Origin of the sequence: Vibrio sp. CJQ_6, assembly GCF_043106745.1 — a bacterium.
Lineage (GTDB): Bacteria > Pseudomonadota > Gammaproteobacteria > Enterobacterales > Vibrionaceae > Vibrio > Vibrio furnissii.
The window spans coordinates 345,228-401,100 of record NZ_JBICMV010000008.1; the positions used below are offsets into that span (position 1 = coordinate 345,228).

A 55,873-nucleotide genomic window follows, 5' to 3' on the forward strand; every position below is an offset into this window, starting at 1 on the left:
GCAAAGAACTTATCGTCCACACTCAGCAGCGTGATGCCGTGGACGCCTGACCACAATACGCGGCTGGTGCGCAGGATTTCACTGTCGGAACGCTGCGGCGCAATCACTTTCAGCAACCCTTCCAGCATGCTGGTCATCGTGTCGATCCGTTCAGCTTGCCATTCTGGCAGCTCTTCGCCATTCATGTTGTGTTCGAAAATCAGTTGCCAGCGGTGTGGGTTCTTTTGCGCGAAATCGTGGTAGCAGTAGGCGAGTTTGTACAGCGCTTGCTCGGGGTCTTTGCCGTGACAAACGACCGCTTTCGCTTCGCTGGAGAGTTCATCGAGCGTCTGAGCAACCACATGAAGTAGTAACAAATTGTAATTGCCAAAAACGTTCACCAACGTGCTCGGAACATAACCAATCATGGTTGCGATCTTACGCAGGCTCAGTTCGTGGTAGGAATGGCTACCGAGGAATTCCTTCACGGTTTTCAGCGTTAAAGAGACCAATTCTTCACGGGTGTGGTCATTTCGTCTTGCCATGATCATGTGTGCTTAATGAACGATGTTCGATATTCTAATTAGCCTGCTATTGAGCGTCAACTCAGAACCCTGCAATATTCTGATACATGTCGATAAATGCAAAGTGTTTGATTGTCATATTGAAGCCGCTATGATGACCCCGTATTAAAGTAAGGCTTCTAAGGATAACTATGAAACGTCTGTTTTCACTTGTGGCTCTGGTGATGGTTTCTGTTGCGTTTACCCCGATGGCGGACGCTGCCAAAAAATTTGGTGGTGGTAAGTCGTTTGGTAAAAGCTACAAAACTGCACCCGCACAGCAAAAACAAAACACCAATACCCTGAAACAACAAGACACTGCGAAAACAGCGCAAAGCTCGACCAAAAAAGGATTGATGGGCGGCCTGCTTGGCGGTCTGCTGGCGGGTGGCCTGTTGGCAGCCTTCTTCGGCGGCGCCTTTGAAGGGATCCAGTTCATGGATATCCTCATCATCGGTTTGATTGCGTTTGTGATCTTCAAGTTGATGCGTGGTCTGCTTGGCGCCAAGCAGGGCAGTATGAATCAGCACCAACAGCAGCAGCCAGCGTTTGGCGGAATGAACCGCAACACGTTTGAGCAGCCAAATGTTCACAACTTCGAACAGCCTCAAAACAGCGGCGGTTTCGGCAGCCAAATGCAAAGTGATGTACCACATAACTACCCAGACGGCTTTGACCGCGTGGCGTTTGTCAACGGTGCACGTGAACACTACCGCATTCTGCAAGGCGCATGGAACCACAACCAGTTGGAGACCATCGAAGAGTACGTGTCACCGAGCCTGTTTGAAGATTTGAAAGCAGAGCGCGCGAAGATTGACACCGATCCGCAAACGGACGTGATGTACGTCGACGCTGAGATTGTGCGCGCCGACTACGATGCCAACAAAGCGCAGTTGAGCCTGCAATTTAGCGGCCGCTACCGCGACCCAAGCGAAGATCTCGAAGAGAACATCGACGATATCTGGCATCTGGAACGCGACCTGACCACGCCAAATGCGCCGTGGCTGATCGTCGGTATCCAAGGCTAAATCGCCACACCCTTGAATAAAAACGCCCAAGCCTGTCTTGGGCGTTTTGCTATCTGCGTGATATAACAGAGGCACTCAACGACATTTTAATCCTCCGGCAGCGCTGATTCAGAGCTTCCGGGCAAGAACGAAAGGAAAGTCACGTGGCCGAATTCAAATACAAAAATCTGACTCAGGAAGAACAGGACAAAATCGATGCGGCGGTCTTTCGTCGTCTGCTGGCGCATCTGGATGACAACAAAGATGTGCAGAACATCGACCTGATGATACTGGCGGGCTTCTGCCGTAACTGTTTCTGCAAATGGTATGAGTCGGAAGCGAAAGAGATGGGGCTGGCGCTCAACATCGACGATGCACGCGAGCGTGTGTACGGCATGACGTACGATGAGTGGAAAAACAACCATCAGCCGAAAGCGACACCCGAGCAACTGGCCGCGTTTGAAGCGCGTCAGAAGAAGTAATGTGAAAGCCGCCATTTCTGGCGGCTTTTTCTTTTCTATCCAGCAGCAACTGACTATTCGTTTCAATATCAGTCACTTCAATGTCAGCCGCTTCAACGTAAGTTATTTCAACGGCAGATAGATGTCGGTTTGCAAGTCACACTCATCCACTTCGTGGATCAGATTCAGATAGTGGAAGAAGCATGGGTAATCACGCAGCTCTTCACCGCTTTGCGGTAACCAGTCGCGATACAGCGCGTACACACTCTGACTGATCGCATCATGGCTGCCGTGATGGCGCAGCACTGCGCAGCGTCCGGCCGGAATAGCGCCATTTTTCACGCCGTAGTCATTGTCTTTGACGGGCTGGCTGACGCTGCCAGCGATATCAAAGCGAAACAGCGCTGGCTCGGTTTCGTTGGGATCACTGTAAGGAATGCCGTAGGTGGCGCTGGTGGTCACCGGCGATTCACCACTGGCGCGTCGCCAGGCAATAAACTGCGCGGCGGTATCGAGCACCTGCTCGGGGGCACCACAATGTTCGATGTAGGCGATGCGGGTTTCGGCAAAATGAATAATGTTCACGTCCACAAGGTTGACTCCTTTTGCGGGGATTTCAAATTGAAATTGCGAGTGCCATTGCTGCCACTCAGGCTGATTTCTAAAACCGGACGGAGACTGACCAAACGTGCGTGCGAAGGCTCGGGCGAACGCTTCAGGGCTGTCGAATTGAGCTTCCAGCGCGATATTCAGTACGCTGATGCCAGGTTCAAACGCCAGTCGGTAAGAGGCCCGCTTGAGCCGCGCTAAGGTGAGATATTTGGCGGTGCCGACACCGATCTGCGCTTTGAACATGCGGTGAAAGTGGTACTTGGAACAGTGCGCCAGCGCGCTCAGTTGTTCAAGCGACAACTCGTCATCCAGATGGCGATCGATGTAGTCACACACGCCTTGTATCCGCGAATGCAGCGAATGGGTCATCACATTTCTAATCCTGTTTGAGAAAACAAAGCCATGGTCGCATTCAGGGCCGTGAAGATCCTGACCGAAATTGCGCACTTTGCGCCAAGCTCGCTTGAAGTCTTACAACTTAACCAGTGGCGGCAGTGGTTGCAAATTGATCAGTGCCTGACGGGTGATGGCCGGTGGGCTGCTAAACAGCATCAGCGGCTGGAAGGCGGCGTGGTTGAGCGCCGTGACATCAATTAACTGGGTGAGCGCGTAAAAGCGCTGCACATACTGGCGGGTTTCTTGGGGCAGTGACAGACGATGAAACTCACGACTGCCTGCGCGTTGAATGGCGCGCGCGACCCGTCCTTCACCAGCATTGTAAGCCGCCAGGGTTAACGCTAGGTCGCCGCCGAATTTGCGGTGTAAAAACGCCAGATAGTTCAGCGCCGCATCGGTGCTGGCGAACACATCCAAACGTTGATCGTTCGGGGCGGTTTGCAAACCGTAACGCTGGGCGGTGGCCGGCATCAATTGCCACAATCCGCGCGCGCCAGCGTGAGAAATCGCATTCGGATCAAACGACGATTCCAGCATTGGCAGCAGCGCCAGTTGCTGTGGCAGCTTTTTATGGTCTAACTGATTGAAAATATGCGCCAGTAGCGGCTGATAGGTCTCCAGACGTGACTCAATCTGACGTTGATAGGGCGACAGCAGGGCGCGCTGCGAGGCAATCGCGTCATCCAACGAGCGTGCGGTGGTGTGAGCACTCAACAGCAATAAAAGGAAGCTCCCTGTCAGCCGGTACAACTTGGAGTGGGATTGATGGCATAACAGGGAGCGTAATTTCATATCGCGTCGGCGATGCGTTCTTCGTAGGTCGGTGACGGCTGGGTCAGTTCGCTCAGCAGTTCATGGAACGTGGCGGAGCTCAGACCGTTATCCTGATTGAGGCGCTGACATTGCTGAATCAACACATTCAGCACCTGCCACTGCTTTTCAATGCGTGTTCGTAAGCTGGCGGGCAGCGCACTGAACAGGCGTAACACGCCTTTGTCGCTGTTGGGCAGCGCTAAGCGTTGTAAGCATTGCGTTCGGTGCGACGCATTGCGGTGCAGTTGGTTCAGTACCGGCACTTGCTGGCGAATGTTTTTGCCCAGCGCATCGCCGTTAAATTGCAGATACAGCGCTTTTTGCTCGGTCAGCAGCGTATGCAACTGGCGATAAAGCTTCAGGTCTTCACTCATGGTGAACATAAAACTTTGCATCAGTTGTCCGCGGTTCGAGGCCATGATCTGCTCCTTGCGTGCCGGTTTATTCGTGTCCGGTGTGGAATTGCATCAGCGCCTGAGACAGCGCTTTACTGTCGAGGCTTAACTCGCCGCGCGCCAGTGCAGCGCGCACTTGTTCCACTTTTGCCATATCGACATCCGGCAGTGCCGCCAGTTCAGCCTGTGCTTTTTCCAGTGCCACGGTATTGGCATTCAGCGCGGGCTCGCTCACAGACGTGGCTTGGCTTGGCGCAACGGTTTTTTTGCTTGCTTGCTGGAATGTGGTGTGTGGGACGTGGCCGCCCGAGACCTTATCAATTTTCATCAGCTTGATGTCCTCAATCTTCGTCGTCACTGGTAACAGGCGACCAAGAGCAGGGCAGAGTTAAATGCACAAAGCGAATTTGTGCAAAAAAATGAATGACTGAAAGTTTGTACTCGAAATCCGGGGCGGATTTCGAGCGCCACAATGAAAAAGTGTTACCTTCAGTCAAAATTTGCAGCCTGAATCAGAACTGAGTGTGCACCTGATTCAGCCCGGTCACCACGGCGTGCACCACGCTTTGCGAGGCACTGTTTTGCACTTCGATTTGATCCCCGCGCCCGCCATCTTCCAAGGCGACGCCTTTGGTGCTGGCATTCACCCCGTCTTTCGCGGCGATGATCACCACCTGATTACCCTTGATGACCAACGGTGGCTTGCTGACTAAGGTCGGATCGAGAATTTGTCCGGCGCGCAGGCGGCGGTTGACTTCCAATCCGCTCGCTTCATCGATACGGGTGAAAAAATCATCCTGACGCGTGAGGATGCGGTCTTCCAGGGCCAGCATGGCAGGCTCTAAGCGCCCGCCACGTGCCAGCGCCGTTTGCGTGACGACCACCGGCAGGGTGAGCGACGCTTTGATGGTGACGTTAATCCGCCATGCGGCATCACCTTCCTCGCAGCGTACCATGCGTTTGAGATGGCCGACGGGCAGCAGTTGGTTATCACGCCCAGTGACGATCAGCGGCGCCTGACATTTCGGCAGGTGACTGGCTGCGCCCGGAATCCAGAGTTGCCACTGCGCCTGGTACGGCGGCCATTCGCGCTGCGCCGCAAGCTGAGCGATTTCCTCGTCGAGCGAAGCTTGCACTGCGTGGCGAATCTGCATTTCTGAGCGATTTTCCTGCGCCGTGACTGGCAGTGCTAACAGCAACGCCAGCATCAGTACCAGGTTCCTCCGCGCAGAGGAAAAAATCGTTTCCCCTTGGCGTAATCGCGCTTCCGATAGGCGGAAGTTGCGTTTCCTTTCTGATTTATAAGTCATTGTTTTTAATTGAATAATTTTATGGCATGCATCTTGTTTCGTCTAAACGCACCTTGAGCCGACTTGTAAGGAACAGACATGGCCATTTCATTTGAAACCGCGTTAGGCGTTCACCCGGAGGCACTGAATTTTCGCGTTCAGCGTACCAAAGTCCTCGCGAGCAACCTAGCAAATGTTGACACCCCGGGATACCTGGCCAAAGACCTGACATTTAAAACCGTCATGAGTACGGCCGGTAACCGCGGCGTCAATCCGGGCATTCCGGAATGGCAGGTGGAATCTCAATATTCGATTCCTTACCAGAACAGCAAAAACGGCAACACCGTTGAGCTGGGGGTCGAGCAAGCCAAGTTCACGCAGAACAACATGGATTTTCAAACCAGCCTGACATTTCTCAATATGAAATTCAACGGCTTAGCGAAAGCGATTGAGGGACGTTAATCATGCCTTTTACTGATATTTATTCGATTGCCGGTTCGGCGATGACCGCTCAGACCGTTCGTCTGAACACGGTCGCGAGTAACCTGGCGAACGCCGATGCGGTGTCGGCCAATCCGGACGACGCCTACCGCGCGCTGAAACCGGTCTTCGCCACGGTGTACAACAAAAGCCAACTGGCAACCGGCGATAACGTGTATCCAAGTGCGGAAGTGCGCATCGTCGACGTGGTGCAGAGCGCGGGTCAGGCGGAAAAGCGTTTTGAGCCGCACAACCCGTTGGCCGATGGCGATGGCTACGTGTACTACCCGGATATCGACGTGGTGGCGGAAATGGCCGACATGATGTCCGCGACGCGCAGTTTTGAAACCAACGTCGAAGTGCTGAGCAACGTGAAAAGCATGCAGCAAGGGCTGCTCAAACTGGGGCAGGGTAGCTGATGAGCATTGCACAATACACCGCCTTGTCGGGTGATACGTCCGGCAGCGCAACCACCACCAACACCGGTATCAGCAGCAATGGTTTAGATGCCAACGATTCGACCTCGCTGCAAAACGAATTCATTTCGTTGATGGTGGCGCAGATTCAAAATCAGGATCCGCTGAACCCGCTGGATGGCACCGAATACGTGGGCCAGCTCGCGCAATTTTCTCAGGTGCAGAGCATGGAGAACATGTCGAGCCTGATGCAAAACAGCATGGTGCTGCTCGACAACATGCAAGTGCTGTCGACCGCGGGTCTGGTTGGTCAGACGGTCTACGTCTCCGGGAACGAATTTGAACTCACCGACGCGCCGCAAAGCGGCAAAGTGGCACTCGATTACGCATCCAGCCAGGTCAATCTGGTCATCGCGGATGAGTTCGGTCAAACCACCAAGCTGCCACTGGGCGCGCATCCGGCGGGCGATGTCGATTTCACCATCGATCCAGAAGCGCTGGGCCTGAAGCCCGGCAACTACACCGTCAGTGTCGAAGTACAGGACGGTCAGTCGTCACCGAATGTATTGCTGGCCGGCACGGTTGAACAAGTGCGCATTCCCAGCACTGGCGGTTCGGCCATGGTGAACATTGCCGGTGTCGGCAGCGTGCCTTTCTATCAAATCACCCAATTTGGTGCCTAAACCCAAACAAGGAAACAGAGGTTAATTTATGAGTTTTAATATTGCTCTCAGCGGCTTGGATGCAACCAACACCGAACTGAACACCATCAGCCATAACATTGCCAACGCATCGACTTACGGTTTTAAAGGCGCGCGTACCGAATTCTCTGCGGTGTACAACGGCATGCAGCCGGGCGGCGTGGAAGTGGCGTCGATTTCGCAGAACTTTGATAAGAATGGCTCCGTAACCGGTACAGGCCGTGCCATGGATTTGGCGATCAACGGCAGCGGCTTTTTCGTCACCAAAGACAGCATGGGCCAAACGCTGTATACCCGTTCGGGCGTGTTTGGCACGGATAAAGACAACTACGTGGTCGGCAACACCGGCGCCAAGCTGCAAGGTTACAGTGTGGATGGCAACAACAATCTGTTGAGCGGCTCGGTGGGCGACATCAAGCTCAGCACTTCATCGCTGTCAGCCAAAGCGACCGACTCACTGGAGTTTGTTGCCAACTTTAACGCCAGCGCGGACGCGATTGACCAAACGGTGTACCCGTTTGATCCGGCCGATCCGAATTCATTCAACTCCTCTTACACCTCCAAAGCATACGACTCGCTGGGCAACAGCCACACGGTGACGCAGTACTTCACCAAAACCGCGGACAACACTTGGGAAGTGAACGTGCAGGTCGACGGCGCGGCGACAGCAAGCGCCACGGTGCCAGTCACGTTCAATACCGACGGTACACTGAGCTCACCCACTGGCAGTTTTAACGTCGCGTTTCCGGCCGCAGGCGCCAATGCGATGAGCATTGATGTCAGCCTGACCGGCAGCACCCAGTTTGGCGCCGATTTTGGCGTGAGCACCAACAACCCGAACGGCTACACCTCCGGTGAGCTGGCAGGCGTGCGAGTGGAAGGCAACGGCATGGTTTACGCCACCTACACCAACGGTGAATCACAGCTGCAAGGTCAGGTGGTGCTGGCGAACTTCGCCAACCCACAAGGTCTGGCCAAAGTGAGCGGCACCGCGTGGACGCAAAGTTTCAGCTCTGGTTCGCCGACGGTCGGCGTACCGGGTACCGGCACACTGGGCGATTTGACGCCAGGCGCACTGGAAGGATCGAACGTTGACCTGACCAGCGAACTGGTGAGTCTGATGACCGCGCAGCGTAACTATCAGGCCAACGCCAAAACCATCTCGACCGAAGACAAGCTGACTCAAGCGCTGTTTAACGCGATCTAACGGAGCCGACGATGGATAGTTTGCTGTTTACCGCCACCTCCGGTGCGAGCCGGGTTCTCAAAGCGCAGCACGTGCGTTCGAACAACTTATCGAACGCCGATACCGCGGGTTTTCGTGCGGATATGGAACGCGTGCGCAGCGTGCCACTGCAAGGTTCGGGTTTCGATGGCCGCACCATGGTCGTCACCAATTCGGCCACAACCCGTTTCGACACCGGTGATGTGGTGAAAACCGGACGTCCGCTCGATGTGGCCGTGATGGGCGACGGTTACCTGACGGTGCAAACCCCGGAAGGCGGCGAAGCCTACACCCGCGCGGGCAATATCGCGGTGGATGTGAATGGCGCGCTGAGCATCAACGGTTTTGCGGTCATGGGCGAGAACGGCGCGTTAGTCCTGCCGGATTTTCAGAAAGTGGAAGTGAGTGAACGCGGCCGCATTTCGGTGATTCCGCCGGGCGGCGGCGCTGAAATTGAAGTCGGTACGCTCAAGCTGGTGAAAGCCAACGACAACCCCCTGCAAAAAGAGCGCGACAGCCTGCTGCACACGGTGGATGGCGTGCCGCTCGCGGCGGACAACAGCGTGCAACTGGCACCGGAACACATCGAAGGCAGTAACGTTTCCGCGATTGATGAACTGCTGAATGTGATGTCACTGACGCGCAACTTCGAAATGCAGATCCGCATGATGAAAACCGCAGAAACGTTGGCGCAAGCCGGAAACAAATTAATGAGCGCGCGTTAAGCGCTCGACCAATAAGGAGAGACTCCGATGCATTCAGCATTATGGGTAAGCAAAACCGGGATGGCGGCACAAGACACCAAAATGACCGCCATTTCCAACAACCTGGCGAACGTCAACACGGTCGGCTTTAAGCGTGATCGCGTGGTGTTTGAAGACCTGTTCTACAGCATTCAGCGTCAGCCGGGCGCACAGGTCGATCAGGTCAACGAGCTGCCAACCGGTGTTCAGTTGGGGAGCGGTGTGCGCGTGGTCGGCACCCAGAAAGTCTTCACTCAGGGCAACACGCAAAATACCGGTCAGGACTTGGATCTGGCGGTGATGGGTCAAGGCTTTTTCCAGATTGAAAACTCAGACGGCCAGATCATGTACAGCCGTAACGGCCAGTTCCACGTCAACTCGGAAGGCTTAATGGTGAACAGTCAGGGCCTGCCGCTGCAACCGCAAATTCAGGTGCCGGACGATGCGATTTCGCTGTCCGTTGGCGTCGATGGCACGGTGACGATCACCACCGCCGCTGATTCCACACCGCAGGAACTCGGTCAGATCACGCTGGCAAAATTCATCAACCCAGCCGGTTTGGAAGCGCTGGGCGGTAACTTGTTCCGTGAAACCGAAGCCAGTGGCGCAGCCGATGAGCTGATTGCCGGTGAAGATGGCGTCGGCAGCATCAAACAAGGTGTGCTGGAAGGCTCCAACGTGCAGGTGGTGGAAGAGATGGTCGACATGATCACCACGCAGCGCGCCTACGAAATGAACGCCAAAGTGGTCTCGGCCGCCGATGACATGCTCAAGTTTGTAGCGCAGTCGGTGTAAGGATGAATCAAGCGATGAAGGAAAGCGTGATGGCAAAGTTGAGCAAAGTCGGGCTTCTGAGCGTGCTGATTCTGGCCGGATGTGCCGGACGGGACGAATTCACGCCGCCGTCTCCGGACGAAGAAAAATACGGCCCGCCAACGCTGGATTACTCTCTGCCTGCCGCCCAGTCGGGCAGCCTTTATCGTCATCAATACGCGATGACCCTGTTTCAGGATCGCCGCGCTTACCGCGTGGGCGATGTTCTGACGGTGCTGTTGGCGGAAGAAACCCAGTCGAAGAAAAGCGCCGATACCCAATACGGCAAAACGTCCAGTGTCGGCCTGAGTGCGCCGGTGGTCGGCGGTAAAACGGTCGACAAACTGGCAGCCTCGATTGACGGCGATCGCAGCTTTGACGGCAGCGCGTCCAGCTCACAAGGCAACAAGCTGGAAGGGGCGATCACCGTGACAGTCAGCGAAGTGCTGCCCAACGGCGTGATTCGTATTCGCGGCGAAAAATGGATTCGCCTCAATCAGGGCGATGAGTTCATCCGCCTGACCGGCATTGTGCGGGTGGACGACATCAGCCGCAATAATCAGGTCTCTTCGCAGCGCATCGGCGATGCGCGCATTACCTATTCAGGCCGCGGCGCACTGGCAGACAGCAACGCGTCCGGCTGGCTCACTCAATTCTTCAACAGTCCATGGATGCCATTTTGATGAAACAACGCAACACCTTCTTCACCACGGTTTTGCTGGCGCTGACGCTGGGGCTTGCAACCACCGCCAAGGCGGAAGTGGAAATTCCGATCATGGATTTGGTCGACGTGCAGGGGATTCGTGAAAACCAACTGGTGGGTTACGGCTTGGTGGTGGGCCTTGACGGTCAGGGCGATCGCAATCAGGTCAAATTCACCGCGCAATCCATCACCAACATGCTGCGCCAGTTTGGGGTGCAGATTGATGAATCCACCGACCCGAAACTGCGTAACGTGGCCTCGGTCAGCGTGACCGCGACCGTCGATCCGATGGCAGGTCCCGGTCAGACGCTCAATATCGTGGTCTCCTCAATCGGTGATGCCAAAAGCCTGCGTGGCGGCACACTACTGCTGACGCCACTGCGCGGTATCGACGGTGAAGTGTACGCCGTGGCGCAGGGCAACGTGGTGGTCGGCGGCGTGTCGGCCGAAGGTCGCAGCGGCTCAAAAATTGCGGTCAACACACCGACATCCGGCCGCATTCCGAATGGCGCGACGCTGGAGCGCGAAATTCCGACCGACTTTAACGATCGCGACACCGTGACGCTCAACCTGCGTGAGCCAAGTTTTACCACCGCGAAAAACATCGCGCGTGAAATCAACGACACCTTTGGCCCGCAAGTGGCGGTTGCCATCAACAAAGGCCGCGTCGAAATGCGCGCACCGAAAGATACTCAGCAGCGCGTGATCATGATGTCGATGCTGGAAGAGATGAGCGTGATGGAAGGCCGCAAGCCAGCCCGCATCGTGTTCAACTCACGCACCGGTACGGTGGTCATCGGGAAGAACGTCAAAGTCGGTCAGGCGGCGGTCAGCCACGGCAACCTGACGGTGAGCATCACCGAATCTCAACAGGTCAGCCAGCCGAACGCGTTCGCCAGCGGCGATACCCAAGTGGTCGATCAATCCCAAATCGACATCAACGAAGACAACGCGCAGATGGTGATCTGGCCGGAAGGCACGGAACTCAACACCATCGTGAATGCGGTCAACAGCCTCGGGGCAACACCGACCGATTTGATGTCGATTTTACAAGCCTTGCATGAAGCCGGGGCGCTCAACGCAGAGTTAGTGGTCATATGAAGATTGATACGGGAAGCGACAGCAGTTCAGTAAATTCAGTGCTGTATCACGACAACAACGCGCTGGCGAACATCAAAAATGCCGCCGACAAACACGCCGCGCTGGAAACCGTAGCGGGTCAGTTCGAGGCGATGTTTCTCCAACTGGTGCTGCGCCAGATGCGCAGTTCCAGTGATGTGATGGCCGATGAAGACAGCCCGTTTAACAGCAAGCAGCAGGGCGTATTCCGCGACATGTACGACGGCCAGTTAGCGATTGAGATGGCGAAAAAGCAGCGCTCTGGCATTGCCGATATGCTGGTCAAACAGCTCAGTCCGGTGGTTGATGGTGCGGGCTCCAATGTGGTCGAACTGGCCGCTGCGGCGGAACGGGTATCACACAATCGCAGCGCCGCCTCCAATGCAGTTAACCATGCAGTAAATAATGCCGCCGATGCGGTCGCCTCTCTTTCTCAGGAAACCACCAAAGTGGCGGTGACGAATGCTTTTAGTCAGCCACTGATTAGACCTTTGGAGCGATAACGGACATGAACCTCGTCAACATTGCCTTAAGCGGACTCAATGCCAACCGTGTCGCACTCGATGTGACGGCGCAGAACGTCGCCAACATCAATACGCCGGGATACAGCCGCCAACAGGCGCTGATGGCCTCAGTCGGTGGTGCGAAATACGACAATCTGAGCGCAGGCATGGGGGTAGAAGTGACCAGTATTCGCCGAGTCACCGATCAGTTTTTGGTGAAGCAAACCTGGTCAACCGGCAGCGTGGCGTCTTACGCGTCGCGTTACACCAGCAGCATGAGTTATCTGGAAAACACGCTCGGCGCTGACGGCTTTAGCCTCTCTGCCGGTCTGGATAACCTGTTTGCGGCGCTGCACGATGCAACGTCCAAACCGGAATCGGTGCCGCTGCGCCAACAAATCATCAATGAAGCGGAAGCGCTGTCGCGCCGTTTCAACACGCTGACCGAGTCGATGTACAACCAACACAAAGACATGAACGATCAGCGCACGGCCGCCGTCGCGCAGGCCAACAGCGTGATGGCCAATATCGCCGAAGTGAACAAACAGATCGTCGAGCTGAAAGGCACCGGCGGTAACCCGGCGCAATTGATGGACACCCGTGATGCGCTGGTGGGCGAACTGGCGAAAATCGTTGAAGTAAAAACCACCGATCAAGCCGACGGCAGCATGCAAGTGACCCTGACATCCGGTCAGCCGCTGGTGATGGGCAGTGAACACGGCACGTTGAAAGCGATTCCCGATCCGAGCGATGCCTATCTCGCGACCATGCAAGTCGAATTTGGCAAGCAGAGCTTTGCTATTCCGGGCGATCTCGGTGGTGAGCTGGGCGCGATTAACGAATATCAAACCGACGTGCTCAAGCCGTACATTACGGCGCTCAACGACATGGCGCAATCCATGGCCGATTCGTTCAATACCGAACTGGCGCTGGGTTTGGATCTCAACGGCCTGCCGGGTAAGGCGCTGTTTAGCTACGATCCGGCCAACCCGTCATCGAGCCTGACCATCACCGACATCACGCCGAACGAACTGGCACTGTCGGGCGACGGCAATCCGGGGAACAGTGACAACCTGACGGCGCTGATCGCCATCAGTAATCAGGCATTCTCGATCAGCGGTTTTGGGTCGTTGTCACTCAACGATGCGTTTACCGGCATGGTCGGTGAAGTGGCTATCAAAGCGCGTCAGGCCGATTCCGATTATCAGGCCAAAAACAGCATGAACGAGCAAGCGGTCGCCGCACGCGACAACATCAGCGCGGTCAACAGCGATGAAGAAGCGGCCAACCTGATGACGTTTGCCAACGCACACAACGCCAACATGAAAGTGATCAGCACTGCGAATCAGTTGTTCGATTCCGTACTGCAATTATTCTAAGGAAAGGCCATGAGAATCAGCGATACCCAATTTAGCCAGATGATGCTGCAAAGCTTGCAGCTCAACAACGCCGGCCTTGGCAAAGTGATGCAGCAGATGTCGACGGGCGATCGCCTGACCAAGCTTTCGGACGATCCGATGGCGTCGATCAAACTGCTGAACCTTGACCGTGAAGGCAGCGCGATTGAGCAGTATCAGGCCAACATCGCCAACGTGAAAACCACATTGTCGAGTCAGGAAGTGTATTTAGATTCCGTCAACGAAAGCCTGAAAAGCATTCGTGAACGGGTGTTGTGGGGCGCCAACGGCACCATGACCACCGACGATCGCGAAGGCATCGTGACGGAGCTGAAAAGCCTGCGCGATTCGATTGCGTCATCGTTCAATGCGCAGGACGAAGAAGGCCACTTTCTGTTTTCCGGCACCGCAACCAGCACCGCCGCGCTGGATAACTCCGGCGGCAGTTATGTGCTGCAAGGCAACAGTGACAAGCGCGTGGTGACGGTGGCCAAAGGCGTGACCATGGAATCGAACATGACCGCGCAGGATATTCTCGATTTGGGCGGCGGCAGCAATGTGCTCAACACGCTGGATGCGTTGATCAGTGAGTTTGAAGCACCGACCGCCAACTTTCGTACCGAAGTCGACAACACATTAGCCGCCGTCGACAGCACACTCAACAACGTGTTGGCGGCGATGACCGAAATCGGTGGCCGTCACAACAACCTTGATCTGCTCGACAGCGCACACGGCGACAACAAACTGTTTGTCGACAAAGTCACCAGCGATCTGTCGGCGCTGGATTACGGCGAAGCCTCGGTGCGTTTAAGCAATTATATGGCCGCGCTGCAAGCGACGCAGGCGAGCTATGTGAAAATCGACGACCTGTCGCTGTTTGACCGAATTTAGGAATGTTCAGTATGGCAATGAGCACAGTGGAAGTTCGTCCACACGGCATTCGATTGACCGGACAGGAGCAGGCCAGCATTACGCCGTCGCGCTCCTCCGATTCGGCCCGTTTACCGGCCAGACCAACCCGCACGCTTCAGGCTGACACCACGTCAGCCTATTCTGTTTCTGGCGTCCTGCTAACTCAAGGGCAACAACAAGCCACTTCGGTGCAAATCGCCTCCAAATCGCTGCAATTTGTCGGCAAAGAACTCACCACCATCAAACGGGGTCTGACGCAGGCGATGACGCAAGGCGCCGACAACGTGCCGAACCTGAAAGAGACATTAACCCGTTCCAAAATGACCATTGAAGCGGTGCTGGATCAGGCGCGGTTTGATGGTCAACGCGTGGTGGATAACGAGCTGAATCTGAAACTCGACCGCGCTGACATTCGCCGTTTCTCGATTCCGGGGCTGAACGTCAACCGCCTCAAAGAGAAAGCCGAGCAGATTCGTCTCGATTTCCCGCAAGGCAATTCGGTGATGATTCAGTTCGATGGTCAGTCGGATGGCAGTAAAACGGTCAAAATGTTGGATCGCAGCCTGATCCCGCTCGGGATGCGCGCCAGCGTGACGCAAGATGGCACCATTGTGTTTGAAGCCAAAGAGTCGGCGTACAAACAGATGAAGCAAAAGGTGATGGTGACAGGGCAAGGCCACCGTTTCCCGGCCGGGCAAGCCAACACACTCAACCTCAAATCCGAGCCGGACGGCATTGCCGAGCTGCGCTTTGATTTAAGCTCGCGGGATGGCATCAAGCAGGGCATTGCCAAGGTCAACCAGCATTTGGCGCAGGCACAAACCAGCCTGGAGCAGGCACGCCAATACCACAGCGAACTCAATACTCAAATGCAGACGCTGCGTAGCCAGACGCGTCTGCTGTCGAGCGAGCAAACCACGGAGAAACTGACGCAGTTTCATGCGGCGGCGGATCAATTTGCGTCGACTTATCAGGCGCTGAACGCGCAGGCGAATGTGCGTCGTCATACGGTGGTGGCGTTATTGCGGTGAGTTGCTGATTTTTTGTGGATGTTTAAGGGAGAAGGCCATCGTTTGATGGTCTTTTTTTGTTTTTGGGGAATGGGGATTTGGTAGTCGTTTTTGTTATCTAGTGGTAGGGATGGGGTTTGTCGCGTTTTGCTTTTAGGGAAATAGGCGGCTTGCGGTGTGACGCGCCAGTCACTCTTTGCTGGCACAAAGAGTAACCAGAAAGTGCCTTGAGTTTGTGGTCGCTGTCCGGGGCGGTTTTAGGCGTTCCCGATGCCGAAAACCTAAAAATTCTTCCATGAATTTTTCCCTATGGATGAGGGGGATAGGGCGTTTCGTTGGTGTTGCATGGGTTTAATACTTACGGTCTGTGCAGGATGGTTGGTTGTTATGCTATTTGAGGTTTGTCGCGTTTTGGTTTTAGGGAAATAGGAGGCTTGCGGTGTGCCGCGCCAGTCACTCTTTGCTGGCACAAAGAGTAACCAGAAAGTGCCTTGGGTTTGTGGTCGTAGGCCGGGACGTTTTTAGGCGTTCCCGACGCCGAAAACCTAAAAATTCATCCATGAATTTTTCCCTGTTGATAGGCGAGTAGGTAGTTTCTTTGGTGTTGCATGGGTGATCGTTTCGGTATGTGCGGGATGGTTGGTTGTTTTGCTATTTGAGGTTTGTCGCGTTTTGGTTTTAGGGAAATAGGAGGCTTGCGGTGTGCCGCGCCAGTCACTCTTTGCTGGCACAAAGAGTAACCAGAAAGTGCCTTGGTTTTGTGGTCGTAGGCCGGGACGGTTTTAGGCGTTCCCGACGCCGAAAACCTAAAAATTCATCCATGAATTTTTCCCTATTGATACGCGAGTCGGTAGTTTCTCTAGCGTTGCATGGGTTTGATACTTACGGCACGTTTTGGCGGTTGGGGTTTTGACTGGTTTGTATTAGTGACTGATGATGTACATGGTTTTGTTCGATGTTGAATAGACTGATTCTGTGTTTTTTGAGAGTTATACAGATAGGGGCTGCTTAATAACGGCTGTTATGTTTTTCTCTGCTTCATCGAAATAAAAATACGTAAATATACTTGATGGATATTTAAAATTCCTTTTGGGAGGAGCTTATGGGTCACAACGATTGGCATGAAGATGATGGTTTTTCCGATTTTCTTGGTCAGCTTATAGATATGGGACATCTTGAAGGAGCTGCGCTGGGAATTACTAAACAGGTTATGGATCAAGGTGTTGATAGCCTATCAGCGAAGCAAACATTTGTTTTTAATAAAGAAGTGTTGGAACCGTTTTCCCGAAGTTGTAAACGTTGTGGTGCCAGTATTCCGTGGTCTGAAATGTATGATGCCGTATTCGAACATGGTTTATGCAATTGGTGTTGGCACATGACAACTAAAGATGATTAAAAACATAACAAATTACTGCACCGGAAAAATAACTCGCTGGCGCTCGTCATTTTCCGGTGAGTAAGGCGTTATAAGAAATCAGTTGGTAAGGTAATAATATGTCTCACTATATAAAAAATATAGAAATTCAGAATTACAAATCTTGTAAAGAATTGACAGTGACTTTGACACCATACACTCCTTTAGTCGGTTACAACAATGTCGGTAAATCGAACATTCTTAGTGCACTGGAGTGGCTGGTAAAAGACAAACTGTTAGCTGAAAGTGATTACAATGATGTCAATCTACCCGTTATTATTGAAGGTGAAGTTGTTGGCGTCACCGAAGATGTACTGCAACGTCTAAATGAGGAGCATCGAGAACCACTTAGACCATATATCGAAAATGGTGTGGTTAGAATAAAAAGAACTCAGCCGGCCAATGCAACCAAAAAAACAGAAATTAATCTCGAAATTTTCAATTTCGAAAGAGGGCGATATGCTCGAAACCCAAGAGGTATTTGGAATGCTATCAAATCATTGTTTCCAGAGCCTATTAAGGTTGGAGCTATGGAGAATGCCGCTGAAGATGCGGGAAAGGCAAAAAGTACTTCTACTATTGGTAAGTTATTAAAAGAACTTAGTACCTCATTAGCAGAAAACCATGCTTCTGTTGTTAACAGGCACTTAAATGCAATTAGCCGCCGAATGGGTGCGGACGGAAATCGACGCTTGGATGAATTAGCGGAAATTGATGATTCAATAAACGAAAAGGTAGAGAACCTATTTCCTGGCATTAGTTTAAAACTTCACTTTGATGTTCCCGACTTTAATGAAATTTTCAATGCAGGTACAGTAAAGGTGTATGAAAACGATGCTGAAGGACGAGACGTTACCTCTTATGGTCATGGTGCTCAACGTTCGGTGCAGATGGCACTCATACAACACCTCGCTGAAATCAAGCAGAATGCTGAATCACCAACAACAACGCTGTTATTGATAGATGAACCAGAATTGTATTTACACCCTTTTGCTATAGAACAAGTCCGTGAAGCTCTACATGTGTTGTCGCAAAATGGATATCAAGTACTTTTTAGCACTCACTCGGCTCAAATGATTACTGCTGAACGCGCACAGCATACTTTATTCGTTCGCAAAACTCATGCTCAAGGAACACATATCAGAACACCTTTGAGAGATGCGTTGGAAAGAGCGGTTCCAAATGCAGAAGCACAAGCAGGTCACCTGTTCGCTTTAAGTCAATCAACACAAATCTTGTTTGCAAATGAAGTTGTTCTCACGGAGGGAAAGACAGAGCTAAGATTGCTCCCATTCTTGTACAAGCAGCTAAAAGGGAGAACTCTCGGTCAAAATAATGCAGCACTCATCGAAACGGGCTCTGTAGATAATATCGGCAAAACGATGAGCATATTGCATGAAATGGATCTTCCTTCGAAAGCTATTGTTGACTTAGATTATGTTTTCAAAGGCGCAATACATAACAACTATATTGACAGAGATGATGAGGACTTAGTTGTCTTGAGGGATCTGTTGCAAAGCTTATGTGATGACAATGTTATTGAGATGCGCGGTGACTTGCCCAATGCAAAGCATTGTGCAGTGATGGCTCAAGATATACGAAGTCATGATGCGATAAATTCTCTTCACAACAAACTACAAGCAAGGAATATCTGGCTTTGGAAGTTAGGGGCTATTGAAGCCCACCTTGGCCTGAGAGCAAAAAATGAGCATGAATGGGCTAGGTTTAAGGCTAATGCTGAGAATCCCGAAGTTGGTCTAGAGCAGGCTTGTGTTGATTTTATTGGTGTGCAGGAGTTGGTTGAGTGGCTTGAATAAATTCTTATAACAAACTATTCAAGAGTGATTCCCAACGCGTAACATTTTTTACTATGCATTGGGATTTTCCTCTCCAGTGCAGTCTCTATGTCTGTCTTTGTCTCCTTAATGAAATCAGCGTTGCCATTCAATCCCTTTTCACTAGGGAAAAATTCATGGATGAATTTTTAGGTTTTCGGCGTCGGGAACGCCTAAAACCGTCCCGGGCCACAACCAAAAATCCAAAGGCATTTTCTGGTTACTCTTTGTGCCAGCAAAGAGTAACTGGCGCGTGACAAACCAAGCTTCGTGACTCGATAACGTTAAAACGCGTCAAATCGCTGCCATCTCAATCAAATCGCTACCATCTCAGTCAAATCACTGCCATTTCAGTCAAACAGTCGTAATTGTTGGCAAACAAAAGCAGTAAGACGGATTCGCAACGCGTGGCGCTATCCTCATCAACGACAACTCCTCCCCCAAAGGCCATCCATCGATGGCCTTTTTTGTGCCTGTCGTTCCGATTTACCTGTTGCTTTCTTAACCAAATGGTCATTTTTTGTCACACTTCAAAAAAATAAACGCCGTTTCAATAATTATGATCGATTCGATCACAAATGATTTTATCTCATATATAAACGATATTGATCAAATATGAATGAGTGTTAGGCTACTTCCAACACCAGGAGGTTTCCATGCACACCAATTACAACAGCAATCCTTTGGATGCAAAAACGTACGATACCGACCGCTTGCGCGCGGAGTTTCTGACGGAAGAATTATTTAAAAATGATGAAATTACATTGGTTTACAGCCACATCGACCGCGTGGTGGCGATGGGCGTCAGCCCGGTTGAGCGCACGTTAAAACTGAATGATTTTGTCGATACCAAAGCCTTTGGCGTCGAGTTCTTCTTGCAGCGCCGCGAGTTGGGCGTGGTGAACTTGGGTGGTGCGGCGACGGTGAAAACGGCGGCGCAGGAATACACACTCAATCATCTTGATGCCCTCTATTTAGGATTGGGCGAGCAGGATGTGGAATTCACCTCGCTAAATGCGGCAGAGCCTGCAGCGCTTTACTGCCTGAGCGCGCCGGCGCATCACACCTATCCGTCACGCACCATTTTGCGTGAGCAAGCCCGCCATGTAGAGCTGGGGAGTAGCGAAAACGCCAACGCGCGCACCATCACGCAATACTTGCATCCCGACGTGCTGCCAACCTGCCAGTTGTGCTTGGGCGTGACGCATCTCAAACCGGGCAGCGTGTGGAACACCATGCCCGCGCACACCCACGAGCGCCGAATGGAAGCGTATCTCTATTTCAATGTTGCACCGCAACAAGTGGTTTTCCATTTCATGGGCGAGCCACAAGAAACCCGTCATATCGTTGTTCGCGACAAGCAGTTGGTTCTGTCACCCAGCTGGTCGATTCACTCCGGTTGTGGCACGCAAAACTACAGCTTTGTGTGGGGCATGCTGGGCGAAAACCAGACGTTCGATGATATGGATTTTGTGGATATGAACACCATCCGCTAACCCCACATAACAATACTAAGACAATACCAAGCACAGAGAACAATCACTGTACCTTACATGGAGTAATCAACATGCTGATGAACAAATCACTGAAAATTGCCACACTCGCTGCCGTTGTCGGATCTGCTTTAGGGTTTTCCAGCCTCGTGTCTGCGGCGACGGAAATCAAAGCGGCGTTTAACCAATCTGACAAACACCCTCAATATCAGGCGCTGCAAGAGTTCGGTCAGAAACTGAGCCAAGAAACCGATGGCCGTTACAAGCTGACGATTTACCCGAACGAACTGCTGGGCGACCAACGTGCGGCGCTGGAACTGGTGCAAAACGGTGCGATTCAAATGGCCGTGGTCGCGAACCCGCTGGTGGAAAACTATGACAAAACGTTCCGCATGATCGGCATGCCGTATGTGTACAGCGGCCCGGAGCATCAGGAAAAAGTGTTTACATCCGGCGTATTGGACGACCTGTTTGCTTCCACGCAGCGTTTTGGCTTTGAAGTGCTCACCGCGTACACCGCGGGTGCGCGCAGCATGTACACCAAAGGCGCACCAACGGAAACCATCGCCGACATGAAAGGCAAGAAAATCCGCGTGATGCAGTCCGACACCATGATCAAAATGCTGTCGTGCATGGGCGGAACGGGCGTCCCGATGAGCCAAGGTGAGGTGTATACCGCGGTTCAGCAGGGCGTATTGGATGGCGCGGAAAACAACGAAATCACCTATGCCGACCTGAAACAGTACGAAGTCGCGCCTTACTTTACCGCGACACGTCACCTGATGGTGCCGGACTTGGTGGTGATCAGCAGCTACTTCATCAACAGCATGCCGAAAGAAGATCAAGCGACGCTGCGTCGCCTTGCTAAAGAGAGCACACCCAACGAATTCAAACTGTGGAATGCGCAAATCGAACAAGCGAAAGCATTAGCGTCTTCGAAAGGGGCGACCTTCACCGAAGTCGATATCACGCCATTCCAGCAAAGCTGTCAGCAACTACAAAGCGATCTGGCGGAAACTGCCGCTCAGAAAACGCTGCTAGAGAAGATTGCCGCGCTGCAATAAGCCGTTTGAACGTTTGAGGGCCGGAGTGCGCTTCGGCCCTGTCAGGGTGAAAAATATGTCAGAACAGCAAAAGCACGGCTTGATTGCGAAAGTCGACACCTTAAAACATTGGGTAGATAAACTGCTGTCGTGGATCTGCATCGCCATTGTGGCCTCAATGACGCTCTTGGTGACGTATCAGGTGGTGGTTCGCTACCTGTTTAACAGTCCGAGCGCGGTGAGCGAAGTGTTGTCGCGTTATCTGTTTATCTGGTTGATCTTATTTGGATCAGCGTATGTGTTTGGCCTCAAAGAGCACATGGCCATCAATTTTGTAAAACAAAAATTTGCCGAGAAAACCCAGATCGTGCTGGAGATGTTGATCGAGCTGGTCACGGTGGTGTTCGCGATTTCAATCATGATCATCGGCGGTTACAACAGTTCAGTGCGCCAAATGTGGCAAATGGACTCGGCGCTGCAAATTCCCATGGGCGTGATTTATGCGGCGATCCCCATCAGTGGCGCGTTGATGGTGTTTTATTTCCTCTACAACGAAATGCACCTGTCGATTCGACTCAAACAACTCATTCAGACCAACTCGTAGGAGCCTAGGATGGATTTAGCTCTCACAGCGTCGCTGATTATGTTTTGTGGCGTGATTTTCTTCTTGGTGATTGGCGCGCCAATTGCGATCAGCGTCGGGATTTCCTCGTTCGCGGCCATGCTGGTGATTTTGCCGGGGCAGGGCGCGATGGTGACATCGGCGCAGCGGATGTTTGTCGGCTTGGACTCGTTTGCTTTGCTGGCGATTCCGTTCTTTATTCTCGCCGGCAACATCATGAACAACGGCGGTATCGCGATACGGCTGATTAACTTCTCCAAAATTGTCAGCGGCTTCTTTCCGGGGTCATTGGCGCAAACCAACGTGGTGTCGAACATGCTGTTTGGTTCGATCAGTGGCTCGGGCGTGGCCTCGGCCGCAGCGGTCGGCGGCATCATGTCTCCGATCCAGAAAAAAGAAGGCTACGACACTGCATTCAGCACCGCGGTGAACATTGCCTCGGCACCGACGGGCATGTTGATTCCACCCAGCAACACTTTGATTGTGTATGCGACCGTGGCGGGCAGCGTGTCAGTTTCGGCGCTGTTTATGGGCGGTTATGTGCCGGGCATTTTATGGGGCTTGGGCGTGATGATTGTGGCGGGCATTATGGCCAAACGCCGCGGTTACATCGCCAAAAACAGCATGACGCTGAAAGACTGCGTGAAAGTGACTATGGACGCGATTCCGAGCCTGTCGCTTATCATCGTGGTGATTGGCGGGATTCTTGGCGGCATCTTTACCGCGACGGAAGCCTCGGCGATTGCGGTGGTCTACTCGCTGTTTCTCAGCCTTTGTTATCGCGCGCTGGATTTACGCAAGCTGCCAGAAATCTTCCTCAATACTGCGAAGATGTCGGCAATTGTTATCTTCATGCTGGCAACGTCTTCGATTATGTCGTGGGTGATGGCGTTTACGCAGATCCCGGGCATGATCGCCGATGGGTTGATGTCGCTAACCGACAACCCGATCATCATTTTGCTGATCATCAACTTGGTGCTGCTGTTTGTCGGCACGTTTATGGACCCAACGCCCGCGGTGCTGATTTTCACGCCAATCTTCCTGCCGATTTGTGTCAGCTTGGGGATGGATCCGGTGCAGTTTGGTATTTTGCTGGTGTTTAACCTGTCGCTGGGCACCATCACACCGCCGGTTGGGCCGATTCTGTTTACCGGCTGTAAAGTCAGCGGGATCAGCATCGACCACGTCATTAAAACGCTGCTGCCGTTCTTCTTGGTGATTGTGTTTGTATTGGGCTTGGTCACGTATATTCCGGCCATTTCCATGACGCTGCCAGAAATGATGGGGCTGATTAAATAGACCCTGAGCAAGCACTCATGGTGTGGGTGCTTGCCGTTGAACAAGCGCGGCGTGCAATAGCGGCCGCGCGCGGCTTGTAGTACTCTTAGGCGGTCGTGTTGAGTAAGAATTCCTATGGAAAGCAATAAGAAAACAGAATATCGAGCGCCTGCGTTAGAGAAGGGGCTTGAGATCCTCGAACTGCTGGCCGAGCAGTCAGAACCGCTGTCGAAAAAGCAGATCGCAGAAAAGCTAAACCGCAGTATTAATGAAATCTTTCGCATGTTGTCGGTACTGATGGAGCGGCAATATATCGAGTACGACAGCGAAACGTCGTGCTATTCGCTCACGCTGAAGATGTTCGCACTCTCCAACCAACACCCGCCGATTGCGCAGCTGCTTAAACGCGCCAACCCGCTGATGGAAGCCTTGTGTCACAAGGTGAATCAATCGTGCCATTTGTGCAGTTACAAAAATGGTGAGCTGCTGGTGATTGCCCGCGAAGAGAGCCCGTACAAAATGGGATTCAGCCTGCGTTTGGGCTCGAAGATTGATATCTGCTCGTCGGGGTCGGGGATTGTGCTGCTCAGTTTCAGTGAAGCAAAGCAGCGAAAAGAGATCCTCAAAAAAGCACGCGCCACGGCTGATGAAGTGGCACACGCGCTAAGCCACATCGACAAAACGGTCGAGCAAGGGTTTTACATCGGCGAAAGCCCGCAGATCTCCGGGGTGACCAACATCAGCGTGCCGATTTTCGGCGTGCTGGGGGAAGTGATGGCGGTGATCACGGTGCCGTACATGACGCTGAACTCCAATACGGTGCATCACCACATTGAGGATATTGAACACACCAAGACGCAGTTGTTAAGTGTGGCGGGGCAGCTGAGTCAGAATTTGTGAATGGGGTGTTTTGGAAGGGGAAGGCCATCGATTGATGGTCTTTTTTTTGTCTTTTTAGTGCGGGGTATGGTGGTTTGTTGCTTTAGGTTTGTCGCGTTTTGGTTTTAGGAAAATAGGCGGCTTGCGGTGTGACGCGCCAGTCACTCTTTGCTGGCACAAAGAGTAACCAGAAAGTGCCTTGGGTTTGTGGTCGTAGGTCGGGACGGTTTTAGGCGTTCCCGACGCCGAAAACCTAAAAATTCTTCCATGAATTTTTCCCTGTTGATGAGAGGGATAGGGCGTTTCGTTGGGGTTGCATGGGGGATAGTTTCGGTATGTGCGGAATGGTTGGTTGTTTTGCTATTTGAGGTTTGTCGCGTTTGATGTTCATCGAACCTCGCTGCTTGGTTTATCACGCGCCAGTCACTCTTTGCTGGCACAAAGAGTAACCAGAAAGTGCCTTGGTTTTGTGGTCGCAGGCCGGGACGGTTGTAGGCGTTCCCGACGCCGAAAACCTAAAAATTCATCCATGAATTTTTCCCTATGGGTGAGGGGGATAGGGTGTTTCGTTGGTGTTGCATGGGTTTGATACTTACGGCACGTTTTAGCGCTCGGGGTTTTGACTAGTTTGTATTAGTGATTGATGATGTACATAATTTTGTTCGATGTTGAATAGACCAATTCTGTGTTTTGTTTGATAGTTTCTATAGATACGGTCTGCTTACTAACGGCGGTTATGCTTTAATGGGATACTTATGAGTTGTATTGAACAATTATCTGAAGAAGCAAAGCAGAGCCTTTTTGCATCTGTGTTTACCGAAAACTATTTCTTTTGGGTAGGTTCAGGTTTTTCATATAATTTTGGATATGGAAGTTGGGGGGATGTTCTTGTAGAGATAAGCAAGAAAATTGAGTATCCATTAGTATTGGATTTGAGCAATCCTCTTAAGGCTGCCGAGCTGCTTTACTCTTTTGCTAGAACTCATCACAATCATTCCGAATATGAGTTTAATTCGCTTGTATCAGAGTCTCTATTAAACCTCAAAAAGGAGACTGCTGATCCAAGTTGGATACGACGCTTCCGAGCACTTGCTCCTAACATGATAATCACTACTAACTGGGACAATGTACTCGAAAATATCTTTGATGGATTAGCTAATGTTGTTGTTAGAAAAGACTCGTGCCCTAAAGTCGCCAGCAATGGAAAAAATATATTCAAAATTCATGGAGATTTAGGTCGTCCAGATTCGATAGTCGTAACCCAAAGTCAGTACTTTTCGTTTCAACGTGAAGATACTTATTTGAATCGTAAAATTTACACACTATTCTCGGAGGCATCTCCGATATTTATCGGCTATAGCTTAACGGATCCAAATATCGGCTTTCTCTATGACGAAGTTTATGCTGATTTGGGTGAAGAGAAGCCTCCCGCGTTTATGATTGTTCACCCAAGTGTAAGTGATAATGTGTTGGAAGAGTCTCGATTACTATTCCAGGATAAAAACATCTTTATCATAAAATCAGAAATAGGTGAGTTTCTCGAAGATCTCGCTAAAGAGTATACAGAGTACAAAAAATCAAATAGGCGTTTTTTAATCCAATACAAAAATATTGAAATGCGCTTGAGGGAGCTCTCTACAAAAATCGTAGAAAATAAGCCGATGACTGATGAAGATATTCTCAATAGCTTCAACAACAAAGAATCTCGAGATCAAGCGATTTCTGCACTAGTCGAAATTTTATCTTATCCAGTACTATATAAAGAGTTTGGCGGTGAATTACTACAACCCGAAAATAGAATGTCATACAGAGAGGTTGACCAGTTCATTCAAACTATTGTGACTATCTCTAATAAGAGTCGTTATCCTTCTGAAGAAGTTCGCGACCAGTTTCATATGTCGGTTCTAAAGGCATGTTCAAAAACAGATGGGGTATGGGACTTTTATACTGCTAGCAAGCCTTTCTTGAATGTTTTAAGAATATCTCCACTTCCAGACTCGCCAGTTTTTAAACCTAGAATCCATCATATTATTGATATTCTGCGTTGGTCGGCACCATCAGAACGCGGTAAATGTTGGTCAACTTGGCGTACTTTTTGTGACCATTTTGAGTGGCTATCTAATAGTGATATTGATGCAATGCTCAAGTACTTGGAAGCTGATGATAGACTTAATATGAGATCCTCAGACGTCCGTTGGCTGGACAAGCTAAAAACTAGTAAGCATTGTAGTGAAGCACTCAAATTAAGAATTGATGAACTAATTAAAACATAACAAGGCGTTTCAATTGACAAAATATATGTCACGAATTTTGCTTCGCAAAATGTAGTGCCATATATTTTGCAACTGTTCTTAGCGTTAGTTCTAGGAGTATGTTAGTGGGTGATTATAACTCAATAATAAATAAAGAAGAGTTAGCTAAAAGTCTGGCTAGGTATGAATATACGCTTACTCAATTAGTAGATCTTGGACTCAATGTGAACCCAAGTCGCTTAAAGAAGTACATTGAGCCGTATAATCAAATGATTACGAGATGGGGGACTGAGTCCATCTCGTCTATCGTCAATAATAAACAATACGCTAGTGCTCTCTTTGAAGTACACCAAATGATCGAGATAGGCGAAAAGTTACTAGAGCTTAAGCATGATAATTTAACAGCGGCTTTAAAAAAAACCTTATCTGGTGATGAGTTATATAGCGTTGATGCGCAGAAAGAGAAAACTAACTCTGCTCGGAATTTTTCTTTTGAATTATTTATGGCGCGATATTTCAAACGGGCAGGGTACGACTTGAACTTTGACACAATTTCAGACATAAATGCCACAGATGAACAAGACTCCATATTTATTGAATGTAAACGACCTGCTAAAGAAGAGACAGTTGGTCCAAACATCCAAACAGCTCTAAAACAAGCCATCAAGCGTTTTGACCCTAATGATAAAAGAAACCAAAAGGGTATTGCTGCAATTGACATTACTGCTTTAATTAACCCTGAGCATGAATTTTTAGTCCCGAATGATCTATATTTTATCTCAGATGTACTAAAAAATGCAGATCACGCATATGCTCCTACTTTTCAGCAAGCATTCTCAGAGTATGGGTCTGACTGTTTGTCTATAATTATTTACTTCTGTTTTCCAGTATTCCAGCTTAAAGATGAAACTATTGGGATTTATGACAGGTGCTTTTCTATTCCAATTTATCATGAAGGTAGTTCATCTGAGGACGTATTCCTTCGATTGAATGATAAATTAATGACTTCTGTAGGAAAATAGAACTAACAAAGCGTTTAAGGCAGATTCGTAACGCATGGCATTTTCACTATGCATTGGCATTTTTCTTTACAGTACAGTTACCAGTCTTGTCTTTGTCTCCCCAATGAAATCAGCTTTGTCATTTAATCCCTTTTCACTAGGGAAAAATTCATGGATGAATTTTTAGGTTTTCGGCGTCGGGAACGCCTAAAACTGTCCCGGACAACGACAAAGAAACAACAGGCATTTTCTGGTTACTCTTTGTGCCAGCAAAGAGTAACTGGCGCGTGACAAACCAAGCTGCGTGATTCGATGATGCGAAAACGCGTCAAACCTCAATCACCCTTTTCAAACTCAACCAAAACGCATTCGATAAAAACACAAACGCGACACACAATCCCCATCAAACCCTTACGTTCAACGTGATTGCTGTCGCGTGCATCATCACTTACATGATTTCACTTTTACTCTTCATCAGCTGATATTCATCCACCGCTTTCACCACGTCGGTGCGGTTAATGTATTTGGCGATAAAGTAGGGTGGAACAAAGAACACCAACATGTAAAACGACTCGTCAAATAACACGGTGGCGACTTGTGTTTCGTGGTTGAAATAGGCCATCAAAGCCAGTAAATCCAACAAAACACTGAGCAAAGCAAGTACGGTTGAAACAATTAAAACTAAGCCAAGAAAATCTCTTAGAAACATTTTCGATGCAGTCATGGCTACTCCCCCAAAAACGTCATGCCAAGTTAAAATACTCCTGCTTTTTGTGTGGTTTATTAATCGAGATCACATTTTGATTCTAGGCGGTGAAAAGTAAGTTTGACCAACTGACAGCAAAATAAACTTTACTCTAAGCCTTTACACAGAAAGCGTTAACGTCGGTTTGGTGTGAGTTTGTATTCAGCGGAAATTCTACTCGCCATCAAGTTTGGCATCGTAGCTCTTTTGTGCTTTCAGTACCGCGTCCATATTATTTTCCGCCCAGTGCGCGAGGGCAGCCACGGCGTCGGTTAACGTCGTGCCGAGTGGCGTCAACGCGTATTCCACGGTGACCGGCACGGTGGGAAATACGGTGCGGCTGACCAACCCGTCGCGTTCGAGCTTTTTCAGGGTTTGAGACAAGACCTTTTGCGAAATACCTTTGATGTCGCGCTTTAGGTGGTTAAAGCGCACTGGTTCGCCGCGCAGTTTGTCTAAAATCAGCAGTGCCCATTTGTCGGCAATGCGATCCAACACCGCGCGGGTTGGGCAGCGGTTCTCATAAACGTCATACGCAAAATCCATCATTCTTCCTCTATGCTCAAACCACAGGGTGGTTACCTCAAGGACACCTTGTTACCGAAAAGTGCCTTCTTCACAACGTCAGCTCGGGAGTATAGATTGTTTACAAAGTTTCTATCAACTACATAGTTTCCAAAATATACCTAGGAGAACAGAATGAACAAAGTATTGGTATTGGGTGCCTCTGGTCACGTTGGTCAACCGCTGGTGGCAGAGCTGCTGGCAAAAGGGGAGCAGGTCAAAGCTGCGTCGCGTAGTGGCAAAGCGTTTGGTGCGGCTGAAGGTGTGGTGTTTGATTTTGCTGACCCAACAACCTTTGACGCCGCGTTCGACGGCGTTGACCGCGCTTATGTGATGCTGCCAGGCGGTTATGTGGAATCAAAAGCTTTGCTCGAGCCTGTGATTCAGGCTGCGGCTGAGCGCAATGTGAAGGTGGTATTCCAAAGCGTACTCGGTGTGGATGCCGATGATTCCATTCCTTACCGCCAAGTGGAAATCGCGCTGGAAAACTCCGGCGTGCCGTATGTGATCCTGCGTCCGAACTGGTTTGCGGATAACTTCCATACCTATTGGAAAGCGGGCATCGACCAAGGCGTGATTGGCGTTCCTGCTGGGGAAGGCAAATCGAGCTTTATTGATGTGCGTGATATTGCCAGCAGCGCAGCGGCGGCATTAACCACAAATCGTTTTGACAATCAGGCGTTCAACCTGACCGGTCCAGAAGCGCTGAGCTATGCGCAAGCCGCGCAAAAAATCAGTGCGGCGCTGGGTAAGCCAGTGGTTTATCAGGCGATGGAAGAGGGCGCGTTCTGTGACCTGCTGAAATCGGTGGGTGTCCCTGCCGACTACGCGGAATTTCTGACCTCAATTTTCTATCCGGTGCGCGAAGGCTGGACGGCTGGCGTGAGCGAAGCGGTTGCCACTCTCACCGGCAAAGCGCCGCGTTCGCTGGATGAGTACATTGCCGATCATCTGGCCGAGTTGCGCTGAGCGCGATGCATCAGAAAAAAAGCAACGCCAGCATCATGCTGGCGTTTTGAGTTCGAGGGGCGGTGAATCCGCGACGACTTATTGTTTTTTCAGGTTGTAGAGTGTGGCCATGTCGCCGGTGATTTTCTCGCCGTTGATGTCGAGTTTCATCAGCAGGTTTTCACCGACGAAGTACTGGTTTGGTGTTTCAGAGCCATCTTCCAGCGTGATCACGCTGCCTTTGGTGTCCCAATGGAATTTGCCGCTTGATGTAAATTGACCGCCGTCTTCCTCTTTCCCTTGGTAAACCTGCGTCAGGGTGTAGGTTTCATCTTCGCTAAGCGTCAGGGTGTAGTCGATGCCAGCGCAATCGGCGCAAGGCAGCGTGCCTTTGTAGGTGCCTTGCCAATCAAGGCTGTTGAAGGCGTTGTGACCGGCTTCGACGGTTTCTGCAACGGCGCCTGCGGCGGCTGAAACGGTGTCGGTGACGGTTGAAACTGCGTTGCTGACTGCCGTTGGCAGCGTATCCACGGTGGGTTGAGATTCTGCTTGCGTTGCCGCTGTATCAGCCGTGTCACAGCCCGCCAAAATAAAAGTCAGTGCACTTAGGGCGAACATCGCTTTTTTCATCATCTTTCCTTATCTATCGAGTGAACGTGTGGACGTTGTTGTTGATGAGTATTATTCAACAGAGAAATGTCAGATGCGTCAGTCTGTCGTCATACTTTTGGCCGAGGCTGTCAGAAAGCTGTTATATCTCGGCCGCTTATATCAAAAAAAAGAAATATAGGAAGCAGATGAACGCCAGCAGCGTTGCCGAAAGCGTTGGGTAGATGATGTAAGACTCCTGCTTGTTGGTGCGCTGAAAGCAGAGAAAGCTGAGCAGAATGTTGTACATCATCAGCAGCAAACTGATGCTGGTGCCTGCGTGCAGTGTCAGGCTGGTGAGTTGCAGCAAAAATAGCCCCAGCAGGCAGTAATCGATGACGATCAGCCAGAGGAAGGCTTTTTTCAAGCCGTCGGTTTGCGTGGGTTTACGGGGCTGCTGATACATAACGTGCTCGGTAATCAAAAGGGTCATGGAACCGGGAAAGCTGCCCGAGGCTCAGGCGTCGGGCAGGGGACGCGTTATAACGGTTGGTCGGGCTGCTTTGTGGCCTCGACCGGGGTTGAATACTGAATGGTTTCTTGACGCAGCACTGGCTGGTTGAACTGCGCTTGATTGCGCGCTTTATCCAACTCGCCCGGTTGCTGATTGCCAAAGAAGGTTTCCAGCACCTGCGCGGCAGGCGTGGTCAACACAAACAATTCAATACGGCGGTTTTCACTGCCATCTGGTTCGTCGGGGTTCAGTAAAGCGCGATCCGACATGCCGGTGACCTGCAACACGCGCTGTTCTGGCATGCCGCCAGCCACCAACGTTTGGCGCGCAATGTTGGCACGGTTGGCTGACAGCTCCCAGTTGGTGCGATGGCTAAAACGCTGCTTAAACGCGGTAGAGTCGGTGTGGCCGCTAATGATGAGCGGATTTTCGACTCGCTGAAAGACCGGCGCCAGCGCCAACAACAGATCTTCAAAAAACGGCGTCAGCTCGGTGCCGCCACGGCTGAACATGTGCTGTTTGTAATCGTCCTGCAGCACAATGCGCAGCCCTTGCGGCGTCACGGAGACGTGCACGTTCCCTTGCGCGCTGATCTGGCGCATCATGGCTTCAATCACTTTAGCCAGAATGGTCAGCTGTTCCTGGGTATCGAAGTTGCCGGGAATGATCGCATCCGATTCAGGGCCATTGCCGTTGCCGTTATAGAACGAGGTCACGGTGTGGTTGGCATCGTGCTTGCTCGGCACCGACGATTCCGAGGCCAAATCGATTGGAGAGATGCTTTGCGAAGTATCAAACGGGTTGCCGTAGCTGCGATCGAACACGCTGGCGCTGTGCAGATGCGCGACAATCGCTTTGCGCTCTTCTTTGTTCACCACCTGCATCACCCACAGCACCAGAAACAGTGCCATCAGCGCAATCATAAAATCGGCCATGGCGACTTTCCACGCGCCGCCATGGTGAGGCTCGTCGTGACTGCGAGTTGAGCGCTTGAATACGACATGCTCCTGTTTTTGCATTATCCCTCCTGCTCCGCTAGCCATTTCTCCATGTCGTTGAAGGTTGGTTTAATGTCTAGCTGAATATGCTTGCGCCCTGCGTCAATCGCCAGTAGGGTCGGTTTCTTCGCCACGTAGGCCACCAGAGTGGCGCGCACGCATTCAAAAGCCGACATGTCACGTTTGACGCGCTGAGCCATGGCGTTACTTGCCGGATCAAGACAGCAGTAACAACCAAAAATGCCGATAAAGGTGCCCACCAGTGCCGCAGCAACGTGGTAGCCGATGAGGGCGATGGACCCATCGATGGCTTGCATGGTGATGATGATGCCGCCGACCGCCGCCAGAATACCAAAGCCTGGCAGTGCTTCTGCGGTGCGCTGCATTGAACGCGATGGCAGCAGCAGGTCGGTCTGAATGGCGTCGATTTCTTGTTCCAGCAGTCCCTCAAGTTCATGAGGCGACATCTGGCCCATCGCCATTAAGCGCAGGTTGTCGGTAATGAACGAAACCAGACGATAATCACGCGCAACCAACGGGTAGCGAGCAAAAATCGGGCTTTGGTCGGGGCTTTCAATGTGCTTGTCGAGGGATTTAAAGCCGCCGCTACGCACGGTTTCCAGCAGCACTTGCAGCACCGCCATCAGCTCCATGTAATACGCTTGCTCATTTTTCGGCTGCGACAACATCATGCGCAGTTGGCGGCGCATCTCTTTGAGTACCTGCGGCGGGTTACCGATGATCAGCGATCCAAGTGCCGCCCCGGCGATGATGAGAAATTCCGCTGGCTGCCAAATCGCCGTCAGGCTGCCGCCCGCCCAAACGTAACCGCCGAATACACACATCAGAACAATGATGGCACCAAGAAACTTTTGCATAAGTGGCTCCTAAGAGGACAAATATTGGTTGAGTTGTTTGAGCGCCTGTTTGTGTAGCTGACAGATGCGAGGCGGCGTCAGATCGAGCACGAGCGCGATTTCGTGTAAGTTGAGTTCGTGTTGATAGAACAGGGTCAACAGCAGTTGGTCACGTTTACTCAGTTGGCCGACCGCCTGTTCTAAACTGCGGCGAATGTGCTCGTGCGTCATGCCGTCGTAATGGCCGTCGGCAAATTGCTCAACGCCCGTGTCTATCAACTGATCCAAGCTCTGCATTTCCCCCGCTAAGGAGGCATTTAAGCGCGCGTAGTAATCCTGCTCATCGGTGCCCAGCGCAGCGATGATTTCGCGATCGTTTGGTTGGCGACCCAGTTTGCGGGTCAAATCGCGGGTCACATCGTTGAGTTCGTGCGCTTGTTGGCGCGTTTTGCGTGATCGCCAGTCCAACCGACGCAGTTCATCGAGAATGGCACCGCGAATGCGGCACACCGCAAACGCAGGAAAGTTCGGGTCGTCAATGTTGCCATAACGGCGACCGGCTTCCAGCAGGCCAATCAGGCCAATTTGCTGCATGTCTTCGAGGCTGCAATGCGTGGTGGCGTGTACCCGCAGTTGGTTCGAGACCCGCTTCACCAAGTGTTGATACTGGCTGAGCAGGCGGTTTTCATCGATCGGCTGTGTCGGCGAGGCGACCTCGTCCGCCATGGCATATTCGTCCTGATATTGCATATCCAACATAAGCGCGTCCTTACTGCACGACGTATTTGGTCAGCAGCACATCGTCGATGTCGCGCAGAATGTCGGTCTTCTCAAAGGCGTTGAGAATGGTCAGTTTGACCTCGTTTTGCAGGTGCTCAATCGCACCGTCCTGCTGCAAATCTTCATAGGTTTTGTCGCTGAACAGTTTGATCAGCGAATTGCACACCACCGGCATGTAATCACCAATGTTGGCGATGCGTTCCGGATGACGAGTTTCGACCGCGATTTCCAGCATCAGAAAGTGGTTCTGATTTTTGCCTTTCACGCTCAGCACCACTTTATCCAGCGAATGAAAGCTCGGCGCTTTGGGGGATGGGGTGGTGTCGCTTAAAAACGCCAGCGGCGAGTTCGCCAGCCAGTCGCTGTCCGGCTGTTCTTGCTGCGTGCTCTGCTGCTTGAGATACCAGATGCCGCCAAACACGGTTCCCGCAGAGACGAGGGCGCTGGTGATGATCATCATGATAAACACGGTAATAAGTTGCTGTTTGGTCATAACCTTTATTCCTCGTTGAAACCTTAGGCGTGAGTGCTGAGCCAGTGCTCAGACAGAGAAGCGGTAAACGGCTCGTCGCCAGTGTCGCGCGCCGCGAAAATGGGGTGGGTCGCGGCCTCATCCTGAGACGAGGATTGGCGCTGGCCGCCTTGATCGGTGCCGACATTGACATCAACGTGCACAAAGTTCTGGCTTTGCAGTTCAGCGCGCAGGCGGTCAGACACCTGCATCAGCGCTTCACGGGTCGCCGCGGCATTGGCGTTGATCTGCACGCTGAGGCGATCGCCTTCCACGCGCACCACCAAATCCAGCTTGCCGAGATCGGGCGGATCGAGGCGGATCTTGGCTTCTTGCAGGTGCTGCTGCGCTTGCAGCGTGACGCGGTCATGCAGCACTTGCAGCATCTGCTCGCCCCATTTGCCCGCTTGCGTATCAATGCGCACGCTGGCCCATTCCGGCGCATTGACCGTTGTGGTGGCACTCGGCGCGTGAACCTGAGCCTGCGCTTGCCCGAGGCTTGGTGCGCCTGAGGCTGGGTGGATGACCTGATTGAGCGCCGCGTTTAACGCACTGTCGAGCGGGAGCGCAGCTTTGGTCGCAACGGGCTGGCTCCCGGTGATGGACGGCGCAGATTGCGCGTTGAATAACCCCGCTGCTGATTGTCCTGTTGCCGATGGTGCCGCTGCATTTGCGTTTTGCGCCGCGGCAGTATTTGCGGTGTTTGCGCCGCCGACGCGATGGTTCTCGGCAAACCCTTTGACCCACTGAGCCTGCGTTGGGATCGGTTGATGGGCGCTTAGCAGCGCCGCCAGCGCGGTCAGGTCGCCCAGTTCTTCTTGGGGTTGAGTCGTCAGCGCCGACTCTGGCTGCTCGTCGCTGAATGACGGCAACGATCGGGCAGGCTGGCCCAGCGTAAAGCGAGTTGTTTTGCTGGCATCGGCGTCGCCAAACGAACGCGCTTGATGAATCTCCGATGCGGCATCCGATTTGTCGCTGCGCGACGATGAGCTGGCAGGTGCCGCACGGCTTGTTGATGAATGGCTGGCTGGCGAATGGTTGGCGGAAGGCGTCATGGCTTGCATATTAACCCTCCATGGTCATGGCGAGCTGATAGGCAAGGGCGCGTTCTTGCTGCGCGCTGACCTGTACCATGTCCGATTCCAGTTCCGCGGTTGCCGCTTTCAGGGCGGCCAAAGCCGCCTGATGCGCCGCTTTGGCTTTGGCGATTTGCGGCGCCAGTTGTGGGTCGCGCAGAAACGGCTTGTGGTATTGCAGCAGTTCACGCAGCTCGCTGTCGTAGCGGGCGAGCGCGCTCCAATCCTGCAATTTTGTTGCGATGGTGATCCGCTGAGAAAGGTGGCGGAATCGCTCAGGGGAAACCTTATGCGTGTTGACCAAAATTCATCCATCCTTCTTTGATATTGCCCATCACCGTTTCCACGGTGCTGAGGCGTTCCACATCGTTTTGCACGCTGGCCTGATACAGCTCCACCTGACAGAAGTCGTACAACTGGTGCAGGTTGGTTGCCAGCTCGCCACCGCTCTCCATATCGAGCGCGCTGTCGAGGCCGATCAGAATGTTCATGCACTTGTTAATGCCCGCGCCTTTTTCTGCCAATCGCCCCACGCTGATGTGGCCGCGAATGCGTTCAATCTCGTTGAGTAGGCCGTCAATGAGCATGACCACCAACTGATGCGGGGTGGCGGCGGCGGCTTGTGCATCTAAATCGACTTGTTGATACGAGTCGTAGCCCGAGTCCATTAACATAAAACGTCTCCTCGCCAGACTTAGCCGAACATCGACATGGTCTGGTTCATCTTGGTTATGAGTTGGTTCATTTGCGTGAACTGTTTCAGGTAGCGGTCATACGCCATGTCGTATTTGCGCTCGAGTGCCGTCTGTTTGTCTTCAATGCGACTGATGTTCTGTTGCAGCGCATCTTTACGTGACTTAAACAGGCCGTTAGAAAATTGCAGGTAGGGGTCAAGCAGCGAATCTAGGCTATCGAGCAGATTGCCGTCGCCGTTAAAGAACGATTCCAGCGCCGCGGTATTGGTGGTTTGCGCGTCTTCGAACTTGTCGGCGTCGATTTTCATCGTGCCGTCACGGCTGATTTCGATGCCAAGATCGCTCAGGCGCATGCCTTCAAATTCGCCACGCACTAACGTTTTCAGCTGGCTCTCAATTGAGCGAATGGTCGGGTCGCTCGCCAGCACACCACGTTGGGAATCTTCGCCGCCAATCGAGGTGTACGTATCGATGGTTTTCATCAGGCTGTTGTAGGCCTCGATGATCTTATTCATTTGTTCTTTGGTGCCTTCCTGATCCGCACCGACGGACAGGCTCAGAGGCGCTTCGCCACTGGTTTGCGCTTTGGTCACGGTCAGGTCGACGCCGTTGATCACGCCTTCAAAGGTGTTGCTGCTGTTGGTCAGTTGCAGGCCGGTGCCTTGGGCGCCAAGCCAAATCACGGCATCTTGCGGCGCGCTGATCTCGTTAAGGTTGGTCAACGCATCTTCAAACCACGTTTGGCCAGTGCCGGAGACGGCCACATTGACCGAGTTGGCCACGCCGGTTTCGGTGCTCGATAGCATGAAATAGGTTTGGCCGTTCGAGCGCACCAGCGTCGCGTTCACGCCCGGGTTGTTGCTGTCGCTGTTAATCGCCGACACCAAATCTGCCATGGTCGCCACCCCATCACCGTCGCTGTCTAGGGTCGAGAGATCCAGCGTCATGGTCTCGCCGTTGATGGTGAAATCGAGGGTGCCGGTGGTCGGCACTTGTGTGGTGGCATCGAGGTTCGCGGGCATACTGGCCGACACCTGATGCGCGGTCGCAACTTGTTCAACAAACACCTGATAGCTGCCCGCCAGCGCATTGGCATCGGCCGTGGCCGAGAAGTAACCCTCTTGCGAGACGGTGGCGCTGTTTTTCACGATGCTGCTGGTGGAGCTATTCATTTCAGTGATCGCGGTGCGAAACGCGCGCAGGGCGGTTTCCACTTTGCCCAACGCCGTCAATTGAGACTGGTATTGGGTCGATTGCGTTTGATAACGCTGCTGAAATGACTGCACATCATATGTAGCCAGCTGTGTTGCCATGGTGATTGGATCCAATGAACTCATTTGGGCGCTCCCTGTTGCTCAGTCTGCTTACCGTGGTGCGCACATCAGATGTCGCGGTAGCGTGTCGGGTTTGATAGAACCTGTCGCTAAATTCGCAAGATGTGTGCCATGGATTAAATTCTTGTAAAACAGTGACTTATTAAATTAATCGGTGAAAAACGGAAGCGGTGTTTCCTCATCGGCAGTTCCGCTTTTCCTCAGAAATCGATTCTTTGGAAATCAAGTCCTTGTCAATTAAGGTTTCTCTACGGGGTAATGCGACCGTTTGGCGCTGGGAATTAAGGGCGAAAGGAAGAAAATGAGGTCGGAATCGACCCGATGAAAGCAAAGGAAAAAAGGCGCCGGCTATGTTGTCGAAAAGGAAGAGGACAGGCGCCACGAAAAAAGTAAAACGGAAAAAAGCCTCCCAACGAGCAGGAGGCAAATACAAACGTACAGATGTATGGCGTCGCTGCTTAGCGAAGCAGTGAAATGGCCATGCTTGGAATCTGGTTGGTCTGAGACAGTACGGTAGTACCGGCTTGCATCAGCATTTGGTTCTTCGTCATGTTTGACGATTCAACCGCGAAGTCAGCATCGGTGATACGGCCTTTCGCTGCGGCGGTGTTTTCAGACACGTTAGCCAGGTTGTTGATGGTGTGGTCCAGACGGTTGATGTTTGCACCCAGTGTTGAACGCACGGTGTTGATGGTGTCAAACAGACCGTCAATCACAGTGATTTCCGCGTTGGATGCCGCGTTTGTGGTCAGTGCACCTGTTGTGGTGAAGTCCACGTTGCCGAGGTTTGTTGAAATATCTACAGTCAGTGTTTCAGCCGCTGACGCACCGATTTGGAAGTCAACCGCTGCAGCCAGTTTGCCGCCTTGTAGCAGTTGCTGACCTGCACCGTAAGTGGTTTGCGTCAGGATACGCGTTGCTTCGGCTTCCAGCTCTTGGTATTCAGAATCCAGCGCGGCCAGTTCTGTGGTGCCGTTGGTGCCGTTCGCGCCTTGTGTGGCAAGGTCTTTCATGCGGTAAGCGATGTTCGTCAGCTCTTCCAGTGCGCCGTCTGCGGTTTGCAGCATTGAGATAGCGTCCTGAGAGTTACGCATCGCCACTGACATGCCGCGCGTTTGTGCTTCCAGTTTGTTCGCAATCGTCAGACCCGCTGCGTCATCCGCGGCAGAGTTGATGCGAAGGCCAGTGCTCAAACGTTCCATCGCAGTCGTCATCAGGTTGTTTGTGCTGTTCAGAGTGTTTTGCGTAACTAGCGATGCGTAGTTAGTGTGCATAGATAAAGCCATCTTAGTCTCCTTGGTTGTCGCTATCTTCAGGCTCTTCGGGATATTCCCTGCTCACTAACTAGAGGCGGATGGTTACGGGCGAGCATTAATCAGAAATTGAAAAAAATTGACAAAAGGGCGAAAAAGGCGGGGATAAGGTGACGTCTATTCCAGAAATCACCCTATTTTGAGGGGCAAGCAAGGCATTACCAGTTGTCGTTATCTGCGTCATCGAAGGTTTTAAAAGACAGCGATGTCGGAATATCGCTGAAATACCCAAAGTAGTAACTCGCGCCGAGCAGTTTGTATTGGTTCAGTTCGGTCTGGCTGGCGACGCGGCCGGCGACCCATTTAAAGCGGTGCTGACGCAAAAAGCGCACGATAGGCAGAAAGGCGCTGCGATCTTCTTTGTTCTCCAGCGACACTGCGAGCTTGAGCATGTCCGGCTTATAGCGCGCAATCTGCTCAAAGTTTTCTGCCGCGGTGTAGAGTTCAAACCATAGCGCGTACGCGTTCTCACGAATCTGTTCAACCAGTTCATCCAACTCAGGGTGCAGCGGATGGGCAAAGTTGATCTGCACCGACGGCACCACATGAGCAAACGCCGCGCGATGAAATTGCAGGATCTGGTCGAGAAACAGCGCGCCCGCGGGCCACAGCAGTGCATCGGCACGAATCGGCACCACCACGTTGCTGATGAGATCCGGATGAAAGGTTTCCATCTGAAAACGCGACTGACGCAGCGCCAGATACAGGCTGTAAAGATCGAGGCAGAACGCCATCGGCTCCGACAGCTCAAACTGGTACACGCTCTGTTCACCCTGACTGCCAAACCGCAGCGTGAGGTGCTGATATTCCACCTCGCCACTGTGCGCTTCGCGAATCGCCTGACAGGCGTGGCGAATGTCGTTGCGCTGAAAAGCGTCAAACACCAGCGCGTCGTCCTCCGTGACGATGTGCTGCTCAATAAGGTCGCGCAGATAATGGTACAGCGCTTGATGCGAAGAGAGATTAGCCAAGGTTTCCTACCACGTTGATCTGTTTGTTTTCCGGAATTTCGTTGTACGACAGCACCGCCAGTCCGTGCGAGAACGTCCGCGCGTAGCGGGCAATCAGCGGACGCAGTTGCGGCATCACCAACAGGATCGGCGCCATGCCTTGCTGTTTCAACTGCTGTTTAATCAGCGGCAGGTTCTGCTGGAACTGGCCGAGAATATTCGGTTCGATCGGGAAGCTGTCCAGCATCACGCTGCCGCTCGCCTGCGCCTGATGCAGCGAGGTCATCAGCATCTGCTCCAGTTCGTCGGACAGGGCGTAAACCGGAATCTCGTTCTTCTGGCCTGCCAGCAGGTTAATCAGGGTGCGGCGCAAGGCGCAGCGCACATCGGCGGCGAGCAGAATCGGGTCTTTGGTGTTTTCCGACGACTCCAACATGGTGTTGGCGATGGTGCGAATGTCTTTCAGCGGCACCTGATCGAGCAGCAGCTGACGGTACACTTTGAGCTGCTGCGCTGGGCGCAGCGCCGCGGCGAGCGCTTCCGCCAGTTTCGGCGCTTGCGCAGTCAGGCGCTGATTCATCGCATCGACATCGTCGTGGTTAAACAGCTCCGCCAGATGGGTTTTCATCACTTTGCTGATATGGGTCGCCACCACGGTGGCATCATCCACCACCTGATAACCCATATTTAGCGCGCGCGCTTTCTGCGGGTGTTCAATCCACACCGCCGGCAGGTTGTAGGCCGGATCGCTGCCGAGAATGCCGTCGATGTCGCCATAGGTTTCACCCACGGCGATTGCCATCAGGCGGTCGGGTTCAATCAAGCCCTGTTCGACCAGTTCGCCATTGAGTGAAATGGTGTATTGGTTGGGCTTGAGGCTTAGGTTGTCGCGAATCGCCACTTCCGGCAGCAAAAAGCCAACCTGCTCGGAGAGGTTACGCCGCACACCGCGAATGCGCTGCGTCAGCGGCGCGCCGTGATCTTTATTGACCAGATGCACCAGACGATAGCCAAGCGCCAGCGACAAGGTCTGCACGTGGGGGATGTCTTCCCAGCTGAGTGGCGCGTCGCCTTCGTTTTGCATCGCCTGCGAAATCGCTTCGACTTCATCGAGCGAGGTGTCGATCACCGGGCTTTTGGCCTGACGCCAACCGGCAAAGGCCAGCGCCGCCGCAAAGGTGAAAAACGCCAGATGGGGCATACCCGGCACGATCCCGATAACCACCATGATGCCCGCGACGGTAAACAGCGTGGCCGGCGTGGCCAGCAGTTGCTTGTGCATGGTCTGCGACATGTCGTTGTCGCTGTCGTTAATGCGCGTTACGATAATCGCCGCGGCCGTTGCCAGCAGCAAGGATGGGATTTGCGCCACCAGACCATCACCGATGGTCAGCAGGGCGTAGGTTTTAAACGCTTCAGAGGCAGGCAGGCCATGTTCGAATACGCCAATGCTGATCCCGCCGATGATGTTGATGAACAGAATCATCAAACCGGCGACCGCGTCACCGCGCACAAATTTCGACGCACCGTCCATCGAACCGTGGAAGTCCGCTTCATTAGCGACTTCGCGGCGGCGATCGCGTGCGGTGTCTTGGTCAATCAGGCCAGCGTTGAGGTCGGCGTCAATCGCCATCTGCTTGCCCGGCAGGGCATCGAGCGTAAAGCGCGCTGAAACTTCGGAGATCCGTTCGCCCCCTTTGGTGATCACCACGAAGTTGATGATCATCAGGATGATGAACACCACCATACCAACCACATAGTTGCCGCCGATCACCACTTCACCGAACGCCTGAATCACTTTACCAGCCGCATCACCGCCGTTGTGACCTTCCAACAGCACGATCCGGGTTGATGCAACGTTGAGCGTCAGGCGCAGCAAGGTTGCGACCAACAAGATGGTCGGGAAGATGGAGAAATCGAGCGGGCGTTTGGCGGTGGTGCTGACCAGCAGCACCAGAATCGCCAGGACGATGTTAAAGGTAAACAGCGCGTCCAACAGGAGCGGTGGCAGTGGCAGAATGACCATTGCCAGTACCATCAGCAGCACAATCGGAATACCTAGGTATCCCTTGCCGGAGTTTTGCCATTGTTTTAACCGGTTGAGCATGGTTATCAGTCCTTCATTCAATGCAAATCAGTGCTGCAGATGGTTCGGAATCGAAAAGTGTGGCAGTGGCAGCGGCTGTTCACCGCTGCCACTGCGAAACGCTTTCAACTGCAGGACGTAGGTCAGAATATGAGCCACCGCCACATAGAGCTGGCTGGGCACAGCCTGCTCGATGGCAGTGGTGTAGTAAATCGAACGCGTGAGCGGCGGCGAGTGGATAATCTCGACCTGGTTGTCACGCGCGAGGCGCTGAATGTGCAGCGCGGTTTCATCCACCCCTTTGGCGACCACAAACGGCGCGTCCGACAGCGCCGGATCATATTTCAACGCCACGGCGTAGTGGGTCGGGTTGACGATCACCACGTCAGCTTTCGGCACCATTTTGTCGATGCGGCGACGGGCGAACTGTTGCTGAATCTGGCGAATACGCTGTTTGATTTCCGGGCGGCCTTCGTTGTTTTTGTATTCCTCTTTCAGCTCCTGCTTGGTCATCTTCAGCTCTTTGAGGTGTTCCCAGCGCTGGTAAGGTATATCAATCACGCCAAACACCAACAGGGCAAAGCCCATCAGCAGTAAGCCTTCAAACAGGATGTTCATGATCAGGATAAAGCCCTGATTGAGCGGCAGCCCCTGCATGCCCAACATGGGTTGCAGATGGTTATCGAGATAGCCGTACAGCACGGCGAAAATGACGCTGACTTTGAGCGTCGATTTCACCAGTTCAACCAGCGAGCGGGTGGAGAAAATCCGGCTGATACCGCTGATCGGATTGAGTTTGCTCAGCTTTGGCAGCAGGTTGGCCGGGCGGAACAGCCAGCCACCGAGAATCATGCTGCTGGCGAGCGTCACCACAATGATGACCAGAAACATCGGCATCAGCAGTTCAATCACCATGCCGAGGCTGTGACCCAACTGTTCAATCATCTGCATCGGATTGTCGAGATCGGCACGGGTCAGCGAGAGGTTATAGCGAAACACGCCCGCGATGGATTGCCAGATGGCGGGCAGCTGGGCGTAGAAGTAGATGGCCACGGCGAGAAAAATCACCGCGGTGGTGAACTCTTTGGCGCGGGGAATTTGGCCTTGCTCGCGCGCCTTTTTGACTTTCTGCGGCGAGGCCTTCTCGGTTTTGTCCTGAGACGAAGCTTGATCGCTCATGCGCCCCCCACCATAAACTGATGGAGAAAGCGCAGCGTGTCATGCACCAGCGAGCCGTAGCGTCCCGGCACACCGGAGACGGAAATCAGCACGCTGAACAGGCCGAGTAACATGGTCATCGGAAAACCGAGTGCGTAAACGTTCAGGCTGGGCGCGGCGCGGTTCATGACGCCAAAACTGATGTTGGCCAGTAGCATCGAGACGATGGCAGGCAGCGCTAATGCCAGCGCCGCCGAGAACATCCAAGTGAAAATATTGACGATGCCTTGCAGCGACAACATCGTGATCCCGGAGCCGACCGGCCACACGGTAAAGCTCTGGATCAGGACATCAATCACCACTAAGTGGCCTTCCAATGCCAGAAACAGCAGGGTGGTGAACACCAGAAAAATGCGGCCGAGAATGGCGACCGACAGGCCGTTCACCGGGTCGTTCATCATTGCCATGCCAAGGCCCATTTGCAGCGAAACAATCTGGCCGAGCAGGGTAAACACGGTGAACAGCATGTGCAGGATCAGGCCGAACATCAGCCCCCACACAGCCTGTTCAAACGCGAGAAACAGCGAGGTCATCGACATCAAATCGACCGCGGGCATCGCGGGCATCAAAGGCGCGGTGATCACGGTGATGGAGAGGGCAAGCAGACTGCGCACCCAGACCGGGATCAGTAGGTCACCGAAAAACGGCATCGACACAAACACGGCGCCGATACGGAAAAAGGGCCACCACAGTTGCCCAAGCCAGCTGGAAATCTCGGCAAAGCTCAGCTCCATCAGCCAATCATCCCCGGAATGTTATGGAACAGAAAATCAAACAGTTCCATGAACTTGCGTAGCATCCAGTGACCGGCAAAGATGACCATCAGCAGCGTCACCATCAGGCGCGGCAGAAAGCTCAGCGTCTGTTCGTTGATCTGGGTGGCGGCCTGAAAAATCGCAATGCCGAGGCCGACAATCAACCCCGGCACCACCAACACACCGACAATCAGGATCACCATCCAGACGGCGTTGGAAATCAGGGTCACGACAGTTTCTGGAGTCATACAGCGTTCCTTAAATGTGCCGAGTCACGCTACTGCGCGAAGCTGGCCGAGAGGGTGCCGACCGTCATCGCCCAACCATCGACCAGTACAAACACCACCAGTTTGAACGGCAGCGAGATGATCAGTGGCGAGAGCATCATCATCCCCATCGCCATCAACACACTGGCGACCACCAAATCGATGATGAGAAACGGAATGAACAGCATGAAGCCGATTTGAAATGCGGTTTTCAGCTCACTGATGACAAACGCTGGTAGCACCACGGCAAACGAAATGTCGTCGACGTTCTGATCCAGCGGCTCGTTGGCGATACGCAGCATCTGCTCCAGCGAGCTTTGCTGTGTCTGTGCCAACATGAAATTGCGCACCGGTTTTTCCGCGACGGAAAACGCCTGCATCAGCGTAATTTGGCCTTGGTCATACGGTTTGAACGCGTGCTCATACACCTCGCTCCACACCGGACGCATGATGAGCAGCGACAGCGCCAGCGCAATCCCAACCAAGACGCGGTTGGGCGGGCTCTGTTGCAGGCCGAGCGCCTGACGCAATATCGCCAGCACCACAATGATGCGGGTAAAGCTGGTGGCCATCAAAATGAACGCCGGCAGAAAACTCAGCGCCGTCATCAGCAACAGAATTTGCAGCTTGACGCTGTACTCTTCCTGAGTGCTGCCGTCGGATACCGTAAACAGGGTCAGGCCGTTATCGGCCGCCAGCGTCGGCCATGCACACAGCATCAGCCCAAGTGCCAGCGCGCCAACCCAGCGCAGGGAACGCGGTTGAGTCATGACACAGCCCTGTTATTGGCCCACAGCGGTGAGGGCGCTGTCGAGCACATCAATCAGGCGCAGACCGTATTTGTCGTTCACCACCACCACTTCGGCGTGGCCGAGCAGGGCACCGTTGACTTTCACATCCAGTGGCTCGCCGTTGAGTTTATCCAGTTCAATCACGCTGCCTTCGCCCGCTTTCATCAGCTCGCCAAGGGCGATTGCTTTGCTGGCAACTTCCAGCGTGACGGTGACTGGAATATTGCGAAAGAAGCTCAAATCGCGTTCTACGTTTGGCGCGGTGTCACCCTCGGTTTCTGGTTCCAAATCTTCCAGATGAAACTCATCGAAATTGAGCGCTTCGTCATCAAAGCTGGCATTGTCTAGAGCGTCACTCATCTTAGGGATTCCTTATCTTGGTTTAAAATCAACACCAGTTGGCCTTCTTGCTCGGCAATCCGGCCTGAAAACAGGCGTTCGTGACCGATGCTGACCGGCACCGTGGAGAGTAAATCGATGGGGAGAATGTCATTTGGCGTCAGGCGCAACACGTCGCTGAGGGGCATGGTTTTCTTGCTCAGCAGCACATTGAGACGCACAGGCGTGTGCTGCAGCGAGCGGCGAAACTGCGCGTTCAACTCGGTATTGGGTTGCAGATCCAGTTGATCAATCAGGGTTTGCACCAACTGGCTTTCCATAATCAGCGTCAACACACCGTGCTGGTCGGCATAACGCACCGACAGTTCTGCTTTGAGGCCGATCCCGTTGCCGATGTCGCCCTCGTGCAGTTGCCACATTTCTTGCGGTGCGACCCAATGGGCCACGACTTTACCGATGCGCTCTTGCAGGCGGCGATCGCTGCTGGTCAAGACACTCTGGCTGCGCGCCATGTTGGCACCGTAAAAGCGATCAGCCAGCGTGATCAGCATATGGCTGTCAAGGCGCACAAACAGCGCGCCGCCGTCTTGATGACAAAACTGGGTCACGCTGCGCTTGTCGATGTCTGAGGGCTTCACGCTGTGTAGTTCCACCGAATCCAGCGCCACATCGATGTGATGGGTGGTCAGCCAGTTCTGTAGCTCACTGGTTAAGCCGTTACAGGCGTCGGTGATAATGGTGTCCAGTTTTTCCCGAATAATATGAATCGGTTTTCCTAATAGTTCCACGTTTAAGGTCTTCACCTCGGGAATAGGCGTCTGGATTTGATTTTCCATTTATATTTTACCGTGCGTTGACAGAGAGTGTTTTCTTTGTGGAGCACAGTCTACACAGAATTTTTTATTTATTTTTAGTGCCTAATTATAACTTTGTGACGTTAGTTCACATGTTGATTTGAAGTGCCAATTTAGTTCTTCAATAACAATATGAAAGCGAGTAGGTTGGTCGATAAATAAATATAGATATAAATGAATAAAAAATGATCAGCCTAATTTATAGGCTGTTTTTTCGTGTTTAAGATGGCGAATGAATCGCTGCAGAAGATGTCACGGAAGATAATTTTTTGTATTAGTTGGTTGTTTATTCATCAGGTTCATTATGCTTACTGCTTGATTTCACAAGGCTTGTAGCGTGGTGAACATTGAATCAGATTGGGACATCAATATGAAAATGTATGCCAGTTATGATAATTCGATGGCATATTTAAATGACAGGAAAGTGTCAATAGAATGTAAAAAATATTTTTATCATCACGTGTTAAAAATATGTTCTTTTACTTCTTGTGCTTTAGGTTTATTTCTATCTACGCCAGCTTTCTCTCAACAAGAGATAAACGTTCCGATGGACTTGTCATCTTGGATATATAAAGGTGATGCATTTAATTGCAATTTGGTGCATACGGAAGTTCCGCATGGGAAGTTTTATTTCCGCTCAGTCACAAATAATAAAGTTACCTTTGAATTTCGCTTCAATAATAGCCCGGTGAGTTGGCAGCACGCAGCGCTGTCATTGCTGACGCCGCCGTGGATTGTGCCACAGCAGGCGACTCCGGTGAGCGAAGGGGTTCGCCACCAAGGCAACCGCTTCTCTTTTTCGACCCAGATTGACACGGTATTGCACGCCATCGACCAAGGGCAGTGGCTGCAACTGTCGCTAAGCGGAAGCGCCCCTTCCGAGTCGCAGCGGGTCACGCTGCCTTCCATTCGCGTGCATAACGTCATCACCCAGTTCACCGCTTGTCAGCAGCAGCTACCGGCGATCACCTTTGCCGAGGCGCGCGATACTTCTCTCTATTTTGCCTCGGGTCAGCAGTCGTTGAGCGGGGTTCAGCAACACACACTGCGTGATTTGATCTCTTATGTTACGCGCGACAAACGGGTGACGCATCTGCTGATTGATGGCCACACCGACAATGTCGGTTCACGTTTAGCCAACTTGAGTGTGTCGCGCAGCCGTGCCGAGCAAGTTGCTGCGGTGCTGGAAACACTCGGGGTCGCGGCTGACAAAATTCAGATTCGCGCTCACGGCTCGCGGTATCCCGTGGCCAGCAACGCGACCGAATCCGGCCGTGCTCAAAACCGCCGCGTGGTGATCCGCTTAGTCCGTGACGACGAAAGCGTGGTGGCCACCACTCCTCCAACCAACGACTCAATGAAGGTTCAGTAATGACGAAGTCAGATATTTTGTTGGTTGAGCCAAACGAACTACTCGCTCAACCTGTCATCGATGTTTTGATCGAAGCCGGCTACCGCGTGCGCCATGCACGTACTGGCCGCAGTGCGTTATTACAAGAGGCCGCCGCCATCACGGTGGTGAGTGCCAACTTACCGGACATGGGCGTGCGTGAGTGGGTCGCGTGTCATCAGAAGCAAGCCGGCGCGGGCGTGGCAATTGCGATTGTCGATCAGGATCAGGGCATTCTGGCGGCAGAAACCATGAAAGCGGGCGCGACTGATTATCTGCTGCGTCCGTTTGAATCTAACCAGTTATTGAATCTGCTGCGCCGCGTGGAAGCGCTCGGCAAACCGATGGCCAACATCGTCGCTGAATCCTGGCGTAGTAAACAGGTGCTGCAACTGGCGCATCGCGCCGCCTGCACCAGCGCCAGCGTGCTCATCACCGGCGAGTCCGGCACGGGTAAAGAAGTGCTGGCGCGTTACGTGCACCAACAATCTAACCGCGCAGACGGTCCGTTTGTGGCGGTCAACTGCGCCGCCATTCCGGAATCAATGCTGGAAGCGGTGCTGTTTGGTCACGTCAAAGGTGCGTTTACCGGCGCACTGGCGTCGCAAAGCGGTAAGTTTGAAGAGGCCAACGGCGGCACCATTCTGCTCGACGAAATCGGCGAAATGTCACCAGCCGTGCAAGCCAAGTTGCTGCGTGTCTTGCAGGAGCGGGAAGTGGAACGGGTGGGCAGTCACAAAGCGATTCAGCTCGATATCCGCGTGATTGCCGCCACCAACAAAGACTTGCACGAAGAGGTGCAGAAAGGCCAATTCCGTGAAGATCTCTATTACCGTCTGGATGTGCTGCCTTTGCACTGGCCACCGCTGCGCGAGCGCAAAGAGGACATCCTGCCGATCAGCCAGTTCTTTATTACCAAATATCAGGATGGCAGTAAGTGCCATCTGTCTCAGGACGCGCGTGTGGCGCTCAGCCAATACCACTGGCCGGGCAACATTCGTGAGCTGGAGAACGTGATTCAGCGTGCTCTGGTGATGCGTCACGGCGACTACATCACTGCGCAGGATCTGATGCTGCCGGTGGAGTTTCAGTCACCTTCACAGCCTGTGGCATCTGATGCGGCCTTTGGTCACGTCGAAGCGAAGAAACAGGCGGAATACCAATACATTCTGGACAAACTTCGTCAGTTCGGTGGCAACCGGACGAAAACGGCGAATGCTCTGGGCGTATCCACCCGCGCACTGCGCTACAAATTGGCGGCGATGCGTGAACAGGGCATCGACCTTCAGTCAGTACTAGGCTCAGCCGCCTAAAGGAGAGGTAAACATGGCAAATCAACCTATCGGGAATGCAATGTCCGCCGAGCAGTTAATGCTCACCAAAATGGACGCGATGCGCGTAGAGGCGACGCCGGACTTCGTCGTCAGTGCGAACCCGCTGGACGTCAAAGCGGTCCATCCGCCCTTGTCGTTTTCATCGGCCATGACGCAGGTTCTGGATGTGGTGAACCAGCATCAGGCGGTCGCCAGCAGCAAAATGACCGCAGTGGAAACTGGCAAGAGCGACGATTTGGTCGGGGCGATGATCGCCAGTCAGAAGGCCAGCCTGTCGTTTAACGCGCTGATGCAGGTGCGCAACAAAGTGGTTGCGTCGTTTGAAGACATTATGAAGATGCCGGTGTAAATCATGTCTGAACTTACTACTCAAGTGGCGGGTGCCAGTGGCATCAGCCCGAATGGCGCTTCGGTCAGAGGCATGGACGATGTCAGCCGTAAATTGAAACAGCTGTGGTCAAGCAGTCAGCGCAATCTGGTGCTCTCGGCGGTGCTGGCGGCGATTGTGGCGGCGCTGATTGTGGTCGCGCTGTGGAGTTCTTCGCAGAGCTTTCGTCCGCTGTATGGGCAGCAAGAGCAGTTTGATGTGGGCGACATCGTCTCGGTGCTGGAAGCGGAAAGCATCAGCTACCGCTTGCAAGAGCAGAATGGCCAAGTTCTGGTGCCGGAAGGGGAAGTGGCGCGCGTGCGCATGCTGCTGGCTGCCAAAGGCATCAAAGCCAAGCTGCCGACCGGGCTGGATTCACTGCAAGAAGACAGTTCGCTTGGCACCAGTCAGTTTATGGAAACCGCCCGTTACCGTCACGGTCTGGAAGGTGAGTTAGTGCGCACTATCATCGCGCTTAATGCGGTGTCGAATGCGCGCGTGCATCTGGCCATTCCGCGTCAAACTCTGTTTGTGCGCCAGAACGGCGAAGCGCCGTCGGCGTCCGTCATGCTGGAACTCAAAGCGGGTGAAGACCTCAAACCGGAGCAGGTGGAAGCGATCATCAATCTGGTGGTGGGTAGTGTGACAGGCATGAAGCCGGAATTCGTCTCGGTGATTGACCAGTATGGCCGCTTGCTGAGCGCCGACGTGGCGTCGGGTGATTCAGGCAAAGTGAACGCCAAATACCTTGATTACCAGAAGAACCTGGAGAAGCAGGTGATTCAGCGCGCGGCAGACATGCTGACGCCGATCGTCGGGCCAAGCAACTTCCGCGTGCAGGTGGCGGCCGACATGGATTTCAGCCGTGTGGAAGAGACGCAGGAAATCCTCGATAACACGCCGGTGGTGCAAAACGAACACACCGTTCAGAACAACTCGATTGACCAGATTGCGCTCGGCATTCCGGGCTCGCTGAGCAATCAGCCGCCAGTGACCGGTGAGAAGCCGACTCAGGACAGTCAGAACTCGAACGCGCGTTCTGAAATCAACCGCCAGTACGCCGTGGGCAGCAGTGTGCGCCGTACGCAGTACCAGCAAGGTCAGGTGAAAAAACTCAACGTTTCTGTGCTGTTGAACTCAGCGGCTGCGCCGAATGGCACCGGGTGGAGCGACCAAGAGAAGACTGAAATCTCCGCCATGCTGATGGATGCCGTTGGCATCAGCGCCGCGCGCGGTGACAGCCTGAGCCTGATGAGCTTTAACTTCACGCCGATTGAGATTGAAGCGCCGCCAAGCATTCCATGGTGGCAGGATCCGACCGTACAGCAGCCGCTGCGTTACGTGATTGGTGGCCTGCTGGGTATGGCGATGATCTTTTTCGTGTTGCGTCCGCTGATCATGCATCTCACCGGTGCGGATCGCCGCAGCCAAGAGCTGGAGTTTGCGCCGCCGCAAGAAGAGCCTTACTACGAAAATCTTCAAACTCGTGAAGAGCGTGAACGGGAAGATGCGCTCAACCGCCGCTTGGAGGAGAAAGGCATCAAAGCATCCAGCGGTCTGGACGTGAGCAGTGACATGCTGCCACCGCCGGGATCGCCGTTAGAAATTCAACTGAAACATCTGCAGCTGATTGCCAATGAAGAGCCAGAACGCGTCGCAGAAGTCTTGAAACAGTGGGTAAATGTGAATGAACACAGCACAGTCAACGCAGAACCAAGAGCTTAATCATGTCGAGCAGACCGCACTGGTCCTGCTCGGAATGGGCGAAGATGCCGCGGCGAAGGTGCTGCGTCATTTCAGCCGCGATGAAACGCAGCGCGTGACCAAAGCGATGGCGCGCCTCAGCGGCATTAAAAGCGATAACGCGAAAAACATCATTCAGCAGTTCTTTGATGATTTTCGTCAGCACAGTGGCATTCGTGGCGCGTCAAAAGAGTACTTGTCCAACACGCTGCGCAAAGCGCTGGGCAACGATCTGGCCAAAGGCCTGCTCAACACCCTGTATGGCGATGAGATTCGCAATAACATGCAGCGTCTGCAATGGGTGGACGCGGACATGCTGGCGCGCTTTATCAGCAACGAACACCCGCAGATGCAGGCGATTTTCCTCGCCTATCTGCCGCCGGACAGTTCGTCTGCGGTGTTGAAATGCCTGCCGCAGGATTATCACGATGAGCTGCTGTACCGCATCGCGCGTCTGCAGGACATTGACCATCAGGTCGCCAACGATCTCAATGAGCTGATTGAACGTTGCATCGAACAGGTCTCGGTGACGCAAAGCGCGCCGCTGTCCGGCGTGAAGCAGGTCGCCGATATCATCAACCGCTTTGAAGGCGATCGCGCCACGCTGATGGAAATGCTCAAACTGCATGATGAAGATGTGGTGAGCGAAATCGAACAGAACATGTTTGACTTTATGGTGCTTGGCCGTCAGCGCGAAGAGACCATGGACCGTTTGGTGCAACAGGTACCGATGGAGCTGTGGGGCATTGCGCTCAAAGGGGCGGAGATCACGTTGCAACAAGCGATCAAACGCTCGATGCCGCAACGTATGGTCAAGGCGCTGGAAGACGATATGCAGGTGCGTGGTGCGGTGGCCCTTAGCCGGGTTGAGCGCGCGCGTCAGGATATCATGCAGATTGTGCGCGAACTGAGCGAAGCAGGCGAAATCGAACTGCTGCTTTATCAGGAACCGACGGTGGAGTAAGCCATGTCAGCAGAAAAAATTATGCGTCTGCCTACGGGCAGTTATCGTCTGCACCGTTTCCCGCCACTGGCTCAGCCGGTGAAGGCGCCGGAGGATCGGTTGCTCGATGACGAATGGCAGGACACGCAGGTGGATATTCAGCAGCAGCTCGAAGCCGGTTTTCAGCAAGGGTTGCAGCAGGGCTATGACGAAGGTTTGCGCCAAGGGCTGGAACAGGGCAAGCAGCAAGGCATGATGGACGGCCAGAAAGAGGGTTTTCAGAAAGGCTTTGTCTCCGGCGAACAGTCCGGTAAGCAGCACTTTTTGGATGCCGCCAAGCCGGTCAACGAACTGTATCAAACCCTGTCGCGCTGGCAGGCGGAACGCGAGCAGCAGCAGCGTCACATCATTTGTGAGCTGGTGCAGAAAGTCGCGCAGCAGGTCATTCGCGCCGAACTGACGCTAATGCCACAGCAGATTTTGTCGCTGGTGGGCGAAACCCTCGATGCGATGCCGGGCAAAGCGGAAAGCGTGACCGTGCATCTGAACCCGCAGGATCTGGACCGCATTCGCGACATCAATGCCGATCTGCCAAAGAACTGGAAACTGGTGGCGAACAAAGAGCTGCCCGTGGGCGGTTGCCATCTGGTCACGGACGATGCCGAAGCCGATGCCAGCTGTGACTCACGCTTGCAAGCGTGCATGGACAATGTGAAACAGCATCTGCTGGATGAAGTCACCGCAGGGCAAGAGGTGGCGGATGAGTAAACCGCACAGCGGCGGAATGCTGACTGACCGTCTCAACGATGCCATCGCGTCGCTCGATTCCGTGCCGGTGGCGCGGGTGACCGGGCGACTGGTGAAGGTGAACGGCCTGATGCTGCAAGCGGTGGGCTGTCGCTTCAAACTCGAACAGCGCTGTCTGGTCGAAACCGCTGAAGGCGACATGATCGAAGCACAAGTGGTCGGTTTCGACCACAATGTCGCCTATTTAATGCCCATTCGCCGCTTGGGGGGCCTATTTGCCGGGGCGAAAGTGGTGCCGCTGGAAGGCGACAGCACGGTGCAGCTCAGCAGCCAATGGCTCGGCCGGGTGGTGAACGGGTTAGGCGAAGCACTGGATGACGGCGCGCCGCTGCGCGGTGGCGACCGCGTGTCGCTCGAACCCAAGCCGATTAACCCACTCAAACGTCGCCCGGTGGACACACCGCTCGATGTCGGCGTCCGCACGATTAATGGCCTGCTGACGGTCGGCAAAGGTCAGCGTATCGGCCTGATGGCCGGCAGCGGCGTGGGCAAAAGTGTATTGATGGGGATGATCACCCAGAACACGGAAGCGGACGTGATTGTGGTCGGGCTGATTGGGGAACGTGGCCGCGAGGTGCGTGAATTCATCGAGCGTAACCTGACTGAACAAGCACGCCGCAAAGCGATCATCATTGCCGCACCAGCGGATGAGTCGCCGTTGATGCGTCTGCGCGCGACGCTGCTTTGCCACCGCGTGGCGGAGTATTTTCGCGATCAGGGTAAAGATGTCTTGTTGCTGATGGATTCGCTGACCCGCTATGCAATGGCGCAGCGTGAAATTGCCTTGTCGCTTGGCGAACCGCCTGCATCGCGCGGCTATCCGCCGTCGGTATTCAGCGTGTTGCCGCAACTGCTTGAACGCGCGGGCAACAGCGATAACCCGGATGGCAGCCTGAGCGCCATTTATACCGTGCTGGCGGAAGGCGACGATCAGCAAGATCCGGTGGTCGATTCAGCGCGCGCGATCCTCGATGGTCATGTGGTGTTGTCACGTCAGTTGGCCGAGCAGGGGCACTACCCAGCGATTGATGTCAACGCCTCGATCAGCCGCTGTATGTCGGCGGTGACACCGGAGGCGCACGTCACGGTCGCCAATCAGTTTCGTCAGCTCTATGCCAACTATTTGCAGGTCAAAGAGCTGCTGCCGCTCGGCGGTTACCAGCCAGGGCAGGATGCGGAGCTGGACCGCGCCGTCGCCATGTATCCTCACCTTAAAGCATTTCTGCAACAGTCGGCCAAAGAACGTGTCGATTACACCGCGAGCCTGACCCAACTGGCTCAGCTGTTTCAAATGCCGTGAGATAAGTTATGAAAGAGAAGATTCGCGCTGTCGGCAAACTGCAACAGGTCGAAGAGAAAACCCGCGACCGCATCGGGCAGCAGCTCGATTCGATGCGCCAGCGGCATCAATATCTGCAAGCGCAGCTCAATCAATTGGCGAGTCTTAAATCCAGCGCTGGCGATTCAACGCTGCACGCGCCAACGCTCAATAGTGCGCTGTTGATGAACCTCAATCGGGTCGACCACATGCTGCAAAAACTGCTGCGTCACCATGAGCAGGAACAAGCAGTGATGGCGGCGCAGTGTCATTCGGTGCAACAGGTGCTGGAGAGTAAACACGCGCGGGTCAAAGGGTTAGAACAGGTGCTGGAGCGCTGGCGCAAAAAGCAGGCTTTTGAGCGTGCGCGCAAAGAGCAAAAGCAGATCGAAGATATCCTCAACGCGCGCCATCGTAAGCGCGCATTGTGATTCGAACGGGGCGACGAGCGGGAACTTACGCCAGTTCGCCGGTGGCCTGAAACGTTTCCAGTTTGGCCAGATACGGTGACAGATCGGCGATATTCTCCGCCAGCCAGTCTGGGTTGTAGTAGGTATCGAGATAACGCTCACCGCTGTCGCACAGCAGCGTCACAATAGAGCCGGTTTCTCCGCGGCGTTTCATCTCACTCGCCAGTTGCAGCGCGCCATACAGGTTGGTGCCGGTGGAGGCGCCCGCTTTACGGCCGAGAATTTTTTCCAGCCATTGAATGGTCGCGATGCTTGCTGCATCCGGCACCACACGCATCTCATCCACCACATTCGGAATAAAGCTTGGCTCAACGCGAGGGCGGCCAATGCCTTCAATTTTGCTACCGCACTTGAGCGTCAGGTTCGGATTTCGGGTTTGGTAAAAATCGTAAAACACCGAATTCTCCGGATCGACCACGCACAGTTTGGTGTTGTGCTGCTGATAGCGAATAAAGCGGCCAATGGTTGCGGATGTGCCGCCCGTTCCCGGACTCATCACGATCCAGCTCGGGATTGGGTGATCTTCCATCTTCATCTGATGAAAAATGCTGTCCGCGATGTTGCTGTTGCCACGCCAGTCGGTGGCGCGCTCGGCGTAGGTGAATTGGTCCATGTAATGACCATTCAGCTCTTTAGCCAAACGGCGCGATTCGTCATAAATCTGATCCGAGCGGTCGACCAAATGAGCCTTGCCGCCGTAAAACTCAATCTGCTCAATCTTCTTACGCGCGGTGCATTTGGGCATCACGGCAATAAATGGTAGACCCAGCAGGCGCGCAAAGTACGCTTCAGACACTGCGGTGCTACCGGAGGATGATTCGATGATCGGTGTGTCCGGACCAACCCAGCCGTTACAAATGGCGTAGAGAAACAGTGAACGTGCCAAACGGTGTTTGAGCGAGCCGGTCGGGTGGGTGCTTTCATCTTTCAGATAGATGTCGATGCCAGCCACGCACGGCAGGTCGAGTTTGATCAGGTGCGTGTCGGCTGAGCGTTGAAAGTCGGCTTCGATTTTGCGAATCGCGCTGTTAATCCATTGATGGTCGGTGCACATAGGTCTCTCCATGAGCGTGAATCCCAAACCCAGCGCAAGGTCGCGCAACGTTTGGGAACATTGAAATCGGTATGGGAATAATTTAGCTGTAAGGGGAGAGAAAAACTTTGCTAATTTGCCTATGGTTTTGTAGGTTTGGAGAATAATTTTCTCCTGAAATGGGTATGAACGCATGCAACTCGACAAAATTGATCGTCAGATCTTGGCAATTTTGCAAAAAGACAGCACGGTGTCGCTCAACGATTTGGCGGAAGCGGTTCATCTCACCACCACGCCTTGCTGGAAGCGACTGAAAAAGCTGGAAGAATCCGGCATTCTCAGCAAACGGGTCGCGCTACTTGATCCGGAAAAACTCGACTTGTCGTTTATCGCTTTTGTGATGGTCAAAACCAGCGACCATTCGCACGAGTGGTATCGCCGTTTTGTGGCGACGGTGGATGACTACCCGGAAGTGATGGAGTTCTACCGCATGGCGGGGGAGTACGACTACATGATGAAAGTGCTGGTCAAAGACATGAAGCACTTTGACCAGTTTTACAAAAAGCTGGTGAACAGCGTTGGCGGGCTGAATAACGTCACATCGACTTTTGCGATGGAATCGCTCAAGTACACCACCGAGCTACCGCTTTAACACGTAACGACCTGATGCCAGCGGTGAAGCGATATCAGGCCGTTGAAGGCAGGCAAGCTTAGCCAAATAACCAAGCGAGCAGCAGAACCACGGCCAGCAAGACCGCGAATGCTTTGAGTAGCGGTTTAATGTCTGTGCTACCGCCATTGGGTGGTTGATTACAGCATCCCATCATGTCCCCTCCAAAGTGAATGTCGGTAGCACTGTAAAGCCTGACCTTGGGTGAAGGTAAAGCCTTTGCGCGAAAAACTCAGCTGTTTTTAAATCGCATCACGCCTTC

General features: G+C 53.0%; 62 protein-coding genes (2 of these 62 only partly in view). 33 read left to right on the forward strand and 29 right to left on the reverse strand.

Going from position 1 to position 55,873, the window contains the following annotated elements:
* Positions 1-524, reverse strand: the 5' portion of a protein-coding gene (locus tag ACF8PK_RS03830) for a TetR/AcrR family transcriptional regulator (protein ID WP_038151387.1). Its footprint begins 67 nt before the window's first position; only the first 524 of its 591 coding nucleotides appear in the window; its start codon is at positions 522-524; its stop codon lies off the left edge, out of view.
* A gap of 170 nt (positions 525-694) precedes the next feature.
* On the opposite strand from ACF8PK_RS03830, the gene ACF8PK_RS03835 reads away from it, so the two are divergent.
* Both ACF8PK_RS03835 and ACF8PK_RS03840 read left to right on the forward strand, forming a co-directional pair.
* Positions 695-1,570, forward strand: coding sequence for a Tim44 domain-containing protein (locus ACF8PK_RS03835; protein WP_004725062.1), 876 nt, complete (start codon positions 695-697; stop codon positions 1,568-1,570).
* Positions 1,571-1,713: 143 nt separating this feature from the next.
* A complete protein-coding gene (locus tag ACF8PK_RS03840) occupies positions 1,714-2,031 on the forward strand; it encodes a DUF1244 domain-containing protein (protein WP_392440121.1) in 318 nt (105 codons plus the stop codon).
* Positions 2,032-2,133: 102 nt separating this feature from the next.
* On the opposite strand, the gene ACF8PK_RS03845 is transcribed toward ACF8PK_RS03840, so the two are convergent.
* The 5 genes from ACF8PK_RS03845 to flgA form a co-directional block, all read right to left on the reverse strand.
* Positions 2,134-2,991, reverse strand: a complete 858-nt coding sequence (locus ACF8PK_RS03845) for a GyrI-like domain-containing protein (protein ID WP_044362028.1) — start codon at positions 2,989-2,991, stop codon at positions 2,134-2,136.
* A gap of 102 nt (positions 2,992-3,093) precedes the next feature.
* Entirely contained in the window at positions 3,094-3,738 is a 645-nt protein-coding gene (locus tag ACF8PK_RS03850; RefSeq protein WP_392440123.1) for a lytic transglycosylase domain-containing protein, read from the reverse strand.
* A 68-nt stretch (positions 3,739-3,806) separates the two neighbouring features.
* Positions 3,807-4,250, reverse strand: a complete 444-nt coding sequence (flgN, locus tag ACF8PK_RS03855; protein WP_392440125.1) for a flagellar export chaperone FlgN — start codon at positions 4,248-4,250, stop codon at positions 3,807-3,809.
* A 22-nt stretch (positions 4,251-4,272) separates the two neighbouring features.
* Positions 4,273-4,554, reverse strand: coding sequence for a flagellar biosynthesis anti-sigma factor FlgM (gene flgM / locus ACF8PK_RS03860; protein ID WP_004725067.1), 282 nt, complete (start codon positions 4,552-4,554; stop codon positions 4,273-4,275).
* A 184-nt stretch (positions 4,555-4,738) separates the two neighbouring features.
* The gene (gene flgA / locus ACF8PK_RS03865; RefSeq protein ID WP_392440606.1) at positions 4,739-5,434 is read right to left on the reverse strand and encodes a flagellar basal body P-ring formation chaperone FlgA; all 696 of its coding nucleotides are present in this window, start codon (positions 5,432-5,434) and stop codon (positions 4,739-4,741) included.
* 180 nt (positions 5,435-5,614) lie between these two features.
* On the opposite strand from flgA, the gene flgB reads away from it, so the two are divergent.
* The 21 genes from flgB to ACF8PK_RS03970 all read left to right on the forward strand — a co-directional run bounded on the left by flgB (position 5,615) and on the right by ACF8PK_RS03970 (position 27,375).
* Positions 5,615-5,977, forward strand: a complete 363-nt coding sequence (flgB, locus tag ACF8PK_RS03870; RefSeq protein WP_004725069.1) for a flagellar basal body rod protein FlgB — start codon at positions 5,615-5,617, stop codon at positions 5,975-5,977.
* 2 nt (positions 5,978-5,979) lie between these two features.
* Entirely contained in the window at positions 5,980-6,414 is a 435-nt protein-coding gene (gene flgC, locus ACF8PK_RS03875) for a flagellar basal body rod protein FlgC (RefSeq protein WP_004725070.1), read from the forward strand.
* Positions 6,414-7,094 carry a flagellar hook assembly protein FlgD gene (gene flgD / locus ACF8PK_RS03880; RefSeq protein ID WP_004725071.1) on the forward strand — a complete coding sequence of 227 codons (681 nt, stop codon included), beginning with the start codon at positions 6,414-6,416 and terminating at the stop codon, positions 7,092-7,094. Before flgC ends, flgD begins: the two co-directional genes overlap by 1 nt.
* A gap of 28 nt (positions 7,095-7,122) precedes the next feature.
* Positions 7,123-8,319 carry a flagellar hook protein FlgE gene (gene flgE, locus ACF8PK_RS03885; RefSeq protein ID WP_392440129.1) on the forward strand — a complete coding sequence of 399 codons (1,197 nt, stop codon included), beginning with the start codon at positions 7,123-7,125 and terminating at the stop codon, positions 8,317-8,319.
* Between the two features lie 11 nt (positions 8,320-8,330).
* On the forward strand, positions 8,331-9,062 hold the full coding sequence (locus tag ACF8PK_RS03890; RefSeq protein WP_392440131.1) for a flagellar basal body rod protein FlgF: 732 nt from the start codon (positions 8,331-8,333) through the stop codon (positions 9,060-9,062).
* A gap of 27 nt (positions 9,063-9,089) precedes the next feature.
* Positions 9,090-9,875: a flagellar basal-body rod protein FlgG gene (flgG, locus tag ACF8PK_RS03895; RefSeq protein ID WP_004725074.1), complete on the forward strand. Its 786-nt coding sequence runs from the start codon at positions 9,090-9,092 to the stop codon at positions 9,873-9,875.
* Positions 9,876-9,904: 29 nt separating this feature from the next.
* A complete protein-coding gene (flgH, locus tag ACF8PK_RS03900; protein ID WP_004725075.1) occupies positions 9,905-10,576 on the forward strand; it encodes a flagellar basal body L-ring protein FlgH in 672 nt (223 codons plus the stop codon).
* Positions 10,576-11,697, forward strand: a complete 1,122-nt coding sequence (locus ACF8PK_RS03905) for a flagellar basal body P-ring protein FlgI (RefSeq protein ID WP_222759129.1) — start codon at positions 10,576-10,578, stop codon at positions 11,695-11,697. The genes flgH and ACF8PK_RS03905 overlap by 1 nt, the downstream gene beginning before the upstream one ends.
* Positions 11,694-12,218: a rod-binding protein gene (locus ACF8PK_RS03910; protein WP_392440134.1), complete on the forward strand. Its 525-nt coding sequence runs from the start codon at positions 11,694-11,696 to the stop codon at positions 12,216-12,218. Before ACF8PK_RS03905 ends, ACF8PK_RS03910 begins: the two co-directional genes overlap by 4 nt.
* A gap of 5 nt (positions 12,219-12,223) precedes the next feature.
* Positions 12,224-13,597, forward strand: a complete 1,374-nt coding sequence (gene flgK, locus ACF8PK_RS03915; protein ID WP_392440136.1) for a flagellar hook-associated protein FlgK — start codon at positions 12,224-12,226, stop codon at positions 13,595-13,597.
* Between the two features lie 9 nt (positions 13,598-13,606).
* Complete coding sequence (gene flgL, locus ACF8PK_RS03920; RefSeq protein WP_004725079.1) at positions 13,607-14,506, forward strand: flagellar hook-associated protein FlgL; 900 nt, start codon at positions 13,607-13,609, stop codon at positions 14,504-14,506.
* An 11-nt stretch (positions 14,507-14,517) separates the two neighbouring features.
* Complete coding sequence (locus ACF8PK_RS03925) at positions 14,518-15,558, forward strand: flagellin (protein WP_392440138.1); 1,041 nt, start codon at positions 14,518-14,520, stop codon at positions 15,556-15,558.
* 1,081 nt (positions 15,559-16,639) lie between these two features.
* Positions 16,640-16,933 (forward strand): hypothetical protein, encoded by a 294-nt coding sequence (locus ACF8PK_RS03930; protein ID WP_068717146.1) that lies wholly within the window; start codon positions 16,640-16,642, stop codon positions 16,931-16,933.
* Between the two features lie 98 nt (positions 16,934-17,031).
* The gene (locus tag ACF8PK_RS03935; protein WP_392440140.1) at positions 17,032-18,768 is read left to right on the forward strand and encodes an ATP-dependent endonuclease; all 1,737 of its coding nucleotides are present in this window, start codon (positions 17,032-17,034) and stop codon (positions 18,766-18,768) included.
* Positions 18,769-19,442: 674 nt separating this feature from the next.
* A complete protein-coding gene (gene kduI / locus ACF8PK_RS03940; protein ID WP_014204716.1) occupies positions 19,443-20,282 on the forward strand; it encodes a 5-dehydro-4-deoxy-D-glucuronate isomerase in 840 nt (279 codons plus the stop codon).
* 71 nt (positions 20,283-20,353) lie between these two features.
* The gene (locus ACF8PK_RS03945) at positions 20,354-21,343 is read left to right on the forward strand and encodes a TRAP transporter substrate-binding protein (RefSeq protein WP_392440142.1); all 990 of its coding nucleotides are present in this window, start codon (positions 20,354-20,356) and stop codon (positions 21,341-21,343) included.
* 55 nt (positions 21,344-21,398) lie between these two features.
* Positions 21,399-21,926, forward strand: a complete 528-nt coding sequence (locus ACF8PK_RS03950) for a TRAP transporter small permease (RefSeq protein ID WP_004725085.1) — start codon at positions 21,399-21,401, stop codon at positions 21,924-21,926.
* 9 nt (positions 21,927-21,935) lie between these two features.
* Positions 21,936-23,243: a TRAP transporter large permease gene (locus tag ACF8PK_RS03955; RefSeq protein WP_014204717.1), complete on the forward strand. Its 1,308-nt coding sequence runs from the start codon at positions 21,936-21,938 to the stop codon at positions 23,241-23,243.
* 114 nt (positions 23,244-23,357) lie between these two features.
* Positions 23,358-24,122, forward strand: coding sequence for an IclR family transcriptional regulator (locus ACF8PK_RS03960; RefSeq protein WP_004725087.1), 765 nt, complete (start codon positions 23,358-23,360; stop codon positions 24,120-24,122).
* Between the two features lie 734 nt (positions 24,123-24,856).
* Positions 24,857-26,374, forward strand: coding sequence for an SIR2 family protein (locus ACF8PK_RS03965; RefSeq protein ID WP_392440146.1), 1,518 nt, complete (start codon positions 24,857-24,859; stop codon positions 26,372-26,374).
* A 104-nt stretch (positions 26,375-26,478) separates the two neighbouring features.
* Entirely contained in the window at positions 26,479-27,375 is an 897-nt protein-coding gene (locus ACF8PK_RS03970) for a hypothetical protein (RefSeq protein WP_392440148.1), read from the forward strand.
* Between the two features lie 427 nt (positions 27,376-27,802).
* Here ACF8PK_RS03970 and ACF8PK_RS03975 read toward each other — a convergent pair whose 3' ends face one another.
* Positions 27,803-28,078 (reverse strand): hypothetical protein, encoded by a 276-nt coding sequence (locus ACF8PK_RS03975; RefSeq protein ID WP_004725092.1) that lies wholly within the window; start codon positions 28,076-28,078, stop codon positions 27,803-27,805.
* 195 nt (positions 28,079-28,273) lie between these two features.
* Entirely contained in the window at positions 28,274-28,648 is a 375-nt protein-coding gene (locus ACF8PK_RS03980; RefSeq protein ID WP_199251200.1) for a helix-turn-helix domain-containing protein, read from the reverse strand.
* A 150-nt stretch (positions 28,649-28,798) separates the two neighbouring features.
* Here ACF8PK_RS03980 and ACF8PK_RS03985 point away from each other — a divergent pair, with 150 nt between their 5' ends.
* Entirely contained in the window at positions 28,799-29,632 is an 834-nt protein-coding gene (locus ACF8PK_RS03985; protein WP_315621592.1) for an SDR family oxidoreductase, read from the forward strand.
* A 78-nt stretch (positions 29,633-29,710) separates the two neighbouring features.
* Here ACF8PK_RS03985 and ACF8PK_RS03990 read toward each other — a convergent pair whose 3' ends face one another.
* The 19 genes from ACF8PK_RS03990 to ACF8PK_RS04080 all read right to left on the reverse strand — a co-directional run bounded on the left by ACF8PK_RS03990 (position 29,711) and on the right by ACF8PK_RS04080 (position 45,518).
* Positions 29,711-30,241, reverse strand: a complete 531-nt coding sequence (locus ACF8PK_RS03990) for a copper resistance protein NlpE (protein ID WP_004725093.1) — start codon at positions 30,239-30,241, stop codon at positions 29,711-29,713.
* 136 nt (positions 30,242-30,377) lie between these two features.
* Positions 30,378-30,665, reverse strand: a complete 288-nt coding sequence (locus tag ACF8PK_RS03995; RefSeq protein ID WP_014204723.1) for a hypothetical protein — start codon at positions 30,663-30,665, stop codon at positions 30,378-30,380.
* A 74-nt stretch (positions 30,666-30,739) separates the two neighbouring features.
* Positions 30,740-31,732 carry a flagellar motor protein MotB gene (locus ACF8PK_RS04000; protein ID WP_154180241.1) on the reverse strand — a complete coding sequence of 331 codons (993 nt, stop codon included), beginning with the start codon at positions 31,730-31,732 and terminating at the stop codon, positions 30,740-30,742.
* A complete protein-coding gene (motA, locus tag ACF8PK_RS04005; RefSeq protein WP_004725096.1) occupies positions 31,732-32,589 on the reverse strand; it encodes a flagellar motor stator protein MotA in 858 nt (285 codons plus the stop codon). Before motA ends, ACF8PK_RS04000 begins: the two co-directional genes overlap by 1 nt.
* 9 nt (positions 32,590-32,598) lie before the next feature.
* A complete protein-coding gene (locus ACF8PK_RS04010; protein WP_172561535.1) occupies positions 32,599-33,327 on the reverse strand; it encodes a FliA/WhiG family RNA polymerase sigma factor in 729 nt (242 codons plus the stop codon).
* Between the two features lie 10 nt (positions 33,328-33,337).
* Positions 33,338-33,841 carry a flagellar basal body-associated protein FliL gene (gene fliL / locus ACF8PK_RS04015; RefSeq protein WP_392440151.1) on the reverse strand — a complete coding sequence of 168 codons (504 nt, stop codon included), beginning with the start codon at positions 33,839-33,841 and terminating at the stop codon, positions 33,338-33,340.
* A gap of 23 nt (positions 33,842-33,864) precedes the next feature.
* On the reverse strand, positions 33,865-34,923 hold the full coding sequence (locus ACF8PK_RS04020) for a flagellar hook-length control protein FliK (RefSeq protein WP_392440153.1): 1,059 nt from the start codon (positions 34,921-34,923) through the stop codon (positions 33,865-33,867).
* 1 nt (position 34,924) lies between these two features.
* On the reverse strand, positions 34,925-35,239 hold the full coding sequence (locus ACF8PK_RS04025) for a hypothetical protein (RefSeq protein WP_014204727.1): 315 nt from the start codon (positions 35,237-35,239) through the stop codon (positions 34,925-34,927).
* A complete protein-coding gene (fliS, locus tag ACF8PK_RS04030) occupies positions 35,223-35,609 on the reverse strand; it encodes a flagellar export chaperone FliS (RefSeq protein ID WP_014204728.1) in 387 nt (128 codons plus the stop codon). Before fliS ends, ACF8PK_RS04025 begins: the two co-directional genes overlap by 17 nt.
* 20 nt (positions 35,610-35,629) lie before the next feature.
* Complete coding sequence (gene fliD / locus ACF8PK_RS04035; RefSeq protein WP_392440155.1) at positions 35,630-36,967, reverse strand: flagellar filament capping protein FliD; 1,338 nt, start codon at positions 36,965-36,967, stop codon at positions 35,630-35,632.
* A gap of 455 nt (positions 36,968-37,422) precedes the next feature.
* Positions 37,423-38,250 carry a lateral flagellin LafA gene (lafA, locus tag ACF8PK_RS04040; RefSeq protein ID WP_004725103.1) on the reverse strand — a complete coding sequence of 276 codons (828 nt, stop codon included), beginning with the start codon at positions 38,248-38,250 and terminating at the stop codon, positions 37,423-37,425.
* A 185-nt stretch (positions 38,251-38,435) separates the two neighbouring features.
* Entirely contained in the window at positions 38,436-39,248 is an 813-nt protein-coding gene (locus ACF8PK_RS04045) for an EAL domain-containing protein (protein ID WP_392440158.1), read from the reverse strand.
* Entirely contained in the window at positions 39,241-41,334 is a 2,094-nt protein-coding gene (locus ACF8PK_RS04050; RefSeq protein ID WP_208550088.1) for a flagellar biosynthesis protein FlhA, read from the reverse strand. The genes ACF8PK_RS04045 and ACF8PK_RS04050 overlap by 8 nt, the downstream gene beginning before the upstream one ends.
* Positions 41,335-41,361: 27 nt before the next feature.
* Positions 41,362-42,492, reverse strand: coding sequence for a flagellar biosynthesis protein FlhB (flhB, locus tag ACF8PK_RS04055; RefSeq protein ID WP_208550087.1), 1,131 nt, complete (start codon positions 42,490-42,492; stop codon positions 41,362-41,364).
* Positions 42,489-43,265 carry a flagellar biosynthetic protein FliR gene (gene fliR / locus ACF8PK_RS04060; RefSeq protein ID WP_392440160.1) on the reverse strand — a complete coding sequence of 259 codons (777 nt, stop codon included), beginning with the start codon at positions 43,263-43,265 and terminating at the stop codon, positions 42,489-42,491. The genes flhB and fliR overlap by 4 nt, the downstream gene beginning before the upstream one ends.
* Positions 43,265-43,534 carry a flagellar biosynthesis protein FliQ gene (fliQ, locus tag ACF8PK_RS04065; protein WP_004725108.1) on the reverse strand — a complete coding sequence of 90 codons (270 nt, stop codon included), beginning with the start codon at positions 43,532-43,534 and terminating at the stop codon, positions 43,265-43,267. The genes fliR and fliQ overlap by 1 nt, the downstream gene beginning before the upstream one ends.
* Positions 43,535-43,563: 29 nt before the next feature.
* Positions 43,564-44,322, reverse strand: a complete 759-nt coding sequence (fliP, locus tag ACF8PK_RS04070; protein ID WP_055466066.1) for a flagellar type III secretion system pore protein FliP — start codon at positions 44,320-44,322, stop codon at positions 43,564-43,566.
* A 12-nt stretch (positions 44,323-44,334) separates the two neighbouring features.
* Complete coding sequence (gene fliN / locus ACF8PK_RS04075) at positions 44,335-44,703, reverse strand: flagellar motor switch protein FliN (RefSeq protein ID WP_004725110.1); 369 nt, start codon at positions 44,701-44,703, stop codon at positions 44,335-44,337.
* The gene (locus ACF8PK_RS04080) at positions 44,700-45,518 is read right to left on the reverse strand and encodes a FliM/FliN family flagellar motor switch protein (RefSeq protein WP_038150933.1); all 819 of its coding nucleotides are present in this window, start codon (positions 45,516-45,518) and stop codon (positions 44,700-44,702) included. Before ACF8PK_RS04080 ends, fliN begins: the two co-directional genes overlap by 4 nt.
* 565 nt (positions 45,519-46,083) lie before the next feature.
* Between ACF8PK_RS04080 and ACF8PK_RS04085 the strand changes: the two genes are divergently transcribed.
* From ACF8PK_RS04085 to fliJ, 8 genes are read left to right on the forward strand one after another with little or no spacing between them, the layout of a single operon-like run.
* Positions 46,084-46,908 (forward strand): OmpA family protein, encoded by an 825-nt coding sequence (locus ACF8PK_RS04085; protein ID WP_392440163.1) that lies wholly within the window; start codon positions 46,084-46,086, stop codon positions 46,906-46,908.
* Positions 46,908-48,239: a sigma-54-dependent transcriptional regulator gene (locus tag ACF8PK_RS04090; protein WP_392440165.1), complete on the forward strand. Its 1,332-nt coding sequence runs from the start codon at positions 46,908-46,910 to the stop codon at positions 48,237-48,239. Before ACF8PK_RS04085 ends, ACF8PK_RS04090 begins: the two co-directional genes overlap by 1 nt.
* A 13-nt stretch (positions 48,240-48,252) precedes the next feature.
* A complete protein-coding gene (gene fliE, locus ACF8PK_RS04095; RefSeq protein WP_315621587.1) occupies positions 48,253-48,609 on the forward strand; it encodes a flagellar hook-basal body complex protein FliE in 357 nt (118 codons plus the stop codon).
* A gap of 3 nt (positions 48,610-48,612) precedes the next feature.
* A complete protein-coding gene (fliF, locus tag ACF8PK_RS04100; protein WP_222766904.1) occupies positions 48,613-50,352 on the forward strand; it encodes a flagellar basal-body MS-ring/collar protein FliF in 1,740 nt (579 codons plus the stop codon).
* On the forward strand, positions 50,315-51,334 hold the full coding sequence (locus tag ACF8PK_RS04105; protein WP_038150936.1) for a flagellar motor switch protein FliG: 1,020 nt from the start codon (positions 50,315-50,317) through the stop codon (positions 51,332-51,334). The genes fliF and ACF8PK_RS04105 overlap by 38 nt, the downstream gene beginning before the upstream one ends.
* A gap of 3 nt (positions 51,335-51,337) precedes the next feature.
* Complete coding sequence (gene fliH / locus ACF8PK_RS04110) at positions 51,338-52,081, forward strand: flagellar assembly protein FliH (RefSeq protein WP_055466068.1); 744 nt, start codon at positions 51,338-51,340, stop codon at positions 52,079-52,081.
* Positions 52,074-53,420: a flagellar protein export ATPase FliI gene (gene fliI, locus ACF8PK_RS04115; protein WP_392440169.1), complete on the forward strand. Its 1,347-nt coding sequence runs from the start codon at positions 52,074-52,076 to the stop codon at positions 53,418-53,420. Before fliH ends, fliI begins: the two co-directional genes overlap by 8 nt.
* Positions 53,421-53,428: 8 nt before the next feature.
* On the forward strand, positions 53,429-53,869 hold the full coding sequence (gene fliJ / locus ACF8PK_RS04120) for a flagellar export protein FliJ (protein WP_004725119.1): 441 nt from the start codon (positions 53,429-53,431) through the stop codon (positions 53,867-53,869).
* Between the two features lie 25 nt (positions 53,870-53,894).
* Here the strand turns inward: fliJ and ACF8PK_RS04125 are convergent, their stop codons facing one another.
* Complete coding sequence (locus tag ACF8PK_RS04125) at positions 53,895-54,962, reverse strand: PLP-dependent cysteine synthase family protein (protein WP_020432075.1); 1,068 nt, start codon at positions 54,960-54,962, stop codon at positions 53,895-53,897.
* A 172-nt stretch (positions 54,963-55,134) separates the two neighbouring features.
* Between ACF8PK_RS04125 and ACF8PK_RS04130 the strand changes: the two genes are divergently transcribed.
* Complete coding sequence (locus tag ACF8PK_RS04130; RefSeq protein ID WP_004725121.1) at positions 55,135-55,593, forward strand: Lrp/AsnC family transcriptional regulator; 459 nt, start codon at positions 55,135-55,137, stop codon at positions 55,591-55,593.
* A 250-nt stretch (positions 55,594-55,843) separates the two neighbouring features.
* Here ACF8PK_RS04130 and tesB read toward each other — a convergent pair whose 3' ends face one another.
* On the reverse strand, positions 55,844-55,873 hold the 3' portion of the coding sequence (gene tesB / locus ACF8PK_RS04135) for an acyl-CoA thioesterase II (RefSeq protein ID WP_004725123.1). The gene runs 834 nt beyond the window's last position; only the last 30 of its 864 coding nucleotides appear in the window; its start codon lies off the right edge, out of view; its stop codon occupies positions 55,844-55,846.

Excerpts from the sequence above, each read along its gene's own strand:
- fliD (WP_392440155.1), bottom strand. The coding sequence starts at position 36,967 with ATGAGTTCATTGGATCCAATCACCATGGCAACACAGCTGGCTACATAT.
- ACF8PK_RS03945 (WP_392440142.1), top strand. The coding sequence starts at position 20,354 with ATGCTGATGAACAAATCACTGAAAATTGCCACACTCGCTGCCGTTGTC.
- ACF8PK_RS03890 (WP_392440131.1), top strand. The coding sequence starts at position 8,331 with ATGGATAGTTTGCTGTTTACCGCCACCTCCGGTGCGAGCCGGGTTCTC.
- ACF8PK_RS03930 (WP_068717146.1), top strand. The coding sequence starts at position 16,640 with ATGGGTCACAACGATTGGCATGAAGATGATGGTTTTTCCGATTTTCTT.
- fliJ (WP_004725119.1), top strand. The coding sequence starts at position 53,429 with ATGAAAGAGAAGATTCGCGCTGTCGGCAAACTGCAACAGGTCGAAGAG.
- kduI (WP_014204716.1), top strand. The coding sequence starts at position 19,443 with ATGCACACCAATTACAACAGCAATCCTTTGGATGCAAAAACGTACGAT.
- ACF8PK_RS03950 (WP_004725085.1), top strand. The coding sequence starts at position 21,399 with ATGTCAGAACAGCAAAAGCACGGCTTGATTGCGAAAGTCGACACCTTA.
- flgL (WP_004725079.1), top strand. The coding sequence starts at position 13,607 with ATGAGAATCAGCGATACCCAATTTAGCCAGATGATGCTGCAAAGCTTG.
- ACF8PK_RS04010 (WP_172561535.1), bottom strand. The coding sequence starts at position 33,327 with ATGTTGGATATGCAATATCAGGACGAATATGCCATGGCGGACGAGGTC.
- flgN (WP_392440125.1), bottom strand. The coding sequence starts at position 4,250 with ATGGCCTCGAACCGCGGACAACTGATGCAAAGTTTTATGTTCACCATG.
- ACF8PK_RS03975 (WP_004725092.1), bottom strand. The coding sequence starts at position 28,078 with ATGACTGCATCGAAAATGTTTCTAAGAGATTTTCTTGGCTTAGTTTTA.
- ACF8PK_RS03995 (WP_014204723.1), bottom strand. The coding sequence starts at position 30,665 with ATGTATCAGCAGCCCCGTAAACCCACGCAAACCGACGGCTTGAAAAAA.
- ACF8PK_RS04125 (WP_020432075.1), bottom strand. The coding sequence starts at position 54,962 with ATGTGCACCGACCATCAATGGATTAACAGCGCGATTCGCAAAATCGAA.
- motA (WP_004725096.1), bottom strand. The coding sequence starts at position 32,589 with ATGCAAAAGTTTCTTGGTGCCATCATTGTTCTGATGTGTGTATTCGGC.
- fliR (WP_392440160.1), bottom strand. The coding sequence starts at position 43,265 with ATGGAGCTGAGCTTTGCCGAGATTTCCAGCTGGCTTGGGCAACTGTGG.
- ACF8PK_RS04020 (WP_392440153.1), bottom strand. The coding sequence starts at position 34,923 with ATGCAAGCCATGACGCCTTCCGCCAACCATTCGCCAGCCAGCCATTCA.
- fliL (WP_392440151.1), bottom strand. The coding sequence starts at position 33,841 with ATGACCAAACAGCAACTTATTACCGTGTTTATCATGATGATCATCACC.
- fliH (WP_055466068.1), top strand. The coding sequence starts at position 51,338 with ATGTCAGCAGAAAAAATTATGCGTCTGCCTACGGGCAGTTATCGTCTG.
- flhB (WP_208550087.1), bottom strand. The coding sequence starts at position 42,492 with ATGAGCGATCAAGCTTCGTCTCAGGACAAAACCGAGAAGGCCTCGCCG.
- ACF8PK_RS03905 (WP_222759129.1), top strand. The coding sequence starts at position 10,576 with ATGAAACAACGCAACACCTTCTTCACCACGGTTTTGCTGGCGCTGACG.
- flgK (WP_392440136.1), top strand. The coding sequence starts at position 12,224 with ATGAACCTCGTCAACATTGCCTTAAGCGGACTCAATGCCAACCGTGTC.
- ACF8PK_RS03990 (WP_004725093.1), bottom strand. The coding sequence starts at position 30,241 with ATGAAAAAAGCGATGTTCGCCCTAAGTGCACTGACTTTTATTTTGGCG.
- ACF8PK_RS04105 (WP_038150936.1), top strand. The coding sequence starts at position 50,315 with ATGAACACAGCACAGTCAACGCAGAACCAAGAGCTTAATCATGTCGAG.
- ACF8PK_RS04090 (WP_392440165.1), top strand. The coding sequence starts at position 46,908 with ATGACGAAGTCAGATATTTTGTTGGTTGAGCCAAACGAACTACTCGCT.
- ACF8PK_RS04000 (WP_154180241.1), bottom strand. The coding sequence starts at position 31,732 with ATGCAAAAACAGGAGCATGTCGTATTCAAGCGCTCAACTCGCAGTCAC.
- ACF8PK_RS03925 (WP_392440138.1), top strand. The coding sequence starts at position 14,518 with ATGGCAATGAGCACAGTGGAAGTTCGTCCACACGGCATTCGATTGACC.
- ACF8PK_RS04080 (WP_038150933.1), bottom strand. The coding sequence starts at position 45,518 with ATGGAAAATCAAATCCAGACGCCTATTCCCGAGGTGAAGACCTTAAAC.
- flgG (WP_004725074.1), top strand. The coding sequence starts at position 9,090 with ATGCATTCAGCATTATGGGTAAGCAAAACCGGGATGGCGGCACAAGAC.
- lafA (WP_004725103.1), bottom strand. The coding sequence starts at position 38,250 with ATGGCTTTATCTATGCACACTAACTACGCATCGCTAGTTACGCAAAAC.
- ACF8PK_RS03985 (WP_315621592.1), top strand. The coding sequence starts at position 28,799 with ATGAACAAAGTATTGGTATTGGGTGCCTCTGGTCACGTTGGTCAACCG.
- ACF8PK_RS03980 (WP_199251200.1), bottom strand. The coding sequence starts at position 28,648 with ATGATGGATTTTGCGTATGACGTTTATGAGAACCGCTGCCCAACCCGC.
- ACF8PK_RS03935 (WP_392440140.1), top strand. The coding sequence starts at position 17,032 with ATGTCTCACTATATAAAAAATATAGAAATTCAGAATTACAAATCTTGT.
- ACF8PK_RS03955 (WP_014204717.1), top strand. The coding sequence starts at position 21,936 with ATGGATTTAGCTCTCACAGCGTCGCTGATTATGTTTTGTGGCGTGATT.
- ACF8PK_RS03835 (WP_004725062.1), top strand. The coding sequence starts at position 695 with ATGAAACGTCTGTTTTCACTTGTGGCTCTGGTGATGGTTTCTGTTGCG.
- fliP (WP_055466066.1), bottom strand. The coding sequence starts at position 44,322 with ATGACTCAACCGCGTTCCCTGCGCTGGGTTGGCGCGCTGGCACTTGGG.
- flgH (WP_004725075.1), top strand. The coding sequence starts at position 9,905 with ATGGCAAAGTTGAGCAAAGTCGGGCTTCTGAGCGTGCTGATTCTGGCC.
- fliE (WP_315621587.1), top strand. The coding sequence starts at position 48,253 with ATGGCAAATCAACCTATCGGGAATGCAATGTCCGCCGAGCAGTTAATG.
- fliS (WP_014204728.1), bottom strand. The coding sequence starts at position 35,609 with ATGTTAATGGACTCGGGCTACGACTCGTATCAACAAGTCGATTTAGAT.
- ACF8PK_RS03960 (WP_004725087.1), top strand. The coding sequence starts at position 23,358 with ATGGAAAGCAATAAGAAAACAGAATATCGAGCGCCTGCGTTAGAGAAG.
- fliF (WP_222766904.1), top strand. The coding sequence starts at position 48,613 with ATGTCTGAACTTACTACTCAAGTGGCGGGTGCCAGTGGCATCAGCCCG.
- fliN (WP_004725110.1), bottom strand. The coding sequence starts at position 44,703 with ATGAGTGACGCTCTAGACAATGCCAGCTTTGATGACGAAGCGCTCAAT.
- ACF8PK_RS03910 (WP_392440134.1), top strand. The coding sequence starts at position 11,694 with ATGAAGATTGATACGGGAAGCGACAGCAGTTCAGTAAATTCAGTGCTG.
- flgA (WP_392440606.1), bottom strand. The coding sequence starts at position 5,434 with ATGCTGGCGTTGCTGTTAGCACTGCCAGTCACGGCGCAGGAAAATCGC.
- flgC (WP_004725070.1), top strand. The coding sequence starts at position 5,980 with ATGCCTTTTACTGATATTTATTCGATTGCCGGTTCGGCGATGACCGCT.
- flgD (WP_004725071.1), top strand. The coding sequence starts at position 6,414 with ATGAGCATTGCACAATACACCGCCTTGTCGGGTGATACGTCCGGCAGC.
- flgB (WP_004725069.1), top strand. The coding sequence starts at position 5,615 with ATGGCCATTTCATTTGAAACCGCGTTAGGCGTTCACCCGGAGGCACTG.
- ACF8PK_RS04130 (WP_004725121.1), top strand. The coding sequence starts at position 55,135 with ATGCAACTCGACAAAATTGATCGTCAGATCTTGGCAATTTTGCAAAAA.
- ACF8PK_RS04050 (WP_208550088.1), bottom strand. The coding sequence starts at position 41,334 with ATGCTCAACCGGTTAAAACAATGGCAAAACTCCGGCAAGGGATACCTA.
- flgE (WP_392440129.1), top strand. The coding sequence starts at position 7,123 with ATGAGTTTTAATATTGCTCTCAGCGGCTTGGATGCAACCAACACCGAA.
- ACF8PK_RS03845 (WP_044362028.1), bottom strand. The coding sequence starts at position 2,991 with ATGACCCATTCGCTGCATTCGCGGATACAAGGCGTGTGTGACTACATC.
- fliQ (WP_004725108.1), bottom strand. The coding sequence starts at position 43,534 with ATGACTCCAGAAACTGTCGTGACCCTGATTTCCAACGCCGTCTGGATG.
- fliI (WP_392440169.1), top strand. The coding sequence starts at position 52,074 with ATGAGTAAACCGCACAGCGGCGGAATGCTGACTGACCGTCTCAACGAT.
- ACF8PK_RS03965 (WP_392440146.1), top strand. The coding sequence starts at position 24,857 with ATGAGTTGTATTGAACAATTATCTGAAGAAGCAAAGCAGAGCCTTTTT.
- ACF8PK_RS04085 (WP_392440163.1), top strand. The coding sequence starts at position 46,084 with ATGGACTTGTCATCTTGGATATATAAAGGTGATGCATTTAATTGCAAT.
- flgM (WP_004725067.1), bottom strand. The coding sequence starts at position 4,554 with ATGAAAATTGATAAGGTCTCGGGCGGCCACGTCCCACACACCACATTC.